Below are 57,671 nucleotides of genomic sequence, written 5' to 3'. Positions count from 1 at the left end.
GTCAAACCGTGCCGAGCTGGTTGAAGCCGTCGCGCAGGCGGGCGAACTGGATGTGCTGGTGTTTAATGCCGGGGTGCTGGCCGCAGGCGATCCGCTGGAGATCGATGCCGACGAAATTGAACGGCTGTTTGTGATCAACATCCATGCCCCTTACTTCGCCGCCGTGGAAGCCGCCCGCAAAATGAAGGACGGCGGGCGTATTATCATCATCGGTTCGGTCAATGCCGACCGCGTTCCGGTTGAAGGCCTTACCGCCTATGGTGCCAGTAAATCTGCCGTTCAGGGCATGGCCCGTGGGCTGGCCAGAGATTTTGGCCCGCGCGGTATCACCGTCAACGTGGTGCAACCCGGTCCGACCGACACCGATATGAACCCGTCTGACGGACCAATGAATGAAATGATGCACAGCTTTATGGCGATTAAACGCCATGCGCACGCCAGCGAAGTCGCGTCGATGGTGTTATGGATTGCCAGCAGTGAAGCGGGCATGGTAACCGGCACGGCCCTGACCATTGATGGCGGATTTGGCGCCTGAGTTAATCGTCAGCCGTCACCGAGTTTTGCGCAATCAACCCGGTGACCCAGTCGGCAAACACCCTGACTTTGGTACTGAGTTGGCGGCTGGGGGCATAGCTGAAATAGATGTCCACCGGCGGTGCCCGCCAGTCCTCAAGGACGGGCACCAGCTTGCCTGCCTTGATTGACGGGTGAATCATAAAATCCAGCGTATGAATTAAGCCAATACCGGCCAGCGCAGTGGCCAGGTGGGCATTACTCTCATTGACCATCACCTTGCAGGCCGGGGTGATCTCCAGCGATTGCCCCTGTTTGCAAAATTTCATCGGTAACAAAATGCCGGTTTGTGACGAAAAATAGCCGGCCACCGGGAAATCCCCGTCGAGAATTTGCTGCGGATGCCTGGGGACGCCATAACGCTGCAGATACGCTGTGCTGGCGCAGGTGGTCCAGCCGAACGCGCCGATTTTACGCGAGATCAATGCGCCATCAGCGGCACTGATGCGAATGGCGCCATCAATGTTCTCGCCAATCACATCGGCCGTGCGGTCGGACACGCCAACCTGCAGCTCAATATCCGGATAACGGGCACAAAAGTCTGGCAGCGCCGGGATCAACAGCAGGCTGGCGACGGCTCCACCGGTTTCGATACGTAACCGTCCCTTGGGCGTTGCCTGCGATCGACCCAGCGTGGCATCAATATCCTCAAGCTCGCTGAGCAGATGTTTGGTCCGTTCATAATATGCCGTGCCGTCGCGGGTGACGCTGACCCGGCGGGTGCTGCGTTCAAGCAGTTTTACCCCGAGATGCTTTTCCAGCGCCTGAATCGATTTGCTCAGGGTGGCATTGGGCATTTGCAGCGATTGCGCGGCTTTCGAGAACCCACCGGTTTCGACAACCCGCGCAAAGGCCCGTATGGCTTGAAGTTGATCCATGGCAGAACGCTCCCGGCTGATTATCTCTGTGGGGGAATAAAGATTTCGAATTTACGCTATTTATTCCTGAATCCGCCAGTTCTATATTCATTCCCGTACTGACAACCCAATCACTCGCGGAGAATGTCCATGAAAATTACCGACCTCAGCAATATCCACAGCAGCAAACATCAGGGAAAAATTGCGCTTGTTACCGGCGGCAGCTCGGGTATCGGTCTGGCAACCGCCATGCGTCTGGCCCGCGAGGGTGCCACGGTTGTCATCACCGGCCGTCGTCAGACTGAACTGGACAGCGCGATTGCGCAGATAGGGTCTGGCGCCACCGCGATTCAGGGCGATATCTCTGTTGCCGCAGATGTGGATCGCATTGTTGCCAGTCTCCGCGAGGCACACGGTCGTCTGGATTTGCTGTTTGCCAACGCAGGCGGTGGCGAGTTTGCGCCGCTGGAGTCCATCAGCGAGGCGCAGTTCGACAAGTACTTCAACATTAACGTTAAGGGCTCGCTATTCACCATTCAGAAAACGTTGCCGCTGATGGGCGAGGGAAGTGCCATCGTGGTCACCGGTTCAATCGCCGCTAATCAGGGGATGCCCGCTTTCGGCGTGTATGCCGCGACCAAAGCCGCACTGCGCTCTTTTGTGCGCACTGCAGCCTCCGACCTCAAAGGCCGTCATATCCGCATTAACGCCATCGCTCCAGGCGTGGTGATCACCCCGGCCTATAAATCCGAATTAGGCATGAGCGATGAGGACATTGAGGGATATTTGCAACAGGTGGCCGAGAAAACCCCGCTGGGACGTGCTGCCAGCGCCGATGAGATGGCAAAAGCCATGTCGTTTCTGGCCTCGGACGATGCCAGCTATATCACCGGCATCGAACTGGTTGTCGATGGTGGCATGACCCAGATTTGAGGTTAAAGGGCTGTGCTTCACCCCATTTGAGCGCAGCCCCCAATAAGACAAGCCATTGCCCGTAGAGCCGGGCAAATTTCTCTGCAAATCCTCCCCAGCCAATCAACTCACTTCGTGAACTCCCTCTCAGATCTGATCCTTTTCAATTGATACCGCTTGTTTATTAAATTGCGGGGTGTATATATTACACAACTTCACAAATAAACGTGAATATGGAAAGTACATTACAACCTCATTAAGGGCCTTCCTATGTCAGAACTGAAATTCGCTACACGTCTCAACTCTTTTTCATCGGGAGCGCATTTATACTGGCCCGATCTTCAGGGCAAACCTTCAGTTCTGCAGATGATTGCCCGTGCCGGCACGGCGAAAGGCTTAACCCATCTCGATCTTAACTATCCTCAGCATATCACCAGCGATATCAGCACCATGCGTCAGGCCATTGCCGATGCCGGGCTGGCGGTTAACGGCATGCAAATGCGTTGGGATGCGCCGCAATTTAAGATCGGTGCCTTCACCAATCCGGATGCAAAAATTCGTCGTGAAGCCATTGAACTGACCAAGCGCGGCATCGATGCCGGCCGTGAATTCGGCTCGACGCTGATGACCTTATGGATGGGGCAGGATGGTTTTGATTACTGTTTCCAGGCGGACTATAAGAAGATTTGGGAAGACGCCGTCAGCGCCGTTCGTGAAGTTGCGGACTATGCGCCGGATGTCGATGTCAGCATTGAGTACAAACCAAATGAGCCGCGTGCCTACAGCATTTTCCCCAACGTCACCTCTTGCCTGCTGGCAGTGGAAGAAGCGGGAAGCCCAAACCTCGGCATTACGCTGGACTTCGCCCACGTGTTATTCGCCAACGAAATCCCGGCGTATGCAGCGGCGATGGTTGCCCGCCGCTCGCGCCTGTTAGGGCTGGATCTCAATGATGGCTGGGGGAAACGTGACGATGGCCTGATGGCCGGTTCGGTAAACCCACGGGCGACGCTGGAGTTCCTCTGGCAGATGCAGCGCGATGGCTATAAGGGCGCTTACTATTTCGATACCTTCCCGGATGCCAGTGGCCTGGATCCGGTCCGTGAAGCAGAAACCAATGTGCTTACCGTGAAGCGCCTGCTGAAGTTATGCGACAAGCTTCACGACAATCCGGCGCTGCTGGACGCCATCAGCCGCCAGGATGCGGTCAGCTCACAACAGATTGTCAACGACATTATGCTGGCTAAAGAGTAGTCCCCGTTTCTTACCCTGCGACAATAATAAAAAAGGCTCAGAAGATGAAAAAATTCCTGCTCTCTGTACTCGCATCCTCACTGCTTTGTTCCACCGTCTATGCGGCCGAACTTGCCCCGCTGAAGTCCGACACCGAACCCGATCGTACCGACTGGACCCAGCTCGACAGCAAATACGGCGCAATACCGAAGGTTGAAGGCAATCTGATGATTGGCGGCGTCTCGAAAACGCTGACCAATGAATACTGGCGCTCGCTGGGTCAGGGTTATCAGAACGGTGCGAAGAAATACGGCTTTACCGTGGCCTATCAGGCGGCGGCCAACGAAGACGATCAGATGGGTCAGCTGTCGATAGCGGAAACCATGATCTCCCAGGGATTTAAGGGCCTGCTGGTTTCGCCGCAGACCGATATCAACCTGGAACCGGCGCTGGAAAGTGCCAACAGTAAAAAGATCCCGGTGGTTAACGTTAACGATGCCGTGATGCCCAATGCACAGTATTACGTCGGGAACGTGCAGAAAGACAACGGTGTGCGGGTAGCAAAATGGTTTATTCAGCACCATCCGCAGGGCGGTAACGTCGCCATTATAGAAGGTCAGCCGGGCGTGTATGCGGCAGGCCAGCGCACCAGCGGCTTCAAAGAAACCTTACAGGCTAACGGTAAATTTACCATCGTGGCCAGCGTGCCGGCTAACTGGAGCCGTGAAACGGCCTACAACGCGGCATCGACCATCTTACAGCAGCATCCTGATTTGATTGGCTTTTACGCCAACAACGACACCATGGCGCTGGGAGTGGTTGAAGCGGTGCGTTCACTGGATAAAGCCAAACAAACCGCCGTCTTCGGCACCGATGGTATTTCAGATGCTTACGCCTCGATTAAACGCGGCGAGCTGACCGGCACGGTGGACAGCTTCCCGGTGCTGACCGGCGAAGTGGCGATGGATGTGATGGTGCGCCTGATTGGTGGACAGAAACTGTCCCGGGTGATTTCAACGCCACAGGCGCTGATCACCAAAGAAAATGCCGACGCGTTCTCCACCAAAGATAACGTGAAATTACGTCAGCTGTTAGCGCAGCAATAAGTCAGGCGGAGAGTGTATGGAACAGTATCGCTTAACGATGCGCGGCATCAGCAAGACCTACGGCAGTGCCGCTGCGTTACAAAATGTGGACTTTACTGTCAGGCCAGGCGAAGTGCATGCGCTGATTGGTGAAAATGGTGCGGGCAAATCGACACTGTTGAACATTCTTTCTGGCGTGCGCAACGCCGACAGTGGTGAGATCAGCGTGAACGGGGTGCCGGTGCAGATGAAAAATCCGCTCAGTGCCCGCCATGCTGGCATCGCCATGATCCATCAGGAGTTACAGCATGTTCCTGAACTTTCCGTCGCGCAGAATATGTTTCTCGGTCGCCCGCTGACCAAAGCGAACGGCATGTGGATTGACAAAAAGGCGCAGGTTGCGCGGGCCACCTTCATTTTAAGAACGCTGGATCCGACGATTGATCCTAATGAACCGATCAAAAATCTGAAGGTGTCGCAACAGCAGATTGTTGAGATTGCCCGCGCCATGCTGGATGACGCCAAAATCATCGCCATGGATGAGCCGACGTCCAGCCTGACGCCAACGGAATTCGATCGGCTGGCGGAGTTGATTAGCGATCTGAAGTCGATGGGCGTGTCGCTGATTTACGTCTCCCACAAGATGAACGAGATTTTCCGGGTCTGCGATCGCGCCACCATCATGCGTGATGGTCAGCAGGTTGGCGTGGTTAACCTTTGCGACGAAACCGAGGAAACTATTGTCGCCAAAATGGTGGGCCGCAAAATTGAGAAGCTGGATCACAACGCGTATGTCACCGAGCGTGTGGTGCTGCAGGTGGAAAACGTCACGCGCGGCACCGAGATCAAAGCCACCAACTTTAGCGTCCGCGCCGGCGAAGTGCTGGGCATTGCCGGGCTGGTGGGCGCAGGGCGGACCGAACTGCTGAAACTTATTGCCGGCATTGATAAGCGCAGCAGCGGCAGCGTGATGGTCAACGGTAGCCCGGTAAGCAATCATAACGTCACCGCCGCCATTCGTGCGGGGATCGGGCTGGTCCCGGAAGATCGTAAGAAAGAGGGCATTATTAAAGAACGTGCGGTGAAAATGAATATGGCGTTGCCCTCAATGTTTAAATTCACCAAAGCAGGTATTATCCGCCGAAATAAACTCGACCTTGTCGCCCATGAAGTGATGAGCGAATTAAATCTTCGGCCGCTGGATATTGAAAAAACCATTGGCACGCTCAGCGGCGGTAATCAGCAAAAGGTGATTATCGGTCGCTGGGTGGCAGCCGATGCCAAAGTGTTTTTATTTGATGAGCCAACCCGGGGAATCGATATTGGCGCCAAGTCCGAAATCTACAATTTAATCGAAAAATTAGCTAAGGCCGGCAAAGCCATCGTGGTCGTCTCTTCAGAAATGACCGAGATCATTCGGATATCTGACCGCGTACTGGTAATGAGAGAAGGGAAGATCACCAAGGAACTCAGCGGTGAAGCTATAACGGAAGAGAATATTGCCCGTTATGCGATTAAAGACACTGAAACCGTTTAGCGTTTAAACCTGATTTTATAAAGGCCCTAAAATGATGACTCAACCAACAAGTCGACCGTTTACGCCTGCTTCATCGTTGATTAAATTCAATGTGCGCGATGCAGGAACCCTGATCGGATTACTTATTATTGTGATCACCTTCTCATTTTTGTCGCCGGTATTTTTTACCCTGCCAAATTTGCTGAATATTTTACAACAGTCCTCAATAAACGCACTGATTGCGATGGGCATGACGCTGGTGATTATATCCGGTGGTATTGACCTGTCCGTGGGCCCAACCGCCGCGCTTTCAGCGGTATTAGGCGCCACCTTAATGGTGTCTGGCGTACCGGTGCCGCTGGCCATTATCGCCACGCTGGGCGTAGGTGCGGTCTGTGGTGTATTTAGCGGATCGTTAATCGCCTATGCCGGACTGCAACCGTTCATCGTCACGCTAGGCGGGCTTTCCCTGTTCCGCGCCATTGCGTTGATCTATACCGGTGGCAACCCCGTGTTCGGCATTCCTTCTGAGTTTCGCAGCATCATCAACAGTTCCATTTTCAGCATTCCCACGCCGATTATCATTGTGGCGGTGATTGCGGTTGTGCTGTGGACGGTGATGAAAAAAACGCCGCTGGGCGAGTTTATCCTCGCCATTGGCGGCAATGAAGAGGCCTCGCGCGTGGCCGGTGTGCCGGTGAAACGCACCAAGGTCACGGTCTACGTGATTTCTGGAACCTTAGCCTCGCTGGCCTCGCTGATTCTGATTGGCCGACTGGGCGCGGCCGAGCCGACAATCGGTAACCTGTGGGAGCTGGATGCTATCGCGGCAGCGGCCATCGGCGGCGCATCATTGATGGGTGGTAAGGGCAGCGTGTTTGGCACCATCATCGGGGTCATTATTTTAGGGGCATTACGTAACGGCTTGACCTTGCTAAATATTCAGGCTTTTTATCAGTTGCTTGCCACAGGCCTTATTATTATCATAGCGATGTTGATTGACCGAGCGACCCGAGGCAAGTAATGAAGCAAGATCCACGAGCCATTGGTGCTCAAATTCGTATGCGTTTGCCGCAACTGACGCCTTTAGAACGCCGTGTGGTTGAATCAATTACGGCGAGGACGGATATTACCGAACAAACCTCTTTAAAAGAGATTGCGCTGGAAAATAACGTCTCCGAGGCGATGATTGTTAAAATCACCAAAAAGCTCAGCTTTACGGGCTTCAGAAACTTCAGAAGCAGCCTGGTTTATTATAATCAGTCTGAAGTGGCAAGTTTGCATGCGGAAATAGAGCCGGATGACTCGTCGGAACAATTACTGGCAAAAGTATTCAGAACCTCCATTCAGGCGATAGAAGAAACGCTGTCTATTCTGGATATTTCTGAATTCAACCGCGCCGCGGACATTATATTTAAGGCGCGCCATATCGATCTTTATGCTGTCGGGGGATCCGCCGCTGTCGCGCGCGATCTCTCGCATAAGATGCTTAAGATCGGTATTAAATCGTCGGCCTATGACGATGCGCATATTATGTTGATGTCGGCGGCGGTGTTATCTGACGATGATGTGGTGATTGCTATCAGCCATTCGGGTGCCACGCGTGCCGTTAATGACCCCGTCAAACTGGCGGCGCGCAATGGGGCCAAGGTGATTGCCATTACTAACTATGCCGAGTCGCCCATTGCGCGAAGTGCGCATGTCGTGCTCAATTCAACCTCTCAGGGATCGCATCTGTTAGGGGAAAATGCCGCGTCACGCATTGCCCAGCTGAATATCCTGGATGCACTGTTTGTGGCCATCGCCAAGAAAGACTTGAAGCGGGCAGAGAAAAACCTGACTAAAACGCAGCATGCGGTTCAGAACCTTCGGGAATTCTAACCATGAACAAGATCGTTGTTACCGGCAGCCTGCACTACGACATTATGCTGGATGCCCATCATCGCCCGGAAAAAGGCGAAACCGTGATGGGGTCGGCGTGCCGCTATAAGTTTGGTGGCAAGGGCGGCAATCAGGCGATCGCGGCCGCGCTGGCCGGCTCAAACGTGATCTTCGCCGGCGCGGTGGGAAACGACGAGCAGGGCACTTTTCTGCTTAAGATGCTGCAGGGCGCGGGCGTGAATACCGACGCAGTGGCGGTGATAGCGTCCGTGCCGTCTGGGATGAGCGTCGCCATTACCGATGCGGAAGGCGATTACGGTGCGGTGGTGGTCTCCAATGCCAATCTGCATATTCCGCAGACGGTATTTGATCGCGACGCTTTCTGGCAGGATGTGTCGCTGCTGATTTTACAAAATGAAGTCACGGAAGCGCTTAACGTCCATGCCGCGCAGCAGGCGAAAAAGCGCGGCATCACCGTGTGCATTAACGCCGCGCCAGCCCGTCTGCTGAGTCCGCAGTTGCAGGAAAACATCGATGTGCTGATCGTTAACGCCATCGAAGCCCGCGATATGTGTGCGGTTGTGGTCAGCGATCTGGCTTCGGCGAAGCAGGCGGCAGAAGTGCTGTCAGCGACCTATTCTCAGGTGGTGGTGACGGCCGGTGAGCATGGCGTTGCCTGGTGCGTGCAGGCGGAAGAGAGTCAGTCAATGGCGGCGAAGAAGATCACCCTGGTCAGCACCCATGGCGCGGGCGACTGCTTCACCGGCGTGTTGTGTTCGGCGCTGGCCAACGGTAAACCCTTAGGTGACGCGGTTGTCAGCGCCAATGAGGCGGCTGCAGCGCATGTCTCCAAAGTGGCGGTTGAACTCAGCCCGGTTTAAGGGCGATTCCTATCAGCAAGACCGGAACCTCTCCGGTCTTCCTAGGCATAGTTTTCCTGGGTATAGACCATAAAGGTCACCTTCCCGCGATCGAAATCTTCAGGTACTTCCCCTTGTTCGAGGTAGCCCAGCAGAATATCCACCGCCAGCTGCGCGTGGCGAACGGTATTCTGATCCAGCGTTAGCGCCAGCGCTTTTTTGGCGAACAGCGCTTTGGTGGTGGAATAAAGTTCATGGGTGATTAGGGTGCAGGAATCGGTGAGGCGATGCCGCGCTAGCGCCTGGCTGATCTCGGTGTTACCCAGCCCGGTATTGTACAGGCCCACCACGTTGGCAGACTGCGCCAGCTGCTTCTCCAGCAGCTTGCTGATGGTGATGCGGCTCTCCTGACCGGCCAGCACCTCCCGTAATGTTATCTGCGGGAAGCGCTCCTCAAGAACATCGCGAAAGCCCTGAATACGCTGCTGATGCGCGCGATACTCGAAGCGCCCGCTGACGACAATCACCTCACCTTGCTGTTTGATCATGCTGCCCATCATCAACCCGGCGGTGCGGCCGGCCTGCAACTGGTTAATGCCAACGTGACACAGCCTTTCCGCGCCGGGCAGATCGGTGACGATGGTGATCACCGGCACGTCGCGCTGTTTGCAGAGTTGCAGCGCCTCATAAATCGCCGGATGTTCATGCGCAAAGACAATCAACCCGTCGCGGGTTATGCTGCGCTCACCAATCAGTGTCGCCAGCTTGTCCGGGCGCGATTCCGGCACAAACGTGCGGTGCAGCACAATGCGGCGATAACCCAGACGGGTGGCGATGGCGGCAAAGTCGATAGCCAACTGTTTGAAGAAAAACGAGTCGTTACCGCTTAATAACACCTCTATCTGCCAGGCATGCCGGTGCTCCTCCGGCAGAATGCGCTTCAGTCCGGCCTCACGCGCCACCTGTAACACCTTTTGCGTGGTACGTGGCGAGACGCCACCACGCTCGTTAAGCACGCGATCGACCGTTGCCACGCCGACACCTGCCAGTTCAGCCAGCGTCTCCAGAGTGATTGTTTTCATTGCCGTTCCTGTTGAGGGAAATCCATCAAAACACGCGTTCCTCAGGGTAAGCCAGCAGGCTATTTTGGCAACGACTTTATTGCTGAACTTTGACCTGCAGACAGGAATTCACCATGACTGAGAAAAAACGTTTTGCCCTGATTGGCTGTGGCTTTATCGGCCAGGTACACGCTGCGAATCTGTCGGCCCATCCGGGCATTGAGCTGGCGATGGTGACCGATGTGGACCGCGCTCGCGCCAGCGCAACCGCCGCACAATTTCACAGCCAGGCGGGCGAGGTCAGTGCCGCCATCAATAGTGACAACATTGACGCGGTGCTGATCGCCAGCGCAACGCCGTCCCATGCGGAGCTGCTGGAAGCCGCCGCTCGGGCCGGTAAAGCGGTCTATTGCGAAAAGCCGATCGATTTATCGCTGGAACGGGCCAACCACGTGGTAGAGAAAGTGCTGCCCCTGAACGCAAAAGTCACCGTGGGCTTCAACCGCCGTTTTGACAGCAGCCATCAGCAGTTAAAACGCCAGCTGCAGCTGGGCACCCTTGGACGTCCTGAACTGATTCAGATGGTCTGCCGCGCGTCTGAATTGCCGCCGCTCAGCTACCTGCAGTCTTCCGGCGGGCAGATGCGGGATCAGGCCATCCACTTCTTCGATCTTCTGCGCTGGCTGACCGACGATGAGGTGGTTTCGATTGGGGCGATGGGGGCAGCGCTGGCAATGCCGGCCATCGGTGAATTTGGTGATGTCGACACCTCGGTGCTGATTATGCAGATGCGTCAGGGCGGATTAGCGCAGCTGGATAACACCCGCCGCACCGGCTATGGCTACGATGAACGCATCAGCGTGATGGGTGAGAAAGGGCTGGCAGAGTCCGGTTCTCAAAGTCCGCATGGGATGACGCTGTATCAGGGCAACACCATCGCCAAACCGGGGCTGTACCCGGACTGGTTCAGCCGCGTGCAGGCAACGTACTATCAGCATCTGGATGCGTTTGTGCGTTATCTGCATGGGGAAGCGGTCGCTGACTTGCCAGGTTTACTGGATGGCATTCAGGCGCAAGCCATTGCAGAAGCGGCGGTGAAATCTCTGGCAACCCGGACCTTTTGCCCGGTAGGGTTGATGCGGTAGAAAAAAACAACCCGGTCATCAGCGCTGAGGATGTTGACCGGGTTGGCGTTAACGGCAGAACCGCGCGGTTTAGCGCTCTTCGTTAAACACAATTCCCAGCTGTCCGCGCACGGTATCCATGGTGGATAGGGTCATTAATGCCGTGGCAAGCGGGCGAACCGGTGAATCCGTTAATCCCTGACCGACACACCAGGCAAAATGTTGGATCTCATGATTAAGCTGCGTGTAGCGGTTCAGCGGTTCTTCCCAGCGCAATGATTTATTGCCCTGGCTTGAGGTCAATACAAAGCCACCAGGCGCGTAAAATTGACCATCTAACACCAGCGCGGCATCGCGGCCGGCAATAATCGCTTTGCCCGGAGTATTGCTGAATAACGTGGTGTTCAACACCGAATGCATGCCGTTGGCGTGTTCAAACAGCATCGACGCCTGACCGTTGATATTCCCTTCAGCCTGCTGACCGCTGGACTGAATACGCTCGGGCGCGCCGGCCACCATCACGCTCAGTGAAATCAGATAGCTGCCTAAATCCATCATCGGGCCACCGGCCAGATCGGCATTAAATATGCGGTGATCCTGGGTGAAAAACTCACCGTGATCGGCAATCAGGGTATGCAGATCGCCCAATGCGCCATCCGCCAACAGCTGCCTCAGCACATCGTATTTTGGCGCAAAGTCGCACCACATGCCTTCCATACAGAGCACGCCTTGACGCTGCGCTTCCGCCTGTAACGCCGCGCCTTCTTTGGCATTCAACGCCAGCGGCTTCTCAATCAGCACGTGCTTGCCTGCTTTCAACACGCGCAAACCATCCGGGAAATGATGATTGTGTGGGGTGGCGATATACACCGCGTCCAGATCGTTCATCGCCAGCATCTCGTCAACGTTGCTGAATGCCGCCGGGATCGCCCAACGATCGGCGAATGCACGTGCCTTATCGCCATTACGTGCGGCTACCGCAACCAACTGTTGCCCGGTGTGTTCTTTTAATGCGCGCGCAAAATGATCGGCGATCCAGCCGGGGCCGATAATGCCCCAGCGCAGGACGGGAATTGACTGCGCTGACGGCAGCCGTGGGACAGGTAAAGAAGAGGGAAACATACTAACTCCTTGTTGCGATGCCGGTTCAGCGGTTATTCGCCACGTTAACCCATTGATGGGAGTCCATGGACTGCTCGATTGCGGTCAGGATCTGTTGATTTTGTAAACCAAACGCAAAATTCGGATAACAATCCTCGTCGCTGCTAATGCCTTGCACCAGGTCGTGGACTTCAATGACCTTCACATCAAAATAGCCCAGTCCGCCGCCGCCAAAATCAAAGCCGAAGAAGCCCGCATAGGCCGGGATCTGGCTGCCTGCGTACAGGGTCTTAAATCCGCGATCGTGTTTGTCGTCGTTGAAGCGATAAACCTGCAGCTCATTAAATCGTTCACCGTCCATATAGATCGTGCCTTCAGTGCCGGAGACTTCCCAGAACACACCAAAAATACGTCCTGCGGCAATGCGCGAGGCTTCAATCACGCCGCTGGCGCCGCTGGTAAAACTCACCAGGCACTGCACCTGGTCATCATTCTCGACTTCCCGGCGTTCGGCGTTTTCATCGGTGCGGCTGGCATAGCCGGCATCCACCTGAGGAACCGGGCGCTGACGCAGATAGGTCTGCGCACTGGCGGTGACCTCACGGATACCGCCCATCAGAAACTGCGCCACGGAGAGTGTATGTGCGCCCAGGTCGCCCAGCGAACCGCTGCCGCCCAGTTTTTTGGAACACCGCCATGACCATGGCAGTTCCGGATCGTTATAAAAGCCCTGATCGAAGGTGCCGCGAAAACGGATCGGCGTGCCGATATCGCCACGTTCGATAATCTGCTTTGCCAGCAGGGCCGCGGGGGTTTTGATGTTGTTAAACGCCACCATGGTTTTCACGCCCGCCTTTTCTGCGGCCTGCGTCATTTCCAGCGCTTCCTCAGTGCTGACGGCCAGCGGCTTTTCACAATAGACATGCTTGCCGGCCGCAATTGCCGCCAGCGCCATCTCAAAATGCAGGTGATTTGGCGAGGTGATATCCACCACGTCGACATGCGGGTCGGCCACCAAATCACGCCAGTTGCCGTAGGCTTTTTCTGCGCCAAAGCGTGCGGCATTTTCATCGGCCAGGGTCTGATTCTGATCGGCCAGCGCATACAGGTGTGGGCGTTTCGGCAGGTCAGGATAGATCATTGCCGCACGACGGTAGGCATCGGCATGCGCCTGTCCCATAAAGCCAGAGCCGATCAGGCCTATATTCAGCGTCTCTTTCATTGTGCGGTTTCCTCGACATCGGCGGAAAGTTGAAAGGTGTTTTGTGCCCAGCGAAACGCGCGGGAAACGGCAGCTAACGGCTCTTCTTTTTGCGGGTCCTGTTCGGCTTCAACAATCAGCCAGCCCTGGTAACCCGAATTGGCCACAAACTCAATCAGCGGGGCATAGTCGATGCAGCCTTCGCCCGGCACGGTGAACAGCCCGGCGCGAACCGCATCATTAAAGCTGAGATCGTCCAGCTGCACCTGGTGCAGCACGTTTGGGCGGACATCTTTCAGATGAATATGCACCACGCGATGGCCAAACCGTTCGATCGTCTGGGCCAGATTGACGCCGCCCGCGAAGGCGTGACCGGAGTCGAGCACCAGCCCAACGTGGTCGGAGGTTTTCGCCAGAAACTCCTGCAGCTCATCATGCTGTTCAACCAGCATCATCAGATGGTGGTGATAGGCCAGCTTCAGGCCAAACTCGCGCAGCAGAATATTGGCGAACTCGCTCACCTTGCGGGCATAGTCATCAATATTCACGCAGCTCAACACCGGCGAAAGGGAAAGCGGTTCGTCCAGCGGATTGCTGCCCGGCATTTTGCCGCATTCGCCATACACCATCACGTTTGCCCCCAGCGCTTTAAGCAAGGCGGCATGGGGCTGAACGGCAGCAACTTCTTCCGCCACACTGCGGTCGGCAAGGAATCCGCTGTGCCAGCCGGATGCAAGCCGCAGATTCACCTCTTTTAGTAACGGCGTTAATTCCGCGGTAGTGCGCGGAAACTTCCTGCCCAGCTCAATACCCTGATAACCGGCAAATGCCGCCTGGTGCAGACAGGTTTCAAGCGGGATATTGTCGCCCAAATCGAGCAGGACATCATTGGTCCAACTGAGTGGGCTGACACCTAACTGAATGCGGGAATTCATGGGGATACAGGCTCCTGACGGCTTAAACTGAAGACACTATAAAGAGAGCAATTACAGGAACGTTACCCCTTCAATGATGGAAAACCATCAATTGGGTTGAAGGGCGGGTTCAGCTGTAAAAAGTGTGATCAAAACGAGGTTTCCCACGGGGCACGGCGTTAACAAAATGGATGGCTTACGGCTGGTCAATAAAATAACGCCACGACTATTACAGCTTTACAGTCATTCCTGTTAATCAAATGTTTAAGCGATGTAGGGAGATTTGATTGATGTGATTAAATAATTAATTCTTTCGATGTTAGAAAAGAATAATTTATAAAATACTGTGATCAAGCGCGAGATATTTAGCAAAATTTACAGGAATCAAGGTAGACAGAACAACCGGGTAATCACTACAATGGCTCCCCTAAAATTTTTGGGGCTTTTTGGTACGAGCAATCGATAATATTGGCCCGTACTAAACGTTACAAGGATAGAAAAATTAGGATCGCGATTGCGTAACAGGCGCTGGAAGATGCCATAGTATATTTCAGCAGGATGTTGAAAACGAAATAAGGTGAGCCCATGAGCTCTCGAAATTATATCATTGATGATGATGTTGTTTTTATTCCAAAAGACAAAGTGTTGAGATCGTTAGCGACACAGAAATCGCTCTCTATTCATTCTCCCGCAGCAAAGTGTCTTTTACTTCTTATTGAAAGAAGAGAACTGGTTTCACAAGCCGATCTTTACAAAGCAGCATGGGGAGATGATGCGTTAAAGAAGGTCTCAAGCGCCACCTATTACCAGTGCTTTGTGAACCTGAGGAAAGCCTTAAAGTATATCGGTTATGATGGGGAGTTAATTAAAACTATCCATAAAGAAGGCGTAATAATAAACGAAGAAATAGCCATTACCGAATATACGCCATCAGCCTGTATTGAAATGGAAGAGAAGGGACGAGGGTGGAAGTTATCTAAGAAACAATCAATCCTGTCTTTCATGGTAATGTCTATTATAGCAATATATTCATTATACGCTCTGCAAAGTCACGATGGCAGTGAACTTTTTGGCGATGAACGCTATATCAAAATCTCTGGTTTACCTGACTGCGTCTATGTCTATAAAGGGAGTCCGGAGGGGGTGTCAACGCGTCGTGTTGTTGAAATTTTAGAAACAAGAGCCTCATCATGCAAAAACAAACACAAGATATTTGTTTATCTGGGATCGATCAGAACCACCATCTTTGATTGCCCGCCGACGATGCATTGTATGTCATACACTGACTCACGGGTGAATAAATGATAATAAAAATGACGCTGGCCCTTATGCTGATATCCACTTCGGCTGGCGCTGCCGATATGCACTGTACGGCTTTGCATGTGATAGAAAACACGGCAGGAAAGGTCTATGCCACCTATAAGATCAACATTAAAGATAACAAGGGGGTGTTCAACATAGATGCGAGATTTGAAGGAGATGATGATAAGAAAATGATTAGCAGGCAAATTTTCTTAACGGCTGAAAGAATTAGCGATACAGGTTATGTGTTCACCGCGAAAAAAATAAAAACCAACCCTTCAGAGTCAATCAAAGAAGTGAGCTCGCTCATTAATTTCTATCCCGATTTTTTTTGGCAGCAGGATAAATCAACCGCATTTTCGATAAAAAGGCATGAAAATTCACATATCATGAGTTGGTCTGCAGAACCGATGTTCTTTTGCTTTTAATAAGTACATTGTAGCGTTACGCCTCGTCTGATATTCCGGTAAGGTATATCGGCAGGGGCGTAATCCGAAAGAACTGACACTCAATTTTAAGCAGTACTACACCACATTCCATCGTTTTATCATCCCGCTCTTTACAGAGTACCGCAGTAAAGCATTCTCCATATTTAGCTCATATAAGTCAGATAAATTCCATTTAATCAGTAGGTTATGAGCCTATAAATAGACATCTAATTTTCGGCAGTATATTCTAATTAAAAAAAATAGATAAAATCCGTAACCAAACTAAGCAGATTTTGGTTCTGTTTTGCTGAATAATATAGAAGTGAAAGTTAAAATAACTAAGATACGTCTCAATCTTGTTTCTACACAGAGAGAAGAGAGCATCTTACATGTAGCGTGTGCTTTTTAAATAGACCAACTAATTTTGATAAATAAACGTTGGGATTAATGTCGACTATTTTATATGAGGTGAAAAATGATGGGGTTTAAAAGTAAGTATTCGATGAGAATGACCATACTCGCTAGTGTGATTGCGGTTTCTGGCGGTGGCGTGGCAAGTAGTGCTGGCGCGAGTGATGGTACTATCACCTTCGATGGAAAGATTCAGGATGTCACCTGTGTAATTTCAGGCGGAACAACTCCCGGCTCATTAGATGGAAAAGCAGATTTTACCATAACTTTGCCTAACGTCAGCACGTCAGCATTGAAGAAATCAGGTCAAAGAGCCGGAGACACACGGTTTTATATACAGCTTTCGGGCGCTGACTGTCAAGATGGTAAAGTAGCTGACGTTGTCTTTGAAAAAGCGCAATCCACCATTGATGCGACGACAGGTAAACTCATTAATCAAATAAAAAAAGCTAGTGGGGGTAGTGAAAATGTTCAGATTGCCATATTGAATAATGATAAAACCGACATCAATTTGAACAACAGCGGATCGCATCAGTCAGTAACTATTGCTAGTAATAAAGCCTTGTTCGAATATTGGGCGCAATATTATGCCACAGGTATAGTAACTGCAGGTTTAGTACAGTCGCAAGCCTTATATTCAATAACTTATAATTAATAAATTAAGCTATTTCTTACCTGTCCTAAAGGTAAGAGATAGCTTTTAAAACATGCCCACATGGAAGGGCCGATGGGTAAGAGGGAAGTTGCAATGTTTACGTCAAGGTTAATCGCCATGGGTATCGGGCTGTTGCTCAACAGTACAAATCTGTACGCAACGCTACAGATCAACACTACCCGCATTATCATCGCGGGAAACAAAAAAGATGCCAGCGTACGTATTAATAACATCGGGTCAGCGCCTTCTTTGACAAAAGTTTGGCTTAGCGATGCCGAAACAAAAGGATTAGAGGGAGGCAACGATCGGCTGCCTTTCTTTATCAGCCCACCTGCATCACTGATCGATGCCGGCGAGGCAAAGGTCTTTCGTTTCCTCAAGTTAGATGACGCTGAAAGCACACTATTGCAGGACAGAGAAACCGTCTTGTGGTTTAACGTCATGGATATTCCGCCCCAGAAAGAAAGTGACCAGGATAAAAATGGCATTGAAATGGTTTTCAGAACTATCATCAAATTTTTCTATCGTCCTGCTGGTTTGAAGGGGACACCCATTTTGGCAGCCGAAAACCTCAGTTTTACCTACGCATCATCAGGTAATAAAACACAGGTTAAGGTGACGAATGATCATCCCTATCATGTGTCGGTAAATAAAGTCTCTTTTGATAATGGCGCAGTAAAAAAAGAGGGTGAGGCAAGCATGATCGCGCCTTTCAGCACCAAAACATTCACTTTTGATGGCATTAATCCGGGGGTGCGTAACACGATAGAATATCGCTACATCACCGACCTCGGAGCGACGATAACAATAAATAAACCATTGAAATAAAGTGTTATGAACACAAAAACGCTCGCGATGAAGTTTTCTTTAGCATTGCTTGGACTGATTATTATCTCTCCAAAGCAAACTTTTGCCACGGACGAGAAACAGGGGGAAGTTATAGAAAAAAAGTCCGAACGCTTTACGTTTAATACTGACTTTATGAAACAGTATGATAGTAATGTCGATTTGGATTATTTAACAAAGGAAAAAATAACCCCAGGGATCAACTACGTCGACCTGACGGTTAATGACAGAAAGCTGGGTGGCGAAAAAATAACATTCGACACTGTCGATGGCCAATTGACTCCCTGCATAACCCGAGAATTGCTGGTTGCGTTTAAGATAGACAGTCAATATTACTCTGTTGAAAACATCTTAGACGGTTGTAGAAAGCTGGAATCGTTAATCCCTGGCTCGGTGGTGGTGTTCGAGAAGAGTGAAAGCGCACTGAATATCACCATCCCACAAATCTACCTCAATCGCGCTTCCGATGATTATATCGATCCCGCCCTGTGGGACGACGGTGTCAATGCATTAAAAATGTCTGGCAATGCGAATGTCGCCAGTTATATGGAAAAAGGGAAGAATGCCGTCAACAGTTTATACGTGGGAGCCAGTACAAGCTTCAATCTGGGTTCCTGGCGTTTTAATACAAATGACAATCTCTATTTTACTAATGGGAAATCCAGTTATAACCGTACGCTGGTACATGGTGATGCCTATGCTGAGACCGCGGTCAGAAGCCTGCAGTCGAGATTTTTAGTCGGTGATATCTCGACGTCCGGCGAATTTTTCGAGAGCTTAAGTATCAGGGGCGCTTCTCTTAGCACCTGGGACCCCATGCTGCCCATGTCGATGAGAAACTACCTGCCGTCAGTGCGGGGTATTGCGGACACCAATGCGACGGTCACGTTAGTCCAGAATAATAATGTGATCTATGAAACCAATGTGCCACCTGGCGAGTTTGAGCTTCGGGAATTTTACCCTGCAAGTTATGGCGGGGATATCGTGGTCAACATCAAGGAGTCGGATGGTCGCGTCCAAAGCTTCACCGTACCCTATGCCAATGTCCCTCAGCTTCTCCGCCAGGGGTATCTGCGTTATTCCTCTACTGTCGGGCAGATAAAGCTCTCCGGCGTGTCTGCCTCACCAATGCTGTTTGAGGGCATGCTCCAGTATGGAATAGCCAGTAATACCACGCTCTACAGTGGTGTACAGCAAACAGATTTCGCATACAAAGCGCTTAAAACCGGCGTGGCATTCAACACGCCTGTGGGCGCAATCAGCAGCGATATGACCTGGTCATATACCGATTTCAAAGATGGTAAGAAAGAGCATTGCAGCTGGACTTGCAACGCAGCCATACAATTAAATTACTCCAAATACGTCAATCAAAGTGATACGGCGATCAATCTGTCATTCCGACGGGCGATGAAAGATGATTATTATACATTGTCGGACGCGTTATATGAAAAGGAGTTCGAACGTGTAGAACGATCGCGTGACAGAGTCGACGTGACCCTTTCGCAACAGTTACCTGATTACTGGGGAAGCCTGTATTTAAGTGGGTACATGGGACGAACATGGCATAAAGACGACAGTAATTATAATAAAAGCTACCAGGTTTCATATCGTAATGCCTATCGCAATTTCAACTATTCAATTTCCCTGACGCAATATCATGACAGCAAAGGTTATGATGACCGGCAGATTTACGTCAATTTCTCAGTGCCATTACACCGCTCTGCAACAGACACCGTGAATCTGGTTGCATCAGGGGGGTACAATTCAAACAGCGCCTCCCTGAGAACCGCGGTAACGGGAACCACCGGCGAGGAAAGAGAAAATAACTTTAACGCCTATGTAAACACCCGTGAAAAAGTCATCCAGAACAGCGGGGTGAGTTTCTCCCGAAATACCGATCTGGCTGCAACGACGGCGAGTATAAGTAAAACATCTCATGCGGTTTCTGCCGCAATCGGCTTATCCAGCGGGGTGATCATTCATTCAGGGGGGGTGAATTACTCTCAGGGGATGGGTGACAGTATTGCCATCGTGAATTCTCAAGGTGCTGAAGGTGCAAGGATTTACCCAGATAACCTGGCCAGAATACAAAGCAATGGCTACGGCATTGTCCGTAATCTCATACCCTATCAATATAACGAGTTATACCTCGATCCCGAAGGAAGTTCCTTTGAGCTGGAGACAGAAGACGTCCATAAAAAAATCATTCCTACCCGCGGTGCCATTCTGTTACTTGATATCGAGTCGACAAACGAGCCAATGAAGTTATATCGCATCAGCCACAGTAGTGGACTGAATATACCTTTTGGTACTGCGGTTAAGGACAATGAAGGTCAGGTTGTAGGCCTGGTGGGACAGGGCGGACGCGTCATGTTACCTCAAAATAATCAAACGTCCCGTTACTCAATCGCATGGCAGAAAGACAAATCCGTCCATCACTGCAGTTTAACCATTTCGCCAGTCCCGGAATCAGTAAAGACGCCAGAAGGATTATCACACCAGGATGTGCATTGTTTGTCAGAGGGAAATGAAAATGAAGGCTAAATCGACGATATTACTGTTTTCATCCTGTCTTGCGCTCGTAATTCAGTTTGTTCTTGCAACACCCGCGCATGCCGCAAAGTGCACTATCACTTCAGGAGGAGTGATAAATCTTAACATCGGTGAATCAATCACCTTGAATCCCTCTAAATCAACATCGCCGACGGAAACGGTGCTTTACTCACGCCAGTTTCCTGTTTCAGCCATTTCATACACCTGTGAAAACGGCGCGACGGTTAACTGGCAATCAGCATACTCAAGGTCTTATGCCAAAAGTGTTTATTCAAACATTTATATTACAGAAGTGGCTGGTATCGGCATAAGAATGAAGTGGCCAGCATCCTTTTCAGACGCTTATTATGTTCCCGGTAAGTCATTGAACTGCATAGAAGTCTGCACCATTCCAGCGGACAACGTATTGGTTGAATTGGTGCATATTGGTTCTGTTGCAGAAGGGGAACACATTATTTCTGCAGGAGAAATTGCCAAAGCCTATATCCCCACCGACAGCGGCGAAGTGGCGCTGATGCATGTCAACCTGGGTTCAAATATTGTTATCAAACCGAAGAGCTGTGCGGTCGTCCCCTCATCTACCTTTATTAATCTGGGCACCTATGATTCTGCCTATTTTTCGAAATCTACTAAGCAAGGCGAAGAAGTGAAATGGAACTTTCATGTTAGTTGTCCAACGGCATCATCAATCGGATTAACCTTCAATTCTGATAATTATTTGTTTGGTGCTGAAACCGGTGAAATTGGCGTTATCAGTGGTGACGGATACGCTAAAAATATATCGGTCAAAGTGAAAATAAACGAAAAAAGCACCAGGTATTCATATGTGCAAATGGGAAAAAAATATCTATTCCCAAATGTCGTTGAAAAGAACATTAATATGTCTGCGCACTTATACGTCAAAGACTCAGAAAGAGCCAACATCACGCCAGGTAAAGTCTCGGGCACGTTACTTTACACCATTAGCATTGATTAAATCCCAACACTTAAATTTTAAATGGCTTAAATACCATGTTTACAAAAAAAATAACCTTAATAATTTTATGCGCGATGACCCTGTTCCTTTTCCAGTGTCATTCCTATGCGGCATCCCTCGCCGAACGTGATATCGATCAATTTTTACGTGAACAGAACGTCACTGAAAGCCAGGATGCAATTGAAGACGAGAAGAAAATTCAGTCCGCGCAAGAGGAGAACCGCCAACAGACAGCAAACGATCGGGTGGCAGATAAAAATGCTGGCCCAAAATATCTTATTTCAAAAATAGAAGTCATCAATGATGATCTCTTCGCCACGTCGAAAGAAAGAAATCAGATTATCTCATCATATCAAGGTACGAAGATGGGAAGGGCGGATATTATAAAGCTAATCCGCGAATTAACCAATTTCTATATCGGAAAGGGATATTCAACGTCTCTGGTCAGCCTGGAGAGAACCAATCTCAACAGTGGCATTCTCAAACTCACCGTGCTCTGGGGCAAGATCGATAGCATCACCATAAACGGTAAAAGTGATTATGGCTGGAGGGACCGGCTGCAGCTGTTTGCGGCGATCCCTGCTGCCCAGAACGGCAAACTCAACATACAAGAGCTGGATCAGGGGCTGGAAAATATGTTGAAGGTATCTCCAAAAACCGCCATTAAAGTCAAAGCAACCGAGAAGCCCGGCTATTCCGTTGTCGATTATAGCGATTTGGACGTTCGCTATTTTTCATTTGGCGCCGGGTTAAATAATTCCGGTACAGAGCCTCAAGGCGATCACCAATACTATCTGACGGCAACAGGCAGAAATATTCTTGGCGTAAATGACTCCTTATCCGGCAGGTACTCCTGGTACAACATGAAGGATGATAAAGAGCATCAGTATACGGCTTATGGTTCACTCAACCTGCCGTATCGCTACTGGAATCTCGATTTAAGCTATCTGTATTCGAATTATGAAAACTATGTCGGGGGTACCTATGGTCGTTACCATGGTGAGGGCACCTCACGCCGCTTATCAGCCAAAGTGAGTCGGCTGATTGGGCGCGATGCCAGCGGTAAATTTAGCGCCTGGGCGAAAGTTGAGAAGCGCTACAGCACTAACTTCATTGAAAATTACAAAATAGCGGTCAGTTCAAAAAACTACAGCAACGTTTCTACCGGCATTAACTATGTCGGAAACGTGCTTGACGGTTGGTTCTATGGCGATTTGTCGGTGGTGGCCGGCACCCCGTGGTTTAACGCCAGCTGGACAGACGATCCGGACCTTAAAGGCTATGACATCGATTTTGTGAAATACGTCGGCTATATGACATGGAAGAAAAATATTGCCAGCATCAAACGTATCGGCTTGCAGTATGAAGGCACGACAACATTGCAGTACACCAATGATACCGTGGTCAGCAGCGAGCAGATAACGGTAGGGGATGAATATTCGGTCAGGGGCTTTAAAAATGACTATATCCGCGCGGCATCAGGTGCTGTGCTATCCAATAACATTAATTTCCCTGTTGCTATTAATGCCTACTCTTTTAATACCCTGACGCCTTTTGTTGGTTACGATATTTCTGTGGCGAAAGATAATTGTGACACCAGGTGTAATACTCAAACCCTTTCAGGTGCAGCTGTCGGTATCAAAGCTTCAAACAACCATTTCTCTGCAGCATTAACATCCGCATGGCCAGTCAATATACCTGACGATTTGAAGAGAAATAAAATCGACAGAAACGTTGTTTATTACAATATGAACGTTAATTTTTAATACATATGGAGCGTGTACATCATGAAAAGCAATGCCAAAAAAAAGTCCTACAGAACGGCCAGAAAATTCAAATTAAGCCCGGTATTTATCAGCTTAATGGGGCTTCTCCCTTTATCTCAGAGTTACGCGGGTAACATTGTCGTTGATCCAACGCAAATTAATGGTCCCGGTATTAATGCAACCGCCAACGGTACACCCTTGATCGACATCGCTGATCCTAACAACAAGGGGATTTCACATAACAAATTCACTGAGTTCAATGCCAGTAACCCCGGTGTAGTGTTCAATAACAGCATGACCGATGGGGTGAGTCAGATTGGAGGCTATGCGCTTAAGAACAGTAACCTGAGTAAAGAGTCCTCTGCCATTATTACCGAAGTCACCGGCTCGAAATCGTCCCATCTCCAGGGCACGTTGGAGGTTTTAGGCAGCAAAGCGGATTTAATCATCGCTAATGAAAATGGCATTGTGGTGAATGGCATATCGACCATCAACAGCCAATCTCTCACCTTGTCGACGGGTAAAGCACAGCAGCAAGATGATGGCCATTACCTCCTTTCTGTTGATAAGGGCAACGTGCTGATTGATTCGGCTGGCGTCTCAACCGAGGGGCTGGACTACTTCGATATTGTCAGCCGAAGCGCCACCCTGCAGGGCAGTATATCCGGCCCGGCGGCAATAAAGGTGTTGACCGGTAATAACGACTATGACCCGTCGAGCCGTGAGCATGCTGTTCGCGCAGCGAAGGGCGAAAACACGCCAGCTATCGCCATCTCGGGTTCAAGCGTGGGCTCCATGTACGGCAGCAGGATACAGCTGATCAGTACCGAGAGCGGTGCGGGGGTGAAACATGACGGCAGTATCATCAGTGCCAGCGATATTGAAATCTCAGCCTCGGGCGATATTTCTCTGGCCGCACTGAAATCTGAGCGAGATATTACCGTGACAGGTGAAAATATCTCCACCACGTCTTCGGGCAGCATTGGCGGTTTCAATGCAGAAAGAGACATCTTTATATCCGCACTGAATAAGCTCAATGTCGGTGCGGATATGGTGTCAAATAGCGGGATAATCAGAATCGTCGCTGATTCACTTTTGCAAAAGGCAGCGAAAATTCAGTCTAAAGGCCTGCGTACCGATATCACTTCCATTGATATTAATCTGAGCGGCGATTACACGCTCACTGGCCAAATCCAGGCACTGGACAGCAATAATAACATTATCAGCAATGCGGTTATTACCCTGCAGGATGGCAGTTATGTCGTCACGGTAAAGGGTAATAAGGTCGCTTATTCTACGATTGTCTCCGATGTCGCCCTGAACGCCAAAAACGGAAACGTCAACATCAATGCCAAAGGCGTAAGCAATCAGGGGGGAAGCCTGAGTGCAGACGTCGGGAAGCTGACCTTCAACGTACAGGATGTCATTTCCAGTAACGGCATTATCCAGTCAACCGGCAATCTGGTGCTGGTCTCCAACTCGCTGTTAAACAACGGACTGGCGTACAGTTCGGCTGCGGTCAGTATCAATGTCAACGATTTGACTAACGCGGGCGCGATTAAGGGTAAAAAGCGGGTGTCACTGACCAGCGCTAACTCAGTGAACAATTCTGGTTTGATCGCGAGTGATACTGCTATTGATATCACCGCTACAGACAGTATTAACCAGGGCAAGATTCACGCCGCCGACACCATCAATTTCAACCTTAAAAAATCACTTTCCAACAAGGGGGCCGGTGAAATCATCAGCGACAATGACATTGTGGTGAATACCCTCGATAACACGGTCGTTGCGGTGAAAAATGAGGGCGCCGCCCAGATACAGGCAAACAACCTGTCTCTCAATGGCAGCAGTACGCTGGATAATACCGACCAGGCGCAGATTTTGATCGCCGACCGCTTAAGCATGAGTCGCCTGCAGGCGCTATCGAACGGTGGGCTGATTCAGGCCGCATATATCACCTTAACCGGCAATGAGAAACTGAGTAATGACGGGCAGTTAATCGCGACCGATACGCTCTTGATCGTGTCAAAGTCCGTCATGAACAGCAGTACGTTGCAGGCTGAGAACACGCTCACCCTCACAACGGGCACTCTGGATAATAGCGGAACGGTGCAATCAAAGGGTGGCATGACGGTTAGCGCTGCCAGCCTGACAAACAAGGAGGGTGCTACTATTGCTGCAAGCAACGATCTCAACCTCAACCTTAGCTCAGCGCTGGAAAATGATGCTTCCAACATCATGGCAGGCGGCACGCTGAATATTATCGGGAATGCCAACGAGAAAACGTTAAATATCAGCAATTCTAATGGCGCTGAAATCAGTGCCGCTGCGTTGATTATTGAAAACGTTGCAAACCTGATCAACAGCTCAAGCGTTATCGGCAGTACCGCTAATCTGATAATCAAAAATGTTGAGTCGATCAAAAACAGTCTCGATGAAGCCAAGATTCAGGGCAGGGACGTTGTCATTTCAGATGTGAGCAACATCACTAATGCAGGATTGATTTTTGCAAATGACAAGCTGGCGTTAAATAACATTAAAAGCCTGGATAACACGTCAAAAATTTCCGCAGAAGATACCATATCTACTGACTCCATTAATACGATTAATAACTCCGGAACGGTTTCCAGTGGCAGCAGCGTAACGATTTCGAACAGCGGTGAGTTAATCAACAGCGGTGAAATCACGTCCGGAAATGTTAAGATTGATAACATCAACACCCTCGATAATACATACTCTATCGCCGCTGAGTCGGAGCTTGAATTTAAACAGGTCAACAAATTAACCAACAGTGGCTTACTCTATTCCGCTAAAAATATCACTCTCCAGGATCTCATTGATCTAATCAATTCAAGTGACAGCAAATCGGGTAGTGAAGCACAAATAATTGCCGATGCAGGCATGGTGATAAAAAACATCACTAACCTGATCAATGCCGGTTACACAGCCGTTATTAATAGCTTTGGCCTGCTTAACATTGTTGATGTGGCAAATATTGCTAACAGCAAACGCGCGATCATCAGCGGTGATATGGGACTGATATTAGATAAAATTGGCACCATCCTCAATAGCGCTGCTGCCAGCGTGATCAGCCAGAATGGTTCAGTCACCGTCAATGCGAAAAGTGTAGAAAACACCGGCAGCTATTATGAAGATATCTACAATGACGAAGGCAAGCTGGTAGACCAGATAGATGAGACGTCTATTTTCTATGCTATGGATGACTTAACGGTAACTGCCGACAAAATTATTAACAGTGATGAAGCGTATCTGTTCAGTGAAAATGGCAGTATTGATGTAACCACCGGTCGGTTAATTAACGATAATGCGGTGATTTCAGCCGCCAATGCCCTTAATGTTCACGTGGACAAAGGCACGGTGACGAACTCAGCGGGGACCATGACTGCTGATAAGATCGCGATTACCGCAGATTTGTTAGAGAACAAAGATGATGGTTCACTCTATGCCAAAACCCTCAATCATTTTATTGTTAACAGATTGGACCATAGTGATGGGCGAATTTCTTCGTCGAAAGACATCATTATAGATATTAAAGATGACTTCGCTTTCGGCAACAGAAGCATCCTCGCAAATGACAATATCACTATAAACTCTGCGGGAAATATCACCAATGATAAAAATGAAGAGAATTATGCCAGCTTCATTCTTCATGCTAAAAAAGACTTTATCAATTACAGTGGCGGTTCGTTAGTAACCGCAAAGAATCTGATTATCACAGCAAAAAACTTTATTAATGAGAGCAACACGCTGCTTTGGTCTCTTGGCGATCTCGCAGTTAATGTCGGCGCTGGCGATTTTACAAATCACTCCGAAGGCAATATTTACAGCAATAAATCGATGTCATTGATAGCCCTGAACCTGTTCAATTATGCTGGTCACATTCAATCTGGTGGCGATTTGTTAATTGATGCTAACGAGTTGATAAATAGAAGCTCCTATAATGAGGTTAAGTGGTCGTTAGGGCAAAGTAATGAACTTTCTGGTATGCATCAATACAAAACCTCAAAGATTTATGTCAACGAAGACTATGTCTTTATGACGTTACCCACCTGGCAATCAGATATCTACATCGACCAGAAAGCGGCAATCAAGTCCGGGAGAGATTTGAAAATAAACAGTCGCGGGGTTTTCAGTAATCCAAAAGTGACCAATACCGGCGGTTTACTTGCAGCCTCGCAGGATGTTTTTATTAACGGCGATCTTTATAATGAACCAGAATATGCGTCCATGTCGCTATTTGAATATATGAACACGCCGTTCAACGTTATATTACAACATGACTATTACAAAGCGATTTCGACTAAACACCAGAAAGTGCAATTCTCTACATTGTACGCCATGCTGGACTATGTTTTCGGAGAAGGTAAATCACCTTCAACGCTGGATGTTTCAAAGGGTTTTCACTCCAGCCTTATCAATGTCTCTAAATCAAGCAACCCGTTTGAAGAAGTCATGACCCGCCTGTTTGGCGAAACCTGGAGGAATAAATCCTGGGATGAGATGCAAACCTTGTGGTCTTCTGCCATCTCTTCACAGGACCAACTGATCAAACAGCAGATGGTGTATTTCTTACCGATGGATCAGGGCGCGATTACAGCGGGCAGGAACTTCACCCATACCGGCGGTTCATTCAATAATGGCATAAGTGACGATATCGTCAAAACCAATACCGTTGTAGATGTTGAGGTGGGTGATAAAACAGTTCAAGCACTTGAATCCAATGCTCAAATCCTCGTGAATCAGAAGGTGTTGGCTGAGATTTTCATGGGTATCAGTACCTTACCGACGGTTGGCGAGCTTAACCGTATTCCGGGCATGTTTACGCATTCGACCGCGTTTAAAAAATATATTTCCACGGGCAGTGTCACCGGGACAGTGGATGCCACCACTGCCGTGGGAGACCACACCCTGACGATCATCCCTTTGTATGAAACAACCCTGACGATGATTGATAAGAGTTCGCTTTACGGCTCTGATTACTTCTTCAAACAGATTAACTATACCTCCGATAAGCCGGTAACCGTGGTCGGCGATAGTTACTATCTCACCGAATTGATCAATCGCCAGATTGAAACGACATTGGGTTCATTCTTCAGTTACCGCAACAGCCTTGCCGGGACAGAACTGGTTAAACATCTGATGGATAATGCTGCACTGGTTGCCGACGATATGGGATTAGAAGTTGGTGTGGCGTTGACTGAAGATCAGCGTAAGAATATTGATGAAGATATTATTTGGTATGTCGAGCAGCAGGTTGACGACTATATGGTACTGGTACCGACCATCTATTTATCTAAAACCACGCAGAAGCAGCTCAACGAAGGCGTTCCAAGTTCCGTGGTGCATGCAAACCAGGACATCAATATCGATGCCAGCTCAATAACCAGCGTTAACGGGCTTATTTCCGCAGGAAAGGATGCAAATCTATCCTCTGAAGGCGATATTTCCATTGCCTCTAGTGATGTGGCAGGCGGCATTGCAGCGGGTGGTAACCTGGCTATTACCTCTGAGGAAGGGGACATCAACGTTAGCGGTTCCTACCTGCGCAGTGGTGAGGATATGAGTATCACGGCTGAAAAGGGCGATACGACCTTTACCGCCAGTATTGGCACCCAATATGATGGTAATAAAAAGCTTCACACCATTGATGACAGTATTCAGGCAGGTGGCAATCTGAAAGTCACCGGTGAAAATGTCATCCTCAATGCGATTGATGTTGCTGCAGGTGGCGATGCGGAAATTACTGCAACAGACGGTGATGTTGAGTTTAATGCGCTTAGCGAGATTGTCTCCGAGCGGAGCATCGAGTACAGCAATGACGGATTGTTTTCGGATACCACTGTCGATAAACAGAGTATTACCGCCACTGCCGTTACCAGTAGCGTATCGTCCGGTGGAGACCTCAAGGTGAAAGCCGCAAATGATATCAATATCGAGGGGGCGTCGTTCTCCGCCGAGAATGGCAGTTTTGGTGCAGGAAATGATGTCAATATCTCCACTGCGCAAGATGTTACTTGGGAAAAAGAAACCACCACTAAAAATGAGCTCGTGTTTGGTGCAAGCGCTTCAGGCGGCGGATCTTCCGCTGATATGGAGGCTTCAAGCGTGGATGGTTTAGAAACGGGTACGTCCAATGGATATGATAGCGTGAACCAGTATGGTGGCGAGACCACCGGTCGTGGCAAAAGTAATGGCGCAGCAGGAGTGACACCGACCGCCGGTTTCAAAGCGGGTATGCAAAGCACCACCACAACCACAGAAAAGTCTTCGGTGAAAAACGCCAATGCGCAATTCGATTTTTCAAATTCCGGTACGTTTTCTGCTGAAGAAACTGTCGATATCGGCGGCGGTGATTTCGCCATGGAGGAAATGAATGTTGAGGCAAATAATATTGCGTCAACCAAATATCTGGATGAATCCAAGACCACCACTGAAACAAAACAGACTTTCACCGGCATTAACGCTGAAGGGCATAGTGTCGTTGCGGATGTTACCAACAAATATGCTGCATTAGCTCAAGAGGGGAACGATGTCAATATCGGTGAAACAACGGCTTCTGCCGTTGGTGACGCGACAAACCTGATATTTAATGACCTGGCGGGAGGATCGGTCAGTTTTGGCTATCAGACGACGACCTCTGGAGAAAAAACCTATAACGCGCAGGAAAACATTAACAACATTAATGTGGGCAGTTTGAATCTTAAATCTAATAATAACACCGTGCTGAGTGGTGTGGATATTAATGCAGAAAATGTCACCGTTGAGGCGGGAGGCGATTTTACCATGGAATCTGCGAAAACCTATTCGCAGTCCGATACCTATTCCAGCACCAAAAGCGGCGGTCTCAGTGTTGGTGCTTCAGCGGGGGCGACCGGCGCAGGTGTCGGTGCCAGTCTTGATTATGCTCAATATGACGAGAAGTCCTCAGCATCATCTACTACACACACGAATTCCCAGATGAATGCCGGCAACGTCAACATTACCACCGGCGGGAATATGACGCTTGAAGGGGCGAACATCGTTGCCGAAAAGGTGGATGTGGATGTGGCAGGGGATCTGAACATCACCAGCGCCCAGGATACGGTTAACTCCACGGCGTCCAGCAGCCAGGCAAGCGCATCAGCAGGTGCGGCGGTTTCAACCTCGGGAATTATTCCCACGGCAAGTGCGGGATATGGTCAGGGAAGCGAATATTACAATTCAGCGACTGTTACTAAGCAAAGTGGTATCACCAGCAGTGGAGAGATGGATATTAAGGTTGGCAAGGATCTCAACCTGACCGGCGGGCATATTCTTTCCGACTCTGAAAACAGTCGCGTTGACGTAGAGGGTGACATCAATGCAGTCACGCTAGTCGATTCAATCGAACAGGATGGATTGTATGCGGGCGGAAGTGGCGGAGTTGATAAAAAAGGCAATCTGACAGGCAGTGCATATGTCACCACGGTTGATGAAGTTCACTATAAGGAAGATCAAAAATCCACACTCTCTGTGGGCAACCATACAGCGGGAGGTAGCGTCAACGGCACACTGAATCAAGACAGCAGTAATATGAGCGAAGTCACAGAAGATATCTTTACGGCAGGGAGCGATATTTCGGCCACACTGGGTGGAAACGCAAGAGGTAAGGGTAAAACTAAGTCCAGGACTGAGAACGGCAATAATACCGCGTCTGCAACGCCGGATACTGGCAGTCAATCTGGTAGCAACTCCTCACCTTCACATCCTGTACACGACTCGCCGTCAAATGTCCCAGATACCGGACATGCCTCGGCGAAGGATCCTTCCACGGGCCATTCGACTGAGAAAACGCCAGGTAATAGCACGGATAAATCCACAGCGAAGCCTGACCAGGCACATGAGACGCCAATAAAGGTACCGGATGTTGGCCATTCCTCAGCGAAGGAGCCTTCAACAGGAAACTCAACTGAAAAATCGCCATCAAATACCGATACGGCCCATGAATCTCCGACAACTGTCCCGGATACTGGCCTTTCATCCGCAACGGATCCCTCATTGGGTGATGCAACCGTGCAATCAAAACCTAAGCGTAAAGTTTGGGCATTGAGTCCGCAGGGCAACCTGAAGGGCGGCAGCAATGTCGGAACCATTAAAAATGGCCCAAAACTGGATTCCATCATGGAGAAATGGAAAAAAGAGTATGAAAAACGCAATGAAGATTAAGGTGATGGAGTAGATAACTCCCTCGCTAGCGTCCCGTCGCGCCCGATATTGCTAATCGGGCGCGGCACGATTTTTGCGACGTTGACTACGACAACAACGGGCCAGAAATCCACCCTAAACCTGACATCAGCAAGTGACTTAATTACGATACGGTCACGCGTTGTCAATCAGAACGCATTACGCTAAGCTGGCAAAATGACGAAACAAATAAATGAACTTCCCCCGCGGGGGCCGTCGGATCACAGTGTCCGCGATCAGGTTGTCGAAGCTGCCACCGAGCATTTTGGACATTACGGCTATGAGAAAACCACCGTGTCGGAACTGGCGAAAGCCATTGGTTTTTCTAAGTCTTACATCTACAAATTTTTCGATTCCAAGCAGGCCATCGGCGAGGTGATTTGCAGCAACCGACTGGCGATGATTATGGTGATCGTCAATGCAGCCATTGCCGATGCACCGTCTGCCTCTGAAAAAATACGGCGTTTATTCAGTGCCATAACTGAAGCAGGCAGCGATCTGTTTTTTCACGACCGCAAGCTTTATGACATTGCTGCCGTCGCGTCGCGTGATAGCTGGCCCTCAGCAGAAGCGTATAAAGGTCGGGTGCGCCAGCTGATCGAACAGATCATTGTCGAAGGGCGTCAGGCCGGGGAGTTTGAAGGTAAAACGCCGCTGGATGAGGCAACCCAGGCAATATATCTGGTCATGCTGCCTTACATCAGTCCAGTACAACTGCAATTCAATTTGGAAACCGCGCCGGCTGCGGCAACACTCCTGTCTTCGTTGATACTGAGAAGTCTGTCACCGGACTGGTGACTATTGACAATATTGGTCACTAGTCTGAGAATGCGGTTACTCTCCTGTTAAAGTGTAAGGGAACCGATGCTCAGGCTACATCCTGCCCGTTTTGCTGTTTACCTGTTGCCGCTTGCCCTGGTGGCCTGCGGTGACGCTTCCGTTGCTGACGATCCCCGGACTCAGCCCCCTCTGATAAGAACGGCAACCGTCGTCAGTGCGGTCGATGCCTCACGCGCCTTCACCGGCGTTGTGGTTGCTCGTGTGCAAAGCGACCTCGGCTTTCGCGTTGAAGGGAAGATCCTCGAACGCCTGGTTGATACTGGCCAGAACGTTAAACGCGGTCAGCCATTGATGCGTCTGGATCCGGTTGATTTACGCCTGCAGGCACAGGCTCAGCAACAGACCGTTGCTGCCGCACGGGCGCGGGCAAAACAAGCGACTGATGACGAGGGGCGCTATCGTGGCCTGGTGAAAACGGGCGCAGTATCAGCCTCGGCCTACGATGGCATCAAAGCGGCGGCAGAGTCGGCCAAAGCTGAACTCAGTGCGGCTCAGGCACAGGCGAATGTGGCACAAAACGCCACCGGCTATGCCGTACTGCTGGCCGATGCTGACGGCGTGGTGATGGAAACATTGGCTGAACCCGGTCAGGTCGTCAGCGCCGGGCAGCCGGTTGTCCGTCTGGCCAGAGCAGGGCAGCGGGAGGCGGTGGTGCAACTGCCCGAGACGCTACGACCGGCTCCCGGCAGCGAGGCCGCCGCAACGCTGTACGGTGCCGGCCAACAGGCCGTTCCTGCCAAACTGCGGCTCCTTTCCGATGCGGCCGATCCGGTCACCCGTACCTTCGAAGCGCGATATGTGCTTGGGGGGACGCTGGCGGCAGCCCCGCTGGGATCCACCGTCACGCTGCATATCAGCGACTCTCCGTTACCGCAGCAGATGATGCAGGTCCCTTTGGCCGCACTCTATGATTCAGGGAAAGGGCCGGGTGTCTGGACGATTTCGGGCTCGCCAGCAAAAGTGTCATGGCGGCCGGTTTCGGTAGTGGGATTGGGTGACGATGCGGCAAGCGTGACCGGTTCGCTTAAGCCGGGAGAGCAGGTGGTCGCGCTGGGCGCACATCTGTTGCATGAGGGTGAAGCCGTGCGCATCGCGCAGAACGACGCCAGCACTGCCGGGAGCCGGCCATGAGCGAAGGGCGATTCAATCTGTCAGCGCTAGCCGTTCGCGAGCGCTCAATCACACTGTTTCTGATTATATTGATTACCGTGGCCGGCATTCTGTCGTTCTTTGAACTGGGGCGCGCTGAGGATCCGCCTTTTACCGTCAAGCAGATGACGATTATTACGGCCTGGCCAGGTGCCACGGCACAGGAAATGCAGGACCAGGTGGCCGAACCGCTTGAAAAGCGGTTGCAGGAACTGAAGTGGTACGACCGCAGTGAAACCTACACGCGCCCCGGTCTGGCTTTTACCCTGCTGTCACTGCAGGACAGCACGCCGCCTTCACAGGTGCAGGAAGAATTTTATCAGGCCCGTAAGAAGCTGGGTGATGAGGCCGGTAACCTGCCGGCTGGCGTTACCGGGCCGATGATCAATGATGAATTCTCCGACGTGACCTTTGCGCTTTTTGCCTTAAAGGCAAAAGGCGAACCGCAGCGACTGCTGGCCCGTGATGCGGAATCGCTGCGCCAGCAGCTTCTGCATGTGCCGGGCGTAAAAAAGGTCAATATCATCGGCGAACAGGCCGAACGTATCTTTGTTTCCTTCTCCCATGACCGACTGGCCACGCTGGGCATTGCCCCTGAAGATATTTTCTCCGCCCTCAACAGTCAGAATCTGCTCACGCCTGCCGGGTCGATTGATACCCAGGGACCGCAGGTCTTTATCCGCCTCGATGGCGCATTCGACAAGCTGGACAAAATCCGTGAAACGCCGATCATCGCCGGAGGCCGGACCCTGCAACTTTCTGACGTGGCAACCGTTGCGCGTGGTTATCAGGATCCTGCCACCTTCCTGATCCGCAATCAGAGCGAGCCGGCGCTGTTGCTGGGCATCGTTATGCGGGATGGCTGGAACGGCCTGGATCTGGGTAAAGCGCTGGATGCGGAGACGGCAAAAATTAACCACGGCATGCCGCTGGGAATGAGCCTGACCAAGGTCACCGATCAGTCCGTCAACATCAGTTCTGCCGTTGACGAGTTTATGATCAAGTTTTTCGTCGCGCTGCTTGTGGTGATGGTGGTGTGCTTTGTCAGTATGGGATGGCGCGTGGGGGTAGTGGTGGCCGCCGCGGTGCCGCTGACCCTGGCCATCGTCTTTGTGGTGATGGAGGCATCCGGGAAAAACTTCGACCGCATTACGCTGGGTTCGCTGATTCTGGCGCTGGGTCTGCTGGTCGATGATGCCATTATCGCCATCGAAATGATGGTGGTGAAAATGGAGGAGGGCTACGACCGAATTAAAGCTTCCGCCTATGCCTGGTCTCACACGGCTGCACCAATGCTGGCGGGCACGCTGGTCACCGCCGTCGGTTTTATGCCCAACGGGTTTGCCCAGTCCACCGCCGGTGAATACACCAGCAATATGTTCTGGATCGTCGGGATTGCGCTGATCGCCTCCTGGGTGGTGGCGGTGGTATTTACGCCCTATCTGGGTGTTAAAATGCTGCCGGACATCAAAAAGGTGGAAGGGGGACATGCGGCCATTTACAACACCCGCCATTACAACCGCTTTCGCCGCTTACTGACCCGCGTCATTGCACGAAAGTGGATGGTGGCCGGCAGCGTCATTGCCCTCTTCGCTGTGGCGATAGTCGGCATGGGCGCGGTGAATAAACAATTTTTCCCGACCTCCGATCGCCCGGAAGTGCTGGTAGAAGTGCAGATGCCTTATGGCACCTCGATTGAGCAGACCAGCGCCACAACCGCGAAAATCGAAAGCTGGCTTAGAAAGCAAAGAGAGGCACAAATCACCACGTCTTACATCGGACAGGGGCCGCCGCGTTTTTATCTGGCCATGGCGCCAGAACTACCGGATCCGTCATTTGCCAAGATTGTGGTGCTGACCGACAGTCAGGAAGCGCGTGAAAAGCTTAAGTTTCGGCTTCGTGACGCCGTAGCAGCGGGGTTGGCGCCCGAAGCGCGCGTGCGGGTGACGCAGCTGGTGTTTGGTCCGTATTCCCCGTATCCGGTCGCCTATCGTGTGATGGGACCGGATCCCGACACCGTGCGCACCATCGCGGGCAAGGTTGAAGCCGTGATGCAGGCCAGCCCGATGATGAGGACCGTCAATACTGACTGGGGCCCACGCGTGCCGACGCTGCATTTTTCACTTAATCAGCATCGCCTGCAGGCGGTGGGACTGACCTCCAATGCGGTGGCGCAACAGCTTCAGTTCCTGCTGTCAGGCGTTCCGCTGACCTCCGTGCGTGAAGACATTCGTTCGGTGCAGGTTATGGCACGCGCGGCAGGCGATATCCGGCTCGATCCGGCAAAAATTGCCGGTTTCACCCTTGTGGGTTCCGCCGGCCAGCGCATTCCGCTTTCTCAAATTGGGACGGTTGACGTGCGGATGGAAGATCCGCTTCTGCGTCGTCGCGATCGCACCCCGACGATTACCGTGCGCGGCGATATTGCCGAGCACCTGCAGCCGCCGGATGTCTCCACGGCAATCATGACCGCTTTGCAGCCGATCATCGCCCAGCTTCCGGCCGGATACCGCATCGAACAGGCGGGATCGATCGAAGAATCCGGCAAAGCCACCCAAGCGATGGCGCCGCTGTTCCCGATCATGATAGCCATGACGCTGTTGATTATTATCCTGCAAGTTCGCTCGATGTCGGCGATGGTGATGGTTTTCCTCACCGCGCCACTGGGGTTGGTGGGGGTCGTGCCCACGCTGCTGCTCTTCAACCAGCCGTTTGGTATCAATGCGCTGGTCGGCCTCATCGCGCTGTCGGGGATTTTGATGCGTAACACGCTGATCCTGATAGGGCAGATCGATCACAACCAACGTGAAGGACTTGCGCCATTTGATGCGGTGGTGGAAGCGACGGTACAACGCGCCCGGCCGGTATTGCTGACCGCGATGGCCGCGATTCTGGCCTTTATTCCCCTGACACACTCCGTATTCTGGGGAACCCTGGCTTATACCCTGATTGGCGGGACATTCGGCGGCACCATCATCACGCTGGTGTTCTTGCCGGCCATGTACGCAATCTGGTTCAAAATTCGCCCCCGCACATCAACGCCTGACGATAAAGAGGTAGTCCTCCATGAACAGTCATAACAACACGCGCATCGTCGTGACCGGCTGCGGCCTGGTCAGCCCTCTGGGATGCGGCACGGAGAAAGTCTGGCAAAGGCTGCTGGAAGGGCGCTCGGGGATTACCCGCCTGTCGCCTGAAATCAGTGAAGGAACCGGCGTTACCGTCGCAGGCCAGGTTCCTTCTCTGTCAGAAGACCCTGAGGCAGGCTACGATCCGGATCGGTTTATCGCCGCCAAAGAACGCAAGAAAATGGACCGTTTCATCGAATTTGCCCTCGTTGCGGCCGAAGAAGCGCTGACGCAGGCCGGCTGGCATCCTGAGGATGACCATCAGCAGCAACGAACCGCCACCATTATCGCCTCCGGCGTGGGCGGGTTTGGTGCCATCGCGGATGCGGTGAGGACGACAGATACCCGAGGTCCGCGCAGGCTATCACCGTTCACTGCGCCCTCATTCCTTGCCAATATGGCGGCTGGCCATGTCTCGATCCGCTATGGTTTCCGGGGACCGCTCGGCGCACCGATCACCGCCTGTGCTGCAGGCGTTCAGGCGATTGGCGATGCGGCCCGGCTAATTCGATGTGGTGAAGCGGATATTGCCCTTTGCGGCGGCACCGAGGCAGCCATCGATCGCGTCACATTGGGCTGTTTTGCCGCTGCGCGCGCGCTCTCAACCGGATTTGCAGATGCACCGGAACAGGCATCACGGCCCTTTGACTGCGATCGCAATGGTTTTGTGATGGCAGAGGGCGCCGGACTTTTGGTGATCGAATCGCTTGAGCATGCGCTGGCGCGCGGCGCGACCCCGCTTGCCGAACTGGTAGGGTATGGCACCAGTGCCGATGCCTGGCATCTGACGGCAGGACCGGAAGACGGCAGCGGTGCCCGGCGGGCAATGGAACTGGCGTTAGGTCAGGCGGGGGTTAAGGCTGACGACATTCAGCATATCAATGCCCATGCCACCTCAACCCCGGTGGGTGATCGGGGCGAACTGGCGGCCATTAAGTCGGTGTTTGGCACAGAATCTGATGTGGCCATCAGCTCGACAAAGTCTGCGACCGGCCATTTGCTGGGCGCAGCGGGCGGGATTGAAGCCATCTTTACCCTGCTGGCACTGCGTGACCAGGTGATTCCACCGACGCTGAATTTGCATCATCCTGATGAGGCCGGAAAAGGACTGAATTTTGTGGCATTAAAAGCCTGTCCAACGGCCATCACCTATGCATTATCAAACGGCTTCGGTTTCGGCGGCGTCAATGCCAGCGTTCTCTTTCGCCGCTGGGAAGACGTCAGTTAATCACTCTGATCCACTGAACTAACCGCGAGTTATTGCGATCGTTTAGCGACGATCGCAATAACACACTCGTCTTGCCGGGAAAGTTGTCTTTTTAAATCGTGGTCAAATTTTTAGCCCCAGGCTGCCAGACCGAATCTCCCGATCGCGAGACAACCCGGCGCAGAGCGGATCGCACCACCGCGACGTGGAACGGGGTAATGACAAAAAGATAAATTCTGCCAAACCAGCTGTTCACCTTTACGCTGGTTGTTGAACGCAGCATCATCCCGGCGTCGGTAGCATCAAGCGTAAACCAGGCCCTGAAATCCAGATGGCTGTCCAACATTCCCAGCTCTACTTCGTCAGGTGAGGAGTGGATCACCGGGAAGAAGGCGATATGATCGACGTTGCTGTCGTGATGCTTAATCTCTTCGGAGGTTTTGACGCCAAAAGGCGAGACTATCATATCCCGCAATTTCATCAGGCCACGAAACAGGGCCGGCGGCTTTGAAAAGGCAATCTGAGCAAGCCAGTAGGCATCTGCCCGGGTGCCCGCAGGCAAAATAACCCCGTAACAATCAATCAGGTCAGGCGAACTAAAGTGGTTTTTCGCCCGTAATGGCGGAGGTGTAACAAAGACGCCTTTTGAAGCTTTATGCATTTCCATGCAGGCCTTCCTTTTAAAGAGATTGTTTAGGATATTAACCGAGCCAGTTGCTTTTAGCCGCCTCAATTTCCCCTTTATTCTGCTCAACCCACAGCAAAATCGCCTGTAGATGCGGTTCTAACGAACGCCCAAGGGCGGATATTTCATAGATCACCGCCACCGGCGACTGGGTCAGTACCGTGCGGGTAATAAATCCATTGGCTTCCAGTCTTCTCAGCGTCTGCGTCAGCGCTTTTTGGGTAATGTCCGGCATCGCGCGGCGCAGCGCATTAAAGCGCACGGGTCCATGACAGAGTTCATTAAGGACCAGCAGCGTCCATTTACTGGTTAATTCTTCCAGAATCACCCGACTTGATTCCAGCTGTTGAGGCGTTGATGAAGACATAAGGAAGGATACTCCAGGCTACCTGGTGGCATTCAGGTACCTAATTGCAATCAGGTATAAATAGTATACTAATACGATCTCTGATAACAAGGAGAGCACAATGACGCTTAATCATCCGCCCAATCGCTCCATTTTGGTCTTTGGCAGCACCGGTCAGCAAGGTGGGGCCGTGGCTTCTGCATTATTATCCCGTGGCCTGCCGGTCAGGGCATTCGTTCGCGATCTGACCAGCCCCGCATCCCTGAGTCTGGCGGCCGCTGGTGCACAAATGGTGAAGGGCGACCTCAACGACGGTGAATCTATCCGCGAAGCAATGCGCGACGTCTATGGCGTATTCAGCATCCAGCCAAGTTCAGGGCAGGGTGAAGCCTACGGCGTGACGGATGAGCAGGAAATTCGTTACGGCAAGACGATCGCCGATATCGCCGTCGAGCAACGTGTTCAGCATCTGGTTTACACCTCAGTGAACGCCGCAGGTCAGGGCCCCACCGGGCTGGGGCATTTTGACAGTAAAACCGAGATTGAGAACCATATACGGCAACGGGATATCCGCTATACGATTATCCGTCCGGCGGCCTTTATGGAACTGTTGCTGCTGCCTGGCATGGGGCTGGATCAGGATAAATTCACCTTCTTTGCTCGCCCGGAGCAGGCTTTTCAGCTTATCGCCGTGCAGGACATCGGCAAAATTGTGGCTGAAATTTTTAGCAAGCCGCAACAGTTTGTGGGACGAACCCTCGAGATCGCCAGCGATCGTGTTACCGGGAATGATTTGCAGGCTTTGCTCAGCCAGGCGGCCGGTAAGCCTATCCACTATCAGCGTTTCTCCGAGACGCTGCTCAATGAGAATGATTTTCTCAAGCGTCTGGCTGCCGTGATAGACGACGGTCGCTGCGCCGGTCATGCGGATTTGCCGGCGCTGAACCAGGAGTTTGGTCATTTAACCCGACTGCAGGAATGGCTGGCAGGGCCAGGCAAAGAGGCGTTTGCCGCGGCGTTGGTCAATGAGAGTGCCGATATCGCGTTGCGGTAATGCTAAGCGATTAACATTCGTTTTAAAAACAGTCAATTATCCGACTTTAAATATTTATCTGGAGTACTCGAGCTAACCTCCATTATGGTCAATGGGGATCAGGCGCGGTGAAGTGGCGAAGCTTGAGATCCACAGCGCGGACATTCAAAAATGATATCGCTACGTGAAATCTGCAAGGCAAGGGGTGCCACGTCATAAAATAATTCACGTAGCGACGCCATCGAAAAACGATAAAACGGAGGGCATACCAATGCGCATTGTCGTCGTAGCGCCATACGATCAGCAGTGGCCAGTGCAGTATCAAGCAGAACGCGCCAGGTTGGAGGCTGTGCTGAAGTCAGTGATGGTGTCCAGTCATCATATCGGCAGCACATCAGTACCGGGCTTGGTGGCGAAGCCGGTGATAGACATTTTGCTGGAAGTCACAGACCTGAGCGAGTTGGATAAATGCAACGGGGCCATGGCTGCTTCAGGTTTTGATGCACGGGGTGAAAACGGCATTGCCGGCAGAAGATACTTCACCAAAGGCGGAGATCGTCGGAGTCATCAGGTGCATGCGTTTGAGGTGGGTGATGAACAAATCGTTAAACATCTGGCGTTCAGAGATTATCTGATAGAGAACCCGCAAGTGGCAGAAGCTTACGCGGAGCTGAAACAGAACGCGGCCAAAGTTTGTAGGAATGACATAAAGCGGTATCAGCAGATGAAGACGGATTTCATCAGTCATTATCTGAAGCTTGCCATGGAAGAGCCAGAAGCGCGGCAAATGGCTACCAAAGCCAATGGCGGCTCAAAAGCACAGATTCCCCGTAACGATACCTAGGTTCGCATAATGTATATTATGTTAAATTGCATATTAACCAACGAATCGCCCATTGATAAACCCCATACCTTCCCTCTATTACTCATCTGGTGGCTAGTCATTGCCAATCTCTCTGCTGGCCATCAATCTGGGACGCCACTGGACCGTCACAACATCTTCTGCATTTTGAAATTGATAAACGCTTGCCCCCGCACCTGCACCAGCTGTTGTTCGTTCACATCGAAACCCTGGTGAATGAAAAACGGTTTTGCCGTGATGCTTGCTTCAGTCACCATCGACGTCACGCCGTTCACCCTCGCCCATTGCTCAACCGTGTTGTACAGCGCTGTCGCTACGCCGCGTCGCTGATACTCCGCATCGGTAAACAACAAATCCAGATGACCAACTGCTTCCAGACTGATGATGCCGACAATGCGCCGATCGATTTCCGCCAGCCAAACCTTGCTGTCATTTAACCGCTGCTGCCAGCGCTGACGATCGACCTGACTCCACGCCAGAATCTGCTGTTGATCATAATCCTTGCTGGCGATGCCACGCACCGCGCATTGGAACACGGCAATCGCTGCATCCAAATCTTCTGGCCGGTACAACCTGGTTATGATGCGCATTGCATGCCTCTGAATAAACAAAAACCCCACGCAACATTAGTAAAATTGCAGGCTGACATCAACGGCTTCCACGTTTCTCAATCTGCCCACCACAGACCCGCCAGGCTCCCTCGCCTCTTAACCTTACCTTTCACTTCATCCATAACCCCATCCAGCGCACAAAACACGTAAATGATTTGCATGTTCCCCTCATCCTTTTCTCACCGCTGCCGATACCACTTAAGACAGGCATTTGCGTGCCCGTTACTTTTTACAGAACATCAGGAAAATGACTCCCATTTCATCCCAGCATGCGCACCAACGTGCGTAAAGAGATACGTCCGTCGCCTTAAGGCGTTGGATCAAGTGTCCAGCAGGGAAAATTACGCGGCCGCTTGCCGAACAGAATTTCGTTGTGATGGACGTGGCCAGACGCCGCGCCCGCAACGGGATCATTGCGCTATTGCTAACTTCCTGAGGTGTTCTATGTTTGGTGTGAAAAAATCGGTTTTTTCTCTGCCCTCGTCCAAAAGTAATAGCATCGCAAGGGATATCGATGCGATCAAACAGCATGTGGCATGGATTGAGTTTTTGCCCGATGGAGAGATCCTCAGCGCCAATCAGCAGTTCCTCGACGTTACCGGCTACACGCTCAGTGAGATTCAGGGCAAGCACCACCGAATTTTTTGTAAGCAAGACTTCAGCCGCTCATCCGCTTATGCCGCCTTCTGGCAAACTTTAGCCAGCGGCGAGTCCGTTACCGGCATCTTTGAACGCTTCAGTAAACTGCGCCAGCGTTTCTATCTCAGCGCGACCTACTTCCCGGTCAGCGATGATAAAGGCCAGGTTTATAAAGTGATCAAAGTGGCGAGTGATATCACCGCCCGCCATCAGGAACTGGAACAAAAAGAAGCGGTGATCACCGCGCTGGATCTGTCGATGGCGGTGATTGAGTTCACGCCGGATGGCAAAATCCTGACGGCCAACAGCAACTTTCTCACCCATATGGGCTACAGCCTGTCTGATATCGTCGGGCAGCATCATCGCATCTTCTGCTTTGAAAGCTTCTACCGGGAAAACCCGGATTTCTGGCAGAAAATTGGCAAAGGCCAGCACTTTGTCGGACGCTTCGAGCGCAAAACCGCCAGCGGTGAACGTATCTGGCTGGAAGCCAGCTACAACCCGGTGTATGACGCCGATGGCCATGTGTACAAGGTGATCAAGATTGCCTCGGACATCACCGCCCGGGTGGAAGCAGCTAAACGCGTGGCCGACATTGCCGTCACCACCTCCGAGCAAACCTCGCAGATTACCCACAATGCCAATGAAGTGCTGGATGAAACGGTGCGCAACTCCGGGCTGGTTGCCGTTCAGGTTAATGCGGCGACAGAGATTGGTGCACAGCTCAGTGCTTCGGCCAAAAGCATCAGCGAAGTGGTGGATACCATTAACGTGATTGCCGCGCAGACCAACATTCTGGCGCTGAATGCCGCCATTGAATCCGCCCGCGCGGGTGAAGCCGGACGTGGATTCAGCGTGGTTGCGGCGGAAGTTCGCCGGCTGGCGGCGTCAACCGCCAGCGCCACGCAAAAAATCACCACCGTGGTCGAATTGAACTCAGACCTGATCCAGCAGATGTATAAGCAGCTCGATGCGGTGAAACAGTTCGTCACCTCAGAGCAGGATAAAATCACCGACCTGTCGCGCAGCCTGAAGGAAATCAACAGCGGCGTCAGCCAGTTTGTCAGCGTTATCCACCGACTTGACGTGTGATCGCGCTACGTGAATTCTGCCAATCTATCAAGGCACTGGCCTTGCAGAATTCACGTGGCAACACCAAAAAAGAGGACGCAAATTAGTTATTTGCGCCCTTTTCTTCTGCTTTTTTACCGGGTTCGGCAACTACTTAACGCCGGCGATCCGCTTAAGCTCTTCTTCCGCACCCGGTGCAACCGCCAGAACCTTAGCGCCTTTGGTTATGCGATCGCCTTCGGTGTTAAACGGTAAATACCAGCCGCCCGCTTCTTTCACCAGGCAGTATCCGGCCAGGCAATCCCAGGCATGCATATAGGGTTCGAAATATCCGACCACGCGACCGGCAGCGACCCACGCCAGCATCAATGCGCCCGATCCGATGCGGATAAAGTTGCCGCCCGCTTCCAGCACGGCGCTCAACAACTCGCCGACTTCTTTTGGCGTCACGTAGCTGTTGGCACCAAAACCGACCACATGGTTTTGCAAGGTTCTGGCCGGATCGACCTTCAACGTGACGCCGTTTAAGGTTGCGCCCTTGCCGCTGGCGGCAATGTAGCACTCATCAAAACAAGGTGCGTAAATCACTCCAATCACCGGCTCACCGGCATACAGCACGGCGACGGAGACGCACCAGTTTTGCATGCCGTTAAGAAACGGGCTGGTGCCATCAATGGGATCGACCACCCAGGTGAAGCCTGAGGTGCCGGTTTGTAATCCGGTTTCTTCACCCAGGAAACCGTCGTTGGCGAACTGCGTACGGATCAAATCGTCGATATGCTGTTCGACTTCGCGATCGGCAATCGAGACCACATCCTGCAGATCTTTCTTGGTTTCAATCACTAAACGTTCACGCTGATTGAACCACTTCAGGGCCAGCGCGCCGCCGGTTCTGGCGGCTTTTTCGGCCAGCGCCAGACGCTCCATCAGCGCGCCGTTATCTAACTCAGTCATAGTTGTTCCTTACATCCAGGGTTAAGGGGCAATCAGCGCCAGGCCTTGCGGTTTAAAATCCAGCTTCACCCGAGCATTAGGCGGCAGCCGCTGTTCCATCTGCGTATCAACGATAAACAGCGCGCCAAGGTCAGTTTTCACTTCATATTCAATATGATCGCCAAGCCAGGTGGTATGTATAATTTCACCGTCGAGCGCGCCTTCGCCAGACGGGCAGACGGTGATGAACTGCGGACGCACCGAGAGCTGAGCCTTACCCGGTTGCGCGCCGTTCCCCTGCACCCGATAACGCTGGCTGCCGAGGCGGATCAGGGCATTATCCCCTTCCAATGTTTCAACTTCACACGGCAGGATGTTCGCTTCACCCATAAAATCGGCGATAAACACCGAGTTCGGCGAGCGGTACAGGGTTTCCGGCGCACCCTGCTGGGCAATATTCCCCTCCTGCATCACGATGATTTTATCGGAAACGGCCAGCGCCTCTTCCTGATCGTGGGTGACATACACGGCGGTGAAGCCCAGGCGCTGTTGCAGATCGCGGATATCCGTCCGCACCCGACGGCGCAGGCGTTCATCGAGGTTAGACAGCGGCTCATCCAGCAGCAGCACCTGCGGTTCCAGTACCAGCGCGCGAGCAACGGCAATACGCTGCTGCTGTCCGCCGGAGAGTTCCGAAGGCAGCCGGTTGCCCTGATGCTCCAGACCGATCATCTTCAGCCCTTCTCTGGCGCGATCCTGCGACTCCTTCTTGTTCATGCCGCCGGCCTGCAAGCCGTACATCACGTTGTCCAGAGCCGACATATGCGGGAACAGCGCGTAGGACTGAAACACCATCGCCACGTCACGCTCATTGGCCGGCAGATTGGTCACATCTTTGCCGCTGATGCGAATGGTGCCGGACGTGGGATGTTCCAGTCCGGCCAGTAAACGCAGCGTGGTGGTTTTGCCGCAGCCCGAAGGCCCCAGCAGCGTCACCAGCGTGCCCGCCTCAACCGTCAGCGACAGGTCGGGAACGGCGGTGAATCCGGCAAAGCGCTTTGAGACATGTTCAAACACAACGGTTCCGGCTTTTAACGCGCTCATACGGCATTCTCCTGGGTTAAGGCAGCGGCAGACGGTGCTATCGTCGCCACCTGGGTGGTTTTACTTGCCCGGCCCAGGCGACGTTCGCCGACCAGCAACTGGAATACGGCAATGATCGCCAGCATCACGACGATCAGCACCGAAGAATAGGCGATGGCCACACCGTACTCGCCGTTTTCAACCAGCCCAACAATGTACGAGGTCGCCATGTTGTACTGCGCGCTGACCAGGAAAATCACCGCACTGATTGAGGTGATCGCCCGGACAAAGGCATACACCAGCGCGGCGCTGATCGCCGGTTTCAACAACGGCAGCACCACTTTTCTCAGCGTGCGGAAGCTGTTGGCCCCAAGGGTTAAGGAGGCTTCATCAAGGCTCTGGTCGAGCTGACTCATCGCCGCGATCCCCCCGCGCACGCCGACCGGCATATTGCGGAAAACAAAGCAGACGATCAGGATCAACGCGGTGCCGGTGATTTCCAGCGGCGGCAGGTTGTAGGCCATCACATAGCTGACGCCGATCACCGTGCCGGGAATGGCAAAACTCAGCATCAGCGCAAACTCAAACGCCTGACGACCGGCAAACTTCTGCCGGACGATCAGCCAGGCGGTTAACAGGCCGACGATGGCGGTCAGAGGTGCGGCGATCAGCGCGATTTCCAGCGTGGTCCAGAAAGAATTCCAGGCGACGCCGGTCCACAGCAGATGCCCATCCTGCAGCGTGATGCTAAAGGCGCGAATATAATGTTCCAGCGTCAGGTTATTGTTCAGTCCCCACGACTGCACAAAACCGCCGATCATAATCATGCCGTAGATCACCAGGGTGAACAGTCCCCACGGGATCACCAACCCATACACGCCAATCCGCATCGGTTTCGGTAACTGCGCATGGCGGCCGCCATCCCCTTTGCCGGTGACGGTGGCGAAGCTTTTACCGGAGAGCCACACGCGCTGAATAATAAAGGCGCATAAGGTAAAGCAGAGCAGGATCATCGCCAGCACCGCTGCCCGGCTCGGATCGTTCTGCGCACCAACCACCGAGAAGAAAATCTCGGTAGAAAGCACGCCGTGACTGCCGCCCAGCACCATCGGGTTGCCGAAATCCGCCATGCTTTCGATAAAGCTGATAAGGAAGGCGTTGGCCAGTCCCGGCGCCATTAACGGCAGCGAAACCCGCGAAAAGGTGTGCCAGCGGTTGCCGCGCAACGTTTGAGACGCTTCTTCCAGTGACGGGCTGATGCCTTCCACCACGCCAATCAACACCATAAAGGCCACCGGCGTAAACGACAGTACCTGGGCAATCCAGATGCCGGTCATGCCATACAGCCAGCGTCCCGGCTCAATGCCAAACAGCGCGGCGAGCTGCGTGGTGACCACACCCGAACGGCCAAACAGCAGGATCAGGGCCAGCCCGATCACAAACGGCGGCGTGATGATTGGCAGGATGGTCAACATCCGCAGCGCTTTTTTACACGGCAAGCCGGTACGCGAGACCGCCAGCGCAAAAGCCAGTCCCAGTAACGTTGATCCGGTGGCGGTCATCAGCGCCAGCATCAGCGTGCGCCAGGCGGTGCCGCAACTTCCGCCGGTCAGGCAGGACAGGCTCCAGATGGCCGGATCCTGAATATTGCTGATTAGCCCGTCCGGCTTAAAGCTACCGTCGACATCCTGCACCGACGCGACAAACAGGCTCAGCACCGGATACAGCACAAAGGTGCTGACCAGCGCGACCAGCATCACAATCGACGCGACCACAAAGGCATCGCCTTTCAACACTCCACGCTCTGCCAGCGCAAAGGAGAACAGCAGCAGAAAGGTGGTAAGCATCAGAATTGCGCCGGCGCCAAACGCGGGTTGGCCCTGTGCCAGCGGCCCGAAGGCATTTTCCAGCCACAGCCAGTTCCAGCCGCTGTAGCCAATTGCGTGCCCTTCAACCACCATAAACACGATGCCCAGCGCGCTGACCGCCAGTAATAAGGCACTCCGCGTGCCGCTGTGTTTGATTAAGCCACTGAGTGCCGCCAGCCCAAACAGACTGACGATCGCCATCAACCACGGATGCAAATGCGACAGCATCTGCCACAGGCCTGCCGCGGTCGCCTCATCGCCCCACAGCGTGGTGAGCCAGGAGAACTGGAAGAACCCCGCTTCCAGGCTGTACCAGGGCAGCAGCGTTAATGCGACCGCGCCCAGACCCAGCGCGCCGACTAACCGCCGGTTATTTGTATTCATACAACACCTCGACCTGAACGGGCAGGCTGAAGCGGACGTCAGGCGTGAGCCACCGCTGTTCGGTAAAGCTACCGGGCGATCCCGGCAGTGCGAGATTACTGAGCGCTTGCGCCGATTTCTTTATCCCAACGGCCCAGCAGCGCTTTGCGCTTCGCGGTATCGCCATAGGTTTTGAAATCGTAATCAATCAGTTTGATATTTTCGAAGCGCGGCGCGTATTCAGAGATTTCAGCTTTGGTATTGGACGGCAGCTGGAAGGATTTGGCTTCTTTCATATGCGACTGGGCTTCTGCGCTCAACGCCCAGTCATACCAGACCTTGGCACTGGCCAGGTTGCGTGCGCCCTTCACAATCGACATCGACCCAATCTCGTAGCCGGTGCCTTCACAAGGCGCGACCGTTTTCACCGGGAAGCCATCGACTTCCATCGCTACCGAATCATGCATAAAGACGATGCCGACGGTGGTTTCACCGCGTGCCGCCGCTTTCACCGGCGCAGAGCCGGATTTGGTGTACTGCGAGATATTGGCATTGAGCTTTTTCAGGTAATCGAACGCCTTATCTTCACCCATGATCTGCACGAGGGTGGCTAAGGCGTTATAGGCGGTGCCGGAGGAATTCGGGTTAGCGATTTGGATTTCGCCCTTGAAGGCCGGGTCAAGCAGGTCCGCCCAACAGGCTGGCGCTTTGATCTTCTTCTCGGCAAGTAATTTGGTGTTGTAGCCCCAGCCCAGCGCACCGGCGTAGATGCCGACGGTACGATAACCGGAAATCTCGGCCTGCTTCTGTGCCCAGTCTTGCTGCTGCGGCAACAGCGGCGATTTGTACACCTGGGTCAGCCCTTCTGATGCGGCCTGCATATGCGGATCGCCGGTGCCAGCCCACCAGATGTCGGTGCGCGGGTTACGCGCTTCGCTGCGTAAACGGGCATAGGCTTCTCCGGCGGAGAGCCGGACCATGCTGACTTTAATGTCCGGATGCGATTTGCTGAAGATGTCGGTCATATGTTCGCAGACCACCACATCCGCTGAACAAATCATATTGAGGTTCCCGGCGGCGCTGGCCATCAGCGGCAGGCTGGATCCGCAAAGTGTAAGGGCAGTGATCAACAAGGTGTGACGCATGGGTATTCTCCTTGATTGTTATTTGTGTTGCTGATAAAACAAGCATCTTGCACATGTGTGCAAAGTAATAGAGTACATAATTTCGCCCGTCAATCACCTTGGTGCCGAATTGACTGGCAGTGTCACAAAATTGCAACATAATCACGGCGCATTATTTTGCACACTTGTGCAAAAGGTGGAATAGTCATTCTGGTGTGGTTACCAGCAGGAGAGAAAATGTGAGCCAGGGTAAAACGGGGATTAATGCGTATGACGTCGCGCAGCGTGCCGGCGTGTCCCGATCGGCGGTGTCGCGCACCTTTACGCCGGGGGCCAGCGTGTCGGAAAGTACCCGCAACCGGGTGATGAAAGCGGCAGAAGAGCTGGGTTATCACGTTAATCATCTGGCGCGTAGCCTGGTCAGTAACCGCAGCGGCATCGTGTGCCTGATCGTCTCCGATGTCGCCACGCCCTACCGTGCCAGCCTGGTCAGTTGGCTGACGCATTTTTTGCAGGAAGCCGGCAAGGTGGCGATGATCATTAACACCGATCTTTCCGATAACAGCGTCTCGGCGGCCCTGCAGCAGGCGATCAACTTCCGCGCCGATGCCTCGATTATTCTTTCAGGCATGCCGGACAGCGGCATCACCCAGCTTTGTTACCAGCACGGGCAGCACCTGATTCTGATTAACCGTGACGAATCCCTGCCCGGTTCGCTGAGCATCAACCTGGATTCCCGCAAGGCGGCCGATACCGCCATCAGCGCCTTTGTGCGCGCAGGCTGTCGCCATCTGGCCTTTGCCAATTCGCTGGCCGGTACCCCCAGCCTGATGAAACGAGAAACAGATTTTCTGGGCGCGGCCGAACGCGCCGGCCTGACGGTGGACGTTGAGCGCTTCGGCACCACCTCGTATGAAAGCGGACAGATACTGGCGCATCGCCTGCTGACCCGGCAGAAGCGGCCCGATGCGGTATTTTGCGTTACCGATCTGGTGGCCTGTGGTTTTATGGACGAAGCGCGAACTCGTTTCAGCTTACGCATCCCGGAAGATTTGTGTATCGTGGGCTACGACAATATTGCGCAAAGCGGCTGGTCATCCTACAACCTCACCACCTTCGCCCCGCCGATGGAAACCTTTTCCCGCGAGGCGGTACAGTGGCTGGTTGCTCAGGAAAAAAGCAGCCATGAACTGGATCCTCGCGTCGATCGGCCCAGCGACAAATGCCTGTATGAAGCCAGCGTGGTGTGGCGTGGCTCGGTCCGTGGGGGATAAACCAACACTATTCAGAGGTCGTCATGTCAGACATTAAGTCAGCACAGTGCCATTGTGGTTCCGTCGTGTTTAACGTCGAGCTTATTGATGGCTTTAACGGCGTGCTTTGCTGCAACTGTTCCCTGTGCGCGAAGCGTGGCGCGGTGATGGCGATGGGTAAACGGGTTGAGGTGATCAAAGGGCAGGATATGCTGACCGAGTACCGCTTTAATTCAGGCGAAGCCGCGCATTTCTTCTGCAAAACCTGCGGTGTCTATACCTTCCACCAACGGCGTTCGAATCCGGAATTTTACGGCATTAACGTCGCCTGCATTGAGGGCGTTACGCCTTTCGACTTTTCCCCGGTCCCGGTCTCCGATGGCCTTAATCACCCCAAAGACGGCGGCGCGGGCGGCATCGCCGGTTATATCTCTTACACACCGAAGTAATCACCGTCGGTAATCAGGTGTCTCTGAGACGCCTGATTAGGGTAAGATACGGCAACTTTTTACGTCAGCACGGAGGCTATCATCGCCTTTTCTCGCCGCTTTTTCCCGGCCACCAATCTGAAAAAATTCAGCGCGCTGGCGCTGGTTGGCACCGCGTTGCTGCTGGCCAGCTGCGCCTCACAGCCACCCAAATCGCTGGTAACGCCCTTTCCAGCAGTGACTAAGCAACCGGTTCCTGTGACACCGTCACTTACCGCGCAGCCGATGCGCGGCGTCTGGCTGACCACCGTTTCGCGGCTGGACTGGCCACCGGTCTCGTCGGTGAACGTTAGCAGTGCGGCGCTGCGTATCAGCCAGCAGCAACAGGCGCTGAAGGACAAGCTGGATAAGCTGAAAAGCCTCGGCATCAATACCGTCTTCTTCCAGGTTAAACCGGATGCCACCGCGCTGTGGCCCTCCAAAATCCTGCCGTGGTCAGATATGCTGACCGGCAAAATTGGCGAAGATCCGGGTTACGATCCGCTGCAGTTTATGCTCGATGAAGCGCACAAGCGCGGCATTAAGGTGCATGCCTGGTTTAACCCCTATCGCGTGTCGGTCAACACTAAAGCGTCGACGGTTGCCGAGTTAAACCGCACCGTGTCGCTACATCCCGCCAGCGTGTTTGTGCTGCATCCCGACTGGATCCGTACCTCAGGCGATCGCTTTGTCCTCGATCCGGGCATTCCGGAAGCGCGGGACTGGATCACCAGCATCGTCTCCGAAGTGGTTGCCCGTTACCCGATAGACGGCGTGCAGTTTGATGATTACTTCTACACCGAATCGCCCGGCTCTGCCCTGAACGACAATCAAACCTACAGCCGCTATGGTCAGGGGTTTGCCTCAAAAGCGGACTGGCGCCGACATAACACCCAGCTGCTGATCGAGCAGGTGTCGCGCACCATCAAGCAGCTGAAACCGGATGTGCAGTTTGGCGTCAGCCCGGCCGGCGTCTGGCGGAATATTTCGCACGATCCGGCCGGTTCAGCGACTCGTGGAGCCGCCGCCTATGACGAATCCTATGCCGATACCCGCCGCTGGGTGCAACAGGGCCTGCTGGATTATATTGCGCCGCAGCTGTACTGGCCTTTCGCGCGCGATGCGGCGCGCTATGATGTGCTGGCAAACTGGTGGGCGAACGTGGTGAAAAACACCCCGACCAAACTCTATATCGGCGTGGCGCTGTATAAAATTGGCGAACCGTCGAAGATGGAGCCGGACTGGATGATTGAAGGCGGCGTGCCCGAGTTGAAAAAGCAGCTCGATCTGAACGATGCCGTGCCGCAGATTGACGGCACGATCCTCTTCAGGGAGAACTACCTTAATCAACCGCAGACGCAGAAAGCGGTCGATTATCTGCGCTCACGCTGGGGACGCTAATCAACCTGTTCGGCCAATAAATTCCAGGCGCTGGGATGCTGTTCAAAACCGATTTTTGGGTAGTATTCCACCGCCAGCGGCGCGGCCAGCAGGATAACGCGGCATTTTGGATGAAGCTGCGCGGCGGTGACTGATATCAGCTTTTTACCCAGCCCGGACTTTTGCACCGTCTCGGACACCGCGAGGTCGGACAGATAGCAACAAAAGCTGAAATCGGTCAGCGATCGCGCCACGCCCACCAGCCGGTCGCCAATCCAGGCGGTCACCAGCAGGTTGCTGTGTTTCAGCATATCGGCGATGCGATCCCGATCGGCAATTGGCCTTCTCTCGCCAAGCGAGGTCTCTTTCAGTAAGTTGATAAACTGCGTTTCGGTGATAGGTTCATTAATTTTGTAGCCGATCTCTGCCTCTGACATGCCAGACTCTCCTGCTGATGATGGCGATCGATAGTATCAAGACTCAAGGAGCATCATCATGGAACATCCGGTCAGCAATCAAGACTATTTTCAGCAAACCTTCGATAAGCTGGATCTTATTTCAGCCAGTCTGGAAAGCGCGCGATTTGAAGAGTGCGTGTTCAATAACTGCAACTTTACCTCGGCGCAACTGACCCGCTGTAAGTTCACCCAATGCACCTTCAACCACTGTAACCTCAGCGTGACGGGCATCAGCTGGTCGACGTTTTATGAGGTGGCGTTCAATGAGTGCAAGCTGAGCGGCATCGACTGGACGCGCGCGCAGTGGCCAACCTTCAATCTCGATCCTGAGCTGCAGTTTACCCAATGCCTGTTAACCAACGCGTCGTTTCAGGGATTGAAGTTAAATGGTTTGAGGCTGGACGAGTGCAAGCTGCATGAAGTGGACTTCCGCGAGTGTGATTTGGCCAACGCAACGATCACCGGCTGCGACCTGGCAGGCAGTTTATTTAACAACACCAATCTGCGGGCGGCGGATTTTACCGACTCCTGGAACTTCACTATTGACGTGATGCACAATACCGTCGCGAGGGCGAAATTTTCGCGGCTTGAAGCGGTGAATTTGCTGGAAGGATTGGGGATTGAATTAGTCGATTAAACAGAATATTCGTCATCTGGTTGATGAATAAAGAAACACCAGATGACGTAAAGCCGATTTAGGTTACACGATTAACTAATTAACCAGATGGAATTTAGCCGTTGCGGCACTTCTTTCTTTTACCGGCAGGCTGGTCAGGCTGTCTTCGAGGATACCCAGAATGGCGCTATCGACCTGTTCATCGAACTTTCTGGCGAATAAATTTTTACTGTTAAGCAAAACCACTGAATCTTTTCGGACAAAATCACGTGGACGCAGCTTAATATCATCACTGGCGACCCAGTCAATTTCACGTTTATCGTCGGAGACGATCACTGATTTAAAGGTGGTATTCATCAATACCGTCTGGAAAAAACCTTCATCTGCGATCAGCGTATTTCGGTAGAAGTCTTCAAACTTTTTCAGTTCAGGACTGTAGGTAATGAACTCACAGAACGCCCGGCTGAGGATCATCCATTGATTGCCAATATAGGGCGTCACACCTTTTAAAAACATCCGGTTGGCAAGCGGATCGATTTCTAATTTATCCCCCACTTCCTGTACATAGTCTTTAATGCGGTGCAGGGTTTCCGGACGGATTTTGGCCTGATCGGCAACCTTAATAAATTCAACGCCTTTATGCAGATTCAGGAAGCTCAGTATCTCTGCCTGACTTTTTAACGGAAAGTCCTGCCCGCTGAGGTTGATAAAATATTCCCATTTAACGTCCATATTGACCAGTTTTTTAATGCCGCGTAATGCTGCATCCACCAGACTATAGCCGCCCCAGATCGCATCTTTGCTTTCTAATATCGACGCATTGTCATAGTCTTTTAAAAACAGGGTGATGTCATCAACCGTTTCAGCCTCTGCACCTTTATCGATATGGATCAGGTAATGATTATCCGCATGATAGATAGATTTAAACAGACGTTTAAACTGGTGAGGGTAACGGTGTGCAAGAATAAAATAAGCGATCATTGAATTTCCTTTCTTGATTATTATAAAATAATCCTCATGGAAATAATGAGGTAACAAACGAAGGGATCTTCGTTAAAACCAAATGAGAGAAAGTGGTAATAGATCGAGTATAACACGCTTACTGCCGTTTCATTTTTATACTTTTCAAACTTGCCGATTAATGACAAAAACTCAGCAACAAAAAAGGTCTAACCAGTTGAATACGTAAACAATGAGAGGCTTAAATTTTAACGGGCAATTAAAAATTATCTCCCTTCCATTTCAACCCCTCTTAACAATATTTATTCTTCTCAGTCAGACCAAACCGGCCAGCGAATGCCAGCCTTGTCTTTGCCGGCTTTTGCACCGTTGGCGTCGCTCTCTCTTGGGTGTTTGGAAGTGTGGTCACATTCGCCCGTGAGCCGATTGTTTGCTATATTCGGCTCATCCAGTGAGCCGAATAGTCAGATTAATCGGCTCACCACTTGATTAAGGCGGGCAAAAATATGACTTCAGATTGGATTTGGCAACAGCCGGACTGGCCCCACTTTCGCTGGGATGAGGCGGCATTATTGCCACGTCTGCGCGATATTCAGCAGCAACGTGGGCTGTTGCTCGGGCGCGCGGGAATGCTGCCCGATGATGAAGTGCAAACCCTTGATACTCTGCTGGCCAATATCCTCTCCTCTTCCGCCATTGAAGAAGAGCCGATCAATGTGCAGTCGGTGCGGTCGTCGCTGGCACGCCGGCTGGGCGTGACGGAAGAGCATCCCTGGCCGGTTTCCGATCGTTCTGAAGGCCTGGCGGCGATGATGCTGGATGCCATCGATAACCGGCAGCATCTGCTGAGCGTCGAGCGCCTGTGTCAGTGGCATCAGTGGATCTTCCCGCAGGAGGGGCTTTCCATCCATTCGCTTGGGGTGGGCAAATTACGCGGCAATGAGCCGATGCAGGTGGTGTCCGGACGTATCGATAAACCGGTGATCCACTTTATCGCCCCGCCTCGCGAGGGGCTGGAAGCGCAACTGGCCGAGTTTATTGACTGGTTTATTGCCAGTGAGAAAGATGCGCTGCTGGATCCTCTGCTGCGTGCGGCCATCAGCCATCTGTGGTTTATCACCCTGCATCCCTTTGATGATGGCAACGGACGTATCACCCGCGCATTAACCGACCTGGCGTTATCGCAGGCGGACAGCCAGACCATCCGGCTGTATGCCATGTCACCGGCAATCCTGGCAAGGCGCGCAAGTTATTACCAGATACTGGAACAGACGCAGAAAGGCGGCCTGGATATCACCGACTGGCTCAGCTGGTTTCTGGACACGTTGCAGGAAAGTATCCGCGAAGCCATTAACAGCGTTGAGCGCACGCAGATCAAAGCCCGCTTCTGGCAGCGCCATCACCATGACGCGCTAAGCAAGGAACAAATTAAAGTGCTGAACCGCCTGCTGGATGGCGGCGATCAGGGCTTTGAAGCGGGCATCAGCGCCAGTCAGTACCAAAAGGTGGCCAAAGTCAGTAAGGCCACCGCAACCCGCCATTTAGCGGACCTGCTGGACAAAGGCTGCATTGAAAAACTGCCGGGCGGCGGACGCAGCACCCGTTATCAGGTGTTAGTGAATAAATGAACGTTAAACACATGTTACGCGAGGTAAGCGTTTGCGTATCTTTTGGCCGCTTTATGCTTAAACAACCCTCTTCTCAGCCGGTCTCAAACTCCCTTTTGTGCTGTTTAACAAAAACGTCACATTTGTATGATAACCACACACAGTAAAAGGACACTGCAACGGTATGATTCATAAAGAAAAATAGTAAACAAATCTTAACAAAATTAATCATTGAGCTCGGGGGGGAAAAGCCCTATATTGGGCGCGCTTTTATACAGAGTCGCTACTTTTTTAACCAGTTTCAATCAGGGTGCCAACGATGCCCCCGGTTGTAGGAGAGATATGATGACGGATAAAGTCCGTATTGATACTTTAGGTGCAAAGTCTTCACATGCAAACAATGAAACCTATTTGGCGAGACAAGCTGAATTTGAATCAAATGTCAGGAGTTATCCACGCAAGTTGCCGTTTGCTATAGCAAAAGCACAGGGCGTCTGGATTACCGACGTTGAGAATAATCACTATCTTGACTGCCTGGCTGGCGCGGGAACCCTGGCTCTTGGCCACAACCACCCTGACGTCCTGCAAAGCATACAAAGTGTCATTACCAGCGGCTTGCCGTTACATACACTGGACCTGACCACGCCATTAAAAGATGAGTTCTCTGCTTATCTTCTCTCTTTACTCCCTGGTCAGGGTAAAGAGTACTGCCTGCAGTTCACCGGCCCTTCTGGCGCGGATGCCGTCGAAGCGGCGTTGAAACTGGCAAAAAAACATACCGGTCGTACTGGCGTGATCAGCTTCTCCGGCGGCTATCACGGCATGACCCATGGCGCGCTGGCGGTAACAGGTAACCTGTCGCCGAAAGAAGCCGTCAACGGCATGATGCCTGAAGTGCAGTTTATGCCGTATCCGCACCTCTACCGCTGCCCGCTGGGCATTGGCGGTGAAGCTGGCGTGAAGGCGTTGACCTACTACTTCGAAAACCTGATCAACGACGTGGAAAGCGGCGTGCGCAAACCTGCGGCGGTGATCCTCGAAGCCGTTCAGGGCGAAGGCGGCGTTAACCCGGCGCCGGCTGAGTGGCTGCAGCGCATCCGTAAAGTCACCAAAGAGCACGGCATCCTGCTGATCATCGATGAAGTTCAGGCTGGCTTCTGCCGTACCGGCAAGCTGTTCGCCTTCGAACACGCGGGCATTGAGCCAGACATCATCGTGATGTCTAAAGCTGTAGGTGGCGGTCTGCCACTGGCGGTGCTCGGTATTAAGAAAGAATTTGATGCCTGGGAACCGGGTCACCACACCGGCACCTTCCGTGGCAACCAGCTGGCGATGGCGACCGGCCTGACCACGCTGAAGCACCTGACCGAAAACAACATTGCCGGGAAAGTGGCCGCACAGGGCGAATGGCTGAAAGGCCAGCTGGCTGAGATGCAGAAACGTTTCCCGGTGATCGGTAACATTCGCGGTCTGGGCCTGATGATCGGTATTGAGATCGTGAAGCCAGGCGAAGCGCAGGATCATATGGGTTGCTACCCTGCCGATCCGGAACTTTCTGCACTGTTGCAGAAGAAATGCTTCCAGGCGGGTCTGATCCTTGAGCGCGGCGGCCGTAACGGTTGCGTGCTGCGTCTGCTGCCTTCCCTGTTGATTTCTCAGGAAGAGCTGACCGTGTTCCTGGATAAATTTGAAAACGCCCTGTTAGCTGCTGGCGTAAAACCCGTCTGAGTGGAGTGAAGTTGATGTCCGGATTAAACCCTATTCTGGCGGCTTCTGCGCAGAGCACAGAAGCATATAAGCAGGCGATCGAGCAGAGCAGCCAGGCCGTGGTGCAATGGCTGCAACAACCTGAGATGTATCAGGGGAAAACTGTTGCTGAGCTTCGCGAACGCATTACGCTGGATTTTAATCCTCAGGGCCTGGGTAACCAGGCCGCTATTGAGCGTGCGATTGAGTTCTTCTTAAAAGACAGCCTGTCGGTGCATCACCCACAGTGTGTGGCGCACCTGCACTGCCCGAGCCTGGTGGTTAGCCAGGCGGCGGAAGTCTTGATCAACGCCACCAATCAGAGCATGGACTCCTGGGATCAAAGCCCGTCAGCCACCATCATTGAGATGAAGCTGATTGAATGGCTGCGTACTCAGGTTGGCTATCAGGCTGGCGATGCGGGCGTATTCACCAGCGGCGGCACCCAGAGCAATCTGATGGGCCTGATGCTGGCGCGTGATGCCTTCTTTGCCCGTCAGGGACACTCAATTCAGCAGGATGGCCTGGTGGGCAACCTGAAGAAGATTAAAGTGTTCTGTTCTGAGCATGCGCACTTCTCGGTGCAGAAGAACATGGCGTTGCTGGGTCTGGGTTATCAGTCCGTTACCCTGGTTAAAACCGACGAATTCGCCCGTATGGATTTGGCCGATTTAACGGAGAAGCTGGCGGCGGCGAAAGCCAACGGTGAGCAGGTGCTGGCGATTGTCGCCACCGCTGGCACCACCGATGCCGGTGCTATC

Annotated in this window: 45 protein-coding genes (2 of these 45 cut by a window edge); 31 read left to right on the top strand and 14 right to left on the bottom strand. The window is 52.3% G+C overall.

Features of this window, described 5'->3' with window-relative positions; translation table 11 throughout:
- Positions 1-535: the 3' portion of an SDR family oxidoreductase gene (bdcA, locus tag ACXKZG_RS11660; protein ID WP_346567713.1), read on the top strand. 194 nt of this gene lie to the left of the window's left edge; the window shows 535 of its 729 coding nt (coding positions 195-729); its start codon lies beyond the left edge, outside the window; it ends in the stop codon at positions 533-535.
- Position 536: 1 nt separating this feature from the next.
- Here bdcA and ACXKZG_RS11655 read toward each other — a convergent pair whose 3' ends face one another.
- Entirely contained in the window at positions 537-1,451 is a 915-nt protein-coding gene (locus tag ACXKZG_RS11655) for a LysR family transcriptional regulator (protein WP_346567711.1), read from the bottom strand.
- A gap of 129 nt (positions 1,452-1,580) precedes the next feature.
- Between ACXKZG_RS11655 and ACXKZG_RS11650 the strand changes: the two genes are divergently transcribed.
- The 7 genes from ACXKZG_RS11650 (at position 1,581) to ACXKZG_RS11620 (ending at position 8,938) form a co-directional block, all read left to right on the top strand.
- Positions 1,581-2,363 (top strand): glucose 1-dehydrogenase, encoded by a 783-nt coding sequence (locus ACXKZG_RS11650; RefSeq protein WP_053143099.1) that lies wholly within the window; start codon positions 1,581-1,583, stop codon positions 2,361-2,363.
- 249 nt (positions 2,364-2,612) lie between these two features.
- Entirely contained in the window at positions 2,613-3,596 is a 984-nt protein-coding gene (locus tag ACXKZG_RS11645; protein ID WP_053143097.1) for a TIM barrel protein, read from the top strand.
- A gap of 44 nt (positions 3,597-3,640) precedes the next feature.
- Positions 3,641-4,681 carry a sugar ABC transporter substrate-binding protein gene (locus tag ACXKZG_RS11640; RefSeq protein ID WP_013202180.1) on the top strand — a complete coding sequence of 347 codons (1,041 nt, stop codon included), beginning with the start codon at positions 3,641-3,643 and terminating at the stop codon, positions 4,679-4,681.
- 16 nt (positions 4,682-4,697) lie between these two features.
- The gene (locus ACXKZG_RS11635; protein ID WP_346567708.1) at positions 4,698-6,197 is read left to right on the top strand and encodes a sugar ABC transporter ATP-binding protein; all 1,500 of its coding nucleotides are present in this window, start codon (positions 4,698-4,700) and stop codon (positions 6,195-6,197) included.
- A 31-nt stretch (positions 6,198-6,228) separates the two neighbouring features.
- Positions 6,229-7,200, top strand: a complete 972-nt coding sequence (locus tag ACXKZG_RS11630) for an ABC transporter permease (RefSeq protein WP_488874880.1) — start codon at positions 6,229-6,231, stop codon at positions 7,198-7,200.
- Entirely contained in the window at positions 7,200-8,057 is an 858-nt protein-coding gene (locus ACXKZG_RS11625; RefSeq protein WP_013202183.1) for a MurR/RpiR family transcriptional regulator, read from the top strand. The genes ACXKZG_RS11630 and ACXKZG_RS11625 overlap by 1 nt, the downstream gene beginning before the upstream one ends.
- A gap of 2 nt (positions 8,058-8,059) precedes the next feature.
- Complete coding sequence (locus ACXKZG_RS11620; protein WP_488874879.1) at positions 8,060-8,938, top strand: ribokinase; 879 nt, start codon at positions 8,060-8,062, stop codon at positions 8,936-8,938.
- A gap of 41 nt (positions 8,939-8,979) precedes the next feature.
- Here ACXKZG_RS11620 and ACXKZG_RS11615 read toward each other — a convergent pair whose 3' ends face one another.
- Positions 8,980-9,999 carry a LacI family DNA-binding transcriptional regulator gene (locus ACXKZG_RS11615; protein ID WP_488874878.1) on the bottom strand — a complete coding sequence of 340 codons (1,020 nt, stop codon included), beginning with the start codon at positions 9,997-9,999 and terminating at the stop codon, positions 8,980-8,982.
- A gap of 113 nt (positions 10,000-10,112) precedes the next feature.
- Between ACXKZG_RS11615 and ACXKZG_RS11610 the strand changes: the two genes are divergently transcribed.
- Entirely contained in the window at positions 10,113-11,123 is a 1,011-nt protein-coding gene (locus tag ACXKZG_RS11610; RefSeq protein WP_488874877.1) for a Gfo/Idh/MocA family oxidoreductase, read from the top strand.
- Between the two features lie 69 nt (positions 11,124-11,192).
- Here the strand turns inward: ACXKZG_RS11610 and ACXKZG_RS11605 are convergent, their stop codons facing one another.
- The 3 genes from ACXKZG_RS11605 to iolE are packed head-to-tail and all read right to left on the bottom strand — an operon-like array spanning position 11,193 to position 14,339.
- Positions 11,193-12,224, bottom strand: coding sequence for a Gfo/Idh/MocA family protein (locus tag ACXKZG_RS11605; RefSeq protein WP_134824139.1), 1,032 nt, complete (start codon positions 12,222-12,224; stop codon positions 11,193-11,195).
- Positions 12,225-12,249: 25 nt separating this feature from the next.
- On the bottom strand, positions 12,250-13,425 hold the full coding sequence (locus ACXKZG_RS11600; RefSeq protein WP_488874876.1) for a Gfo/Idh/MocA family protein: 1,176 nt from the start codon (positions 13,423-13,425) through the stop codon (positions 12,250-12,252).
- Positions 13,422-14,339 carry a myo-inosose-2 dehydratase gene (gene iolE / locus ACXKZG_RS11595; protein ID WP_488874875.1) on the bottom strand — a complete coding sequence of 306 codons (918 nt, stop codon included), beginning with the start codon at positions 14,337-14,339 and terminating at the stop codon, positions 13,422-13,424. The genes ACXKZG_RS11600 and iolE overlap by 4 nt, the downstream gene beginning before the upstream one ends.
- A 564-nt stretch (positions 14,340-14,903) precedes the next feature.
- Here iolE and ACXKZG_RS11590 point away from each other — a divergent pair.
- The 12 genes from ACXKZG_RS11590 (at position 14,904) to fabF (ending at position 37,826) form a co-directional block, all read left to right on the top strand.
- Entirely contained in the window at positions 14,904-15,623 is a 720-nt protein-coding gene (locus ACXKZG_RS11590; protein WP_488874874.1) for a winged helix-turn-helix domain-containing protein, read from the top strand.
- An 8-nt stretch (positions 15,624-15,631) separates the two neighbouring features.
- Entirely contained in the window at positions 15,632-16,048 is a 417-nt protein-coding gene (locus ACXKZG_RS11585; RefSeq protein WP_488874873.1) for a hypothetical protein, read from the top strand.
- A 502-nt stretch (positions 16,049-16,550) separates the two neighbouring features.
- Positions 16,551-17,114, top strand: a complete 564-nt coding sequence (locus ACXKZG_RS11580) for a fimbrial protein (RefSeq protein ID WP_013202192.1) — start codon at positions 16,551-16,553, stop codon at positions 17,112-17,114.
- 60 nt (positions 17,115-17,174) lie between these two features.
- Positions 17,175-17,942, top strand: coding sequence for a fimbrial biogenesis chaperone (locus tag ACXKZG_RS11575; RefSeq protein WP_488874872.1), 768 nt, complete (start codon positions 17,175-17,177; stop codon positions 17,940-17,942).
- Positions 17,943-17,948: 6 nt separating this feature from the next.
- Positions 17,949-20,504 (top strand): fimbria/pilus outer membrane usher protein, encoded by a 2,556-nt coding sequence (locus ACXKZG_RS11570; RefSeq protein WP_488874871.1) that lies wholly within the window; start codon positions 17,949-17,951, stop codon positions 20,502-20,504.
- Positions 20,494-21,489 carry a fimbrial protein gene (locus ACXKZG_RS11565; RefSeq protein ID WP_488874870.1) on the top strand — a complete coding sequence of 332 codons (996 nt, stop codon included), beginning with the start codon at positions 20,494-20,496 and terminating at the stop codon, positions 21,487-21,489. The genes ACXKZG_RS11570 and ACXKZG_RS11565 overlap by 11 nt, the downstream gene beginning before the upstream one ends.
- A 35-nt stretch (positions 21,490-21,524) precedes the next feature.
- A complete protein-coding gene (locus ACXKZG_RS11560; protein WP_488874869.1) occupies positions 21,525-23,255 on the top strand; it encodes a ShlB/FhaC/HecB family hemolysin secretion/activation protein in 1,731 nt (576 codons plus the stop codon).
- Positions 23,256-23,276: 21 nt separating this feature from the next.
- On the top strand, positions 23,277-31,463 hold the full coding sequence (locus ACXKZG_RS11555) for a two-partner secretion domain-containing protein (protein WP_488874868.1): 8,187 nt from the start codon (positions 23,277-23,279) through the stop codon (positions 31,461-31,463).
- A 195-nt stretch (positions 31,464-31,658) separates the two neighbouring features.
- Positions 31,659-32,279, top strand: coding sequence for a TetR/AcrR family transcriptional regulator (locus ACXKZG_RS11550; protein ID WP_488874867.1), 621 nt, complete (start codon positions 31,659-31,661; stop codon positions 32,277-32,279).
- A 66-nt stretch (positions 32,280-32,345) separates the two neighbouring features.
- Positions 32,346-33,452, top strand: coding sequence for an efflux RND transporter periplasmic adaptor subunit (locus tag ACXKZG_RS11545; RefSeq protein ID WP_346567680.1), 1,107 nt, complete (start codon positions 32,346-32,348; stop codon positions 33,450-33,452).
- Positions 33,449-36,550 (top strand): efflux RND transporter permease subunit, encoded by a 3,102-nt coding sequence (locus ACXKZG_RS11540; RefSeq protein WP_488874866.1) that lies wholly within the window; start codon positions 33,449-33,451, stop codon positions 36,548-36,550. Before ACXKZG_RS11545 ends, ACXKZG_RS11540 begins: the two co-directional genes overlap by 4 nt.
- A complete protein-coding gene (gene fabF / locus ACXKZG_RS11535) occupies positions 36,537-37,826 on the top strand; it encodes a beta-ketoacyl-ACP synthase II (RefSeq protein WP_471720188.1) in 1,290 nt (429 codons plus the stop codon). The genes ACXKZG_RS11540 and fabF overlap by 14 nt, the downstream gene beginning before the upstream one ends.
- A 91-nt stretch (positions 37,827-37,917) precedes the next feature.
- Here the strand turns inward: fabF and ACXKZG_RS11530 are convergent, their stop codons facing one another.
- Both ACXKZG_RS11530 and ACXKZG_RS11525 read right to left on the bottom strand, forming a co-directional pair.
- Positions 37,918-38,472: a DUF2867 domain-containing protein gene (locus tag ACXKZG_RS11530; RefSeq protein WP_488874865.1), complete on the bottom strand. Its 555-nt coding sequence runs from the start codon at positions 38,470-38,472 to the stop codon at positions 37,918-37,920.
- Positions 38,473-38,506: 34 nt separating this feature from the next.
- Complete coding sequence (locus tag ACXKZG_RS11525; protein WP_346597248.1) at positions 38,507-38,857, bottom strand: winged helix-turn-helix transcriptional regulator; 351 nt, start codon at positions 38,855-38,857, stop codon at positions 38,507-38,509.
- Positions 38,858-38,957: 100 nt separating this feature from the next.
- Here ACXKZG_RS11525 and ACXKZG_RS11520 point away from each other — a divergent pair, with 100 nt between their 5' ends.
- Together ACXKZG_RS11520 and ACXKZG_RS11515 are read left to right on the top strand one after the other, a co-directional pair.
- The gene (locus tag ACXKZG_RS11520; RefSeq protein WP_488874864.1) at positions 38,958-39,890 is read left to right on the top strand and encodes an NmrA/HSCARG family protein; all 933 of its coding nucleotides are present in this window, start codon (positions 38,958-38,960) and stop codon (positions 39,888-39,890) included.
- A gap of 250 nt (positions 39,891-40,140) precedes the next feature.
- Positions 40,141-40,713, top strand: coding sequence for a GrpB family protein (locus tag ACXKZG_RS11515; RefSeq protein WP_488874863.1), 573 nt, complete (start codon positions 40,141-40,143; stop codon positions 40,711-40,713).
- Positions 40,714-40,859: 146 nt separating this feature from the next.
- Here the strand turns inward: ACXKZG_RS11515 and ACXKZG_RS11510 are convergent, their stop codons facing one another.
- Positions 40,860-41,321, bottom strand: coding sequence for a GNAT family N-acetyltransferase (locus ACXKZG_RS11510; protein WP_488874862.1), 462 nt, complete (start codon positions 41,319-41,321; stop codon positions 40,860-40,862).
- A gap of 465 nt (positions 41,322-41,786) precedes the next feature.
- Here ACXKZG_RS11510 and ACXKZG_RS11505 point away from each other — a divergent pair, with 465 nt between their 5' ends.
- On the top strand, positions 41,787-43,073 hold the full coding sequence (locus ACXKZG_RS11505) for a methyl-accepting chemotaxis protein (protein ID WP_488874861.1): 1,287 nt from the start codon (positions 41,787-41,789) through the stop codon (positions 43,071-43,073).
- 129 nt (positions 43,074-43,202) lie between these two features.
- Here the strand turns inward: ACXKZG_RS11505 and ACXKZG_RS11500 are convergent, their stop codons facing one another.
- The 4 genes from ACXKZG_RS11500 to ACXKZG_RS11485 form a co-directional block, all read right to left on the bottom strand.
- Positions 43,203-44,006, bottom strand: coding sequence for an inositol monophosphatase family protein (locus tag ACXKZG_RS11500; protein WP_471720180.1), 804 nt, complete (start codon positions 44,004-44,006; stop codon positions 43,203-43,205).
- Between the two features lie 21 nt (positions 44,007-44,027).
- Positions 44,028-45,089 (bottom strand): ABC transporter ATP-binding protein, encoded by a 1,062-nt coding sequence (locus tag ACXKZG_RS11495; RefSeq protein WP_488874860.1) that lies wholly within the window; start codon positions 45,087-45,089, stop codon positions 44,028-44,030.
- Positions 45,086-47,320, bottom strand: coding sequence for an ABC transporter permease (locus tag ACXKZG_RS11490; RefSeq protein ID WP_488874859.1), 2,235 nt, complete (start codon positions 47,318-47,320; stop codon positions 45,086-45,088). The genes ACXKZG_RS11495 and ACXKZG_RS11490 overlap by 4 nt, the downstream gene beginning before the upstream one ends.
- Before the next feature lie 95 nt (positions 47,321-47,415).
- A complete protein-coding gene (locus ACXKZG_RS11485) occupies positions 47,416-48,444 on the bottom strand; it encodes an ABC transporter substrate-binding protein (protein ID WP_105758950.1) in 1,029 nt (342 codons plus the stop codon).
- A gap of 218 nt (positions 48,445-48,662) precedes the next feature.
- Between ACXKZG_RS11485 and ACXKZG_RS11480 the strand changes: the two genes are divergently transcribed.
- The 3 genes from ACXKZG_RS11480 to ACXKZG_RS11470 all read left to right on the top strand — a co-directional run bounded on the left by ACXKZG_RS11480 (position 48,663) and on the right by ACXKZG_RS11470 (position 51,544).
- Entirely contained in the window at positions 48,663-49,697 is a 1,035-nt protein-coding gene (locus ACXKZG_RS11480) for a substrate-binding domain-containing protein (protein ID WP_206401119.1), read from the top strand.
- A gap of 23 nt (positions 49,698-49,720) precedes the next feature.
- Positions 49,721-50,125: a GFA family protein gene (locus ACXKZG_RS11475; protein ID WP_488874858.1), complete on the top strand. Its 405-nt coding sequence runs from the start codon at positions 49,721-49,723 to the stop codon at positions 50,123-50,125.
- A gap of 117 nt (positions 50,126-50,242) precedes the next feature.
- A complete protein-coding gene (locus tag ACXKZG_RS11470; RefSeq protein ID WP_134824168.1) occupies positions 50,243-51,544 on the top strand; it encodes a glycoside hydrolase family 10-like protein in 1,302 nt (433 codons plus the stop codon).
- On the opposite strand, the gene ACXKZG_RS11465 is transcribed toward ACXKZG_RS11470, so the two are convergent.
- Complete coding sequence (locus ACXKZG_RS11465; protein WP_013202222.1) at positions 51,541-51,960, bottom strand: GNAT family N-acetyltransferase; 420 nt, start codon at positions 51,958-51,960, stop codon at positions 51,541-51,543. The two genes, ACXKZG_RS11470 and ACXKZG_RS11465, sit on opposite strands and share 4 nt — an antisense overlap.
- Before the next feature lie 58 nt (positions 51,961-52,018).
- Here ACXKZG_RS11465 and ACXKZG_RS11460 point away from each other — a divergent pair, with 58 nt between their 5' ends.
- Positions 52,019-52,618, top strand: a complete 600-nt coding sequence (locus tag ACXKZG_RS11460) for a pentapeptide repeat-containing protein (RefSeq protein ID WP_206401117.1) — start codon at positions 52,019-52,021, stop codon at positions 52,616-52,618.
- A 75-nt stretch (positions 52,619-52,693) separates the two neighbouring features.
- Here ACXKZG_RS11460 and ACXKZG_RS11455 read toward each other — a convergent pair whose 3' ends face one another.
- Positions 52,694-53,578 (bottom strand): beta-1,6-N-acetylglucosaminyltransferase, encoded by an 885-nt coding sequence (locus tag ACXKZG_RS11455; RefSeq protein ID WP_105758945.1) that lies wholly within the window; start codon positions 53,576-53,578, stop codon positions 52,694-52,696.
- A 485-nt stretch (positions 53,579-54,063) separates the two neighbouring features.
- On the opposite strand from ACXKZG_RS11455, the gene ACXKZG_RS11450 reads away from it, so the two are divergent.
- The 3 genes from ACXKZG_RS11450 to ACXKZG_RS11440 form a co-directional block, all read left to right on the top strand.
- Entirely contained in the window at positions 54,064-55,185 is a 1,122-nt protein-coding gene (locus tag ACXKZG_RS11450; protein WP_488874857.1) for a Fic family protein, read from the top strand.
- A 321-nt stretch (positions 55,186-55,506) separates the two neighbouring features.
- On the top strand, positions 55,507-56,892 hold the full coding sequence (locus ACXKZG_RS11445; RefSeq protein WP_013202226.1) for a diaminobutyrate--2-oxoglutarate transaminase: 1,386 nt from the start codon (positions 55,507-55,509) through the stop codon (positions 56,890-56,892).
- Positions 56,893-56,906: 14 nt separating this feature from the next.
- On the top strand, positions 56,907-57,671 hold the 5' portion of the coding sequence (locus ACXKZG_RS11440; RefSeq protein WP_134824171.1) for a pyridoxal phosphate-dependent decarboxylase family protein. The gene runs 708 nt beyond the window's last position; 765 of the gene's 1,473 nt are visible here — the first part of the coding sequence; its start codon is at positions 56,907-56,909; its stop codon lies off the right edge, out of view.

The sequence above is a fragment of the Erwinia sp. 2186 genome, assembly GCF_057812255.1.
The sequence above is the reverse complement of the archived record's forward strand: the minus strand, read 5'-3'. Positions and strand labels throughout refer to the sequence as shown.

Bases quoted from the DNA above. Each gene is read 5' to 3' on its own strand.
- ACXKZG_RS11655 (WP_346567711.1), bottom strand. From the start codon at position 1,451: ATGGATCAACTTCAAGCCATACGGGCCTTTGCGCGGGTTGTCGAAACC.
- ACXKZG_RS11450 (WP_488874857.1), top strand. From the start codon at position 54,064: ATGACTTCAGATTGGATTTGGCAACAGCCGGACTGGCCCCACTTTCGC.
- ACXKZG_RS11610 (WP_488874877.1), top strand. From the start codon at position 10,113: ATGACTGAGAAAAAACGTTTTGCCCTGATTGGCTGTGGCTTTATCGGC.
- ACXKZG_RS11460 (WP_206401117.1), top strand. From the start codon at position 52,019: ATGGAACATCCGGTCAGCAATCAAGACTATTTTCAGCAAACCTTCGAT.
- ACXKZG_RS11650 (WP_053143099.1), top strand. From the start codon at position 1,581: ATGAAAATTACCGACCTCAGCAATATCCACAGCAGCAAACATCAGGGA.
- ACXKZG_RS11585 (WP_488874873.1), top strand. From the start codon at position 15,632: ATGACGCTGGCCCTTATGCTGATATCCACTTCGGCTGGCGCTGCCGAT.
- ACXKZG_RS11520 (WP_488874864.1), top strand. From the start codon at position 38,958: ATGACGCTTAATCATCCGCCCAATCGCTCCATTTTGGTCTTTGGCAGC.
- ACXKZG_RS11580 (WP_013202192.1), top strand. From the start codon at position 16,551: ATGAGAATGACCATACTCGCTAGTGTGATTGCGGTTTCTGGCGGTGGC.
- ACXKZG_RS11555 (WP_488874868.1), top strand. From the start codon at position 23,277: ATGAAAAGCAATGCCAAAAAAAAGTCCTACAGAACGGCCAGAAAATTC.
- ACXKZG_RS11620 (WP_488874879.1), top strand. From the start codon at position 8,060: ATGAACAAGATCGTTGTTACCGGCAGCCTGCACTACGACATTATGCTG.
- ACXKZG_RS11640 (WP_013202180.1), top strand. From the start codon at position 3,641: ATGAAAAAATTCCTGCTCTCTGTACTCGCATCCTCACTGCTTTGTTCC.
- ACXKZG_RS11540 (WP_488874866.1), top strand. From the start codon at position 33,449: ATGAGCGAAGGGCGATTCAATCTGTCAGCGCTAGCCGTTCGCGAGCGC.
- ACXKZG_RS11565 (WP_488874870.1), top strand. From the start codon at position 20,494: ATGAAGGCTAAATCGACGATATTACTGTTTTCATCCTGTCTTGCGCTC.
- ACXKZG_RS11545 (WP_346567680.1), top strand. From the start codon at position 32,346: ATGCTCAGGCTACATCCTGCCCGTTTTGCTGTTTACCTGTTGCCGCTT.
- ACXKZG_RS11485 (WP_105758950.1), bottom strand. From the start codon at position 48,444: ATGCGTCACACCTTGTTGATCACTGCCCTTACACTTTGCGGATCCAGC.
- ACXKZG_RS11500 (WP_471720180.1), bottom strand. From the start codon at position 44,006: ATGACTGAGTTAGATAACGGCGCGCTGATGGAGCGTCTGGCGCTGGCC.
- ACXKZG_RS11630 (WP_488874880.1), top strand. From the start codon at position 6,229: ATGATGACTCAACCAACAAGTCGACCGTTTACGCCTGCTTCATCGTTG.
- ACXKZG_RS11550 (WP_488874867.1), top strand. From the start codon at position 31,659: ATGACGAAACAAATAAATGAACTTCCCCCGCGGGGGCCGTCGGATCAC.
- ACXKZG_RS11575 (WP_488874872.1), top strand. From the start codon at position 17,175: ATGGAAGGGCCGATGGGTAAGAGGGAAGTTGCAATGTTTACGTCAAGG.
- ACXKZG_RS11635 (WP_346567708.1), top strand. From the start codon at position 4,698: ATGGAACAGTATCGCTTAACGATGCGCGGCATCAGCAAGACCTACGGC.
- ACXKZG_RS11570 (WP_488874871.1), top strand. From the start codon at position 17,949: ATGAACACAAAAACGCTCGCGATGAAGTTTTCTTTAGCATTGCTTGGA.
- ACXKZG_RS11560 (WP_488874869.1), top strand. From the start codon at position 21,525: ATGTTTACAAAAAAAATAACCTTAATAATTTTATGCGCGATGACCCTG.
- ACXKZG_RS11615 (WP_488874878.1), bottom strand. From the start codon at position 9,999: ATGAAAACAATCACTCTGGAGACGCTGGCTGAACTGGCAGGTGTCGGC.
- ACXKZG_RS11530 (WP_488874865.1), bottom strand. From the start codon at position 38,472: ATGGAAATGCATAAAGCTTCAAAAGGCGTCTTTGTTACACCTCCGCCA.
- ACXKZG_RS11605 (WP_134824139.1), bottom strand. From the start codon at position 12,224: ATGTTTCCCTCTTCTTTACCTGTCCCACGGCTGCCGTCAGCGCAGTCA.
- ACXKZG_RS11625 (WP_013202183.1), top strand. From the start codon at position 7,200: ATGAAGCAAGATCCACGAGCCATTGGTGCTCAAATTCGTATGCGTTTG.
- ACXKZG_RS11475 (WP_488874858.1), top strand. From the start codon at position 49,721: ATGTCAGACATTAAGTCAGCACAGTGCCATTGTGGTTCCGTCGTGTTT.
- ACXKZG_RS11525 (WP_346597248.1), bottom strand. From the start codon at position 38,857: ATGTCTTCATCAACGCCTCAACAGCTGGAATCAAGTCGGGTGATTCTG.
- ACXKZG_RS11510 (WP_488874862.1), bottom strand. From the start codon at position 41,321: ATGCGCATCATAACCAGGTTGTACCGGCCAGAAGATTTGGATGCAGCG.
- ACXKZG_RS11590 (WP_488874874.1), top strand. From the start codon at position 14,904: ATGAGCTCTCGAAATTATATCATTGATGATGATGTTGTTTTTATTCCA.
- ACXKZG_RS11515 (WP_488874863.1), top strand. From the start codon at position 40,141: ATGCGCATTGTCGTCGTAGCGCCATACGATCAGCAGTGGCCAGTGCAG.
- ACXKZG_RS11490 (WP_488874859.1), bottom strand. From the start codon at position 47,320: ATGAATACAAATAACCGGCGGTTAGTCGGCGCGCTGGGTCTGGGCGCG.
- ACXKZG_RS11445 (WP_013202226.1), top strand. From the start codon at position 55,507: ATGATGACGGATAAAGTCCGTATTGATACTTTAGGTGCAAAGTCTTCA.
- fabF (WP_471720188.1), top strand. From the start codon at position 36,537: ATGAACAGTCATAACAACACGCGCATCGTCGTGACCGGCTGCGGCCTG.
- ACXKZG_RS11645 (WP_053143097.1), top strand. From the start codon at position 2,613: ATGTCAGAACTGAAATTCGCTACACGTCTCAACTCTTTTTCATCGGGA.
- ACXKZG_RS11495 (WP_488874860.1), bottom strand. From the start codon at position 45,089: ATGAGCGCGTTAAAAGCCGGAACCGTTGTGTTTGAACATGTCTCAAAG.
- ACXKZG_RS11455 (WP_105758945.1), bottom strand. From the start codon at position 53,578: ATGATCGCTTATTTTATTCTTGCACACCGTTACCCTCACCAGTTTAAA.
- ACXKZG_RS11505 (WP_488874861.1), top strand. From the start codon at position 41,787: ATGTTTGGTGTGAAAAAATCGGTTTTTTCTCTGCCCTCGTCCAAAAGT.
- ACXKZG_RS11600 (WP_488874876.1), bottom strand. From the start codon at position 13,425: ATGAAAGAGACGCTGAATATAGGCCTGATCGGCTCTGGCTTTATGGGA.
- ACXKZG_RS11465 (WP_013202222.1), bottom strand. From the start codon at position 51,960: ATGTCAGAGGCAGAGATCGGCTACAAAATTAATGAACCTATCACCGAA.
- iolE (WP_488874875.1), bottom strand. From the start codon at position 14,339: ATGAATTCCCGCATTCAGTTAGGTGTCAGCCCACTCAGTTGGACCAAT.